The organism is Aeromonas sp. JL9 (assembly GCF_024436075.1).
In the GTDB taxonomy this organism is placed as follows: domain Bacteria; phylum Pseudomonadota; class Gammaproteobacteria; order Enterobacterales; family Aeromonadaceae; genus Aeromonas; species Aeromonas veronii.
On record NZ_JANFNV010000024.1, the window covers coordinates 1 to 56,070 of the forward strand.

Here is a 56,070-nt window from a genome sequence, read left to right on the forward strand (position 1 = left end):
GGGATGACGTGAGCGCGTTAAGGATCAGGGTGTTCACGTTGGCCGGAATGGCTGTTCAACTTCGCCGGAATACGCACCGCTTGGTGTAACTCGGTCAGCAAGGTTTCATGAAGGCGTTGCCAGATACCTTGTGCCTGCCAATCACGCAGGCGTCGCCAGCATGTCATGCCGCTGCCAAACCCCAGTTGCTTGGGGAGGGCCTCCCATGGGATGCCAGTGGTCAGAACGAACAGGATACCGTGGAGGACAGCATGGTCATCCAGCGGTGGGCGGCCACCCCGAGGCGAGGGCTGTCGGGGTGGCAAGAGCGGTTGCAGGGATTTCCAGAGCTGCTTACTGATGATTTTTCGTGTCATGCTGCCTATGTTGGGGTTGGCATCATTCGAATCAACTCGGTTTTGTTAGCGGCTCTAACTACCGCGAAACACACACGAGCATAAAAGGATCCATTTCAATCCAGTAGCTATGCTTAGAGTCTCCTTTGAACAAGGACTCATACGCTATGGCACGAAATGGATTTACCCTGCTTGAGTTTTTAATATCTGCAAGCCTGACAACCATCCTGCTGACCTTGGGACTGCCGTCATTGGCAAATCTGCTGACATCTACCGACTGCGACATCTACACAAGAAACCTGCAGGACCACCTGATCTTCGGCCAACGGCAAGCCATCACACAGCAGCAACCCGTCACAGCATGTCTTGCCATGCCTGTCAGGAACTCTACAAAAGAAAGCTGCGTACTCGCAAATCAAGCCGGCGCCCAACGCATGCTTGTCTTTATCGACACCAATCAGGATCGCCAATTCGATATTGCAAATGGCGATATCTTGTTATCAGCAACAGAACCCTTTCTTGAAAAACATACCGTGACGGCCAATCGACAATTTGTACGATTTAGTCCAGATGGCACTGCGATTGGCACCAACATGACACTCCGGTTTTGTATCGACCAGGCACCCCAAGTCGATATCATCGTTTCCCCATCCGGCAGAAGCAGAAGCGAAAAAAAAGGGCTGAGTTGTTCTTAGCCCCTTTACCCTACTCAATAACCAACGTTATCTGGGTTGGATTTCATCTTGTTTTTTTGCATCAGCCAGCGAAAAGGTGGCCGCCAAAGGAACGCACTCGATTACCTCTGTGACAAGATGCACCACCCCATCAATCTCATAACCTTTCTGTTTAAACACCCTGACCAGATTTGCCTTGCTCGTATCAGTTACCGGTTGCTGCAACACCATCTGCACGCCACCTTCCAGAGTGACATAACATTTTATGTCTTCCGTTTGAGCCTGAACCAACAAGGGCAAGCCCACACACCAGAGCAGCATGCGTTTCATCCCTGTTCTCCTTCATAGAGATAGATTTTCTTGGGAGACATATCCATTTTTGCCTCTTCCGCACCTTGTGAGCATTCTCCTTCACCGGTACAGCGCTCAGGCTCTCCCTTCCCATCATCTTTGAGGATGACCTCCTTGCCCGGAGCCCCACCTATAATCCTGATCCGGCCATCATCCCCACCATGAATAACCAGATCATCAGCAACCTTATTTTGCACCTCTACGTAACGCTGAATAACTTCCTGATTGTTGCTATCCAGTACATATTTGAAAGAAGTGCCATAGTGCATATCAATCATATATTGGCGCATGGCACCGATCGATTGAATCGTACATTGTTGGAAGTCCTGTACCTGAGGCAGGAAGGAGGTGAAATAAAGCTTGCCTTGCAACACCAAACCAGCCCCCATTGATTTTTCACCGCTTTCATTGAGCCAGAATTTCCATCCCAACTTGCTGGTCAACGCCTTGGTGGTGTTTACAATCTGCTCTTCATTCAAACCCGTAAAGGGATCGCTGGTCACATCGTAGAGATCGTTCAGTGTGATACTTGATGGCACCGCAGGTTCAGATGTTGCCCCAAACAAGGTCGGATTAACATTGTAGTCACGTAGCATCACATACACATTTTGGGTTGTCGCCTCCGAGGAGGGGCGGTTTCTATCACCACTGCCTATCAATACGGCATCAAACGGACGCTCGCTGTAAAGATAATTTGTCCCATCATACTTCCAACCTTTATTGATGGTGCGCACCAATACGGGCTGGGTAAAGAAACGGCGATCATCTTCCAGCTTTTTGGCAGTTCCACTTAAATGTGCATTTCCCAAACTGGCAAACTTGATGGCCGTCCATTTGGATTTTTCTGTCCCCTTCATGTCGATGCGCCAGATCTGACCGCCGGTATCACCCGCATAAACCCGGTCAGATACACCATCTCCATCGCTGTCCTGCACAGAAACAGCGCCTGGCATGCTATAAACCATGCCTGCAACCTGTTTGTTGGTTGCACTGGCCACATCTGGGGTAAAGCTTAACAACAGCGTGCCGGCCTCAGCATCCACGATATAAATACCCAACCCTTCACTGTCTTCAGCCCCCTGGCCCAAATAGCTCTTGGCCTGATCATAACCTCCAGAGAATATCAGGACTGGCTTATAGGTTTTTTTACCATTGGTTTCTGTGTAATAACCAGGAATGAACGCAACCTCGGGGATCGACCAGGTTTCGCCCAGGTTGATGAAACCGGCGCTGCTTTTATCCAACCGCCACATAAGCGAAGGGGAGTCCGGATCGGATATATTCAACGCATAATAGGCCTTGCCACCACCGCGCAACCCGGTAAATAACCACACTTTGTCACCTTGTGACGACTTGATATGACCATCTTTGACTTGCTCATTGACCAGCACAGTGGGCGATGAATCTATACCATATAGATGAGCCGATGAATCCAGGTTTTCTCGCAGCGCTTTCTGATTGGCAATAAATTGATAGGGCATAACGGCCCAGCTTTCATCAACCGTGGTGCCGCTGTCTTTAAACATATGCAAGAAGCCGGCATTACTTCCCATCACAATGCGCAAGTCAGGTGTACATGTAGTCTGTCCTGTCGACTTTGTACAACCGTAGTTGATCACTAATGGCCGTGAATGCAACGGGTCACCAAGAATATGCTCCCGATTATCTGTTCTATCACCATCCTGATTCTCATCAAACGCATCAATACCCTTGGTCCAATTAAGCAGGTCATCCATGCTATCAGCACTATCAAGTTTCATGATAGTGCGTAGCTGCGTCGCCCCGCCTGCCATACCCTCAAGAGCAGACTTGCTAAAGGGAGTTAATGTATTAGTGGAAGGGGGAATAATATAAAGATTGCGATTGGTTTTAGCTGCCAGCATCTCTTGTACCCCACCCTCGGCAACCTTGTTACCATCACTGGTGGATGACCAATAGGTTCTTGCTGACTCAAGAATTGTTCCATCACTGGATATCGCAGGTAAGCCACTCTGATCGACTACATAACCCTTATCTGGATTCAGAACCAGCTTTTTAAGATTGCCCTTCCATCGTGGACCAGAACCAGGCTCAAACATTGCATAATAAATATTATTCAGACTGCGAGTACGGTCAAAGTTATTAGTGGCAATGGCGGGAGATACCAACGAGGTATTCATTTTCAAGATAGCTAGTAATGATGATTTTAATGCTTCGTTAAGTTGGGTTGCATCGGTTGCTGGATAGTATTTACCCCCACCACGACGAGCGGTCTCTGCCAATAATGCACCGGCCCCCTTAATTGCTTCATCTCCAAAACCCACGGTGAATGTTGTGACTGTTTGTTTGCCTATAGCCGAGGTGTTTACATCATTGTTTTTCATATATCCGGCAAGTGCAGCAAGGTAGCTTTTTTCACCAGAAGACCCATAACTAACCAAGCCGCCATAAGCAACCTTATCCTCTGTAGATAACGTGCTGATCAGGTTGGCGACAAGGGAATCTGCTGCTTTATCATTGGTTGGTTCACCATCTGTCATATAGATGATATAACCATTATTGGAACATTTATCATAGGGGGTTTTATAAATACCCGATGTTACTTCAGCATTGCTATCCCGCTTTGGAGTACGATTTACATCATCGTCACCAAAGTACACCCCCAAACCGCCAAAGTATCTATATGATTCATATAGTGTTTCACATAAGGGAGTCCAAGTGTCAGAGCTCAAACTATTTACCTTGTCAATCAAATCCTGCGCACCGCTTTTACCAGAGGTGAGGATGGCATCGTTACCTACAATATTGCGGATTATTCTTCCACCATTTCTACTACCTGGTTCATTGCCATCATTGTAGTTAAAAACAGCCAGACCAAAATCGACAGCTGGCGTAGCCAAAACCAGTTCTTTGACTGCATCCTGAGCAACTTTCAATCGAGTTTGTGTTGACACACCTGTACTACCGTAATACCAACGGACATAATTTGCCGTAAATAATGAGATCTGGGTAGAACTACCACTAGCAAGAGCATTGGCTACATTTGATGTGTAAAACCAGCTTCCCGTTGTGCGATTTGGCTTGTCAACGGGATAACCATCAACAATATATGTTGAATATGGACCTGAATATTGATTGTTTGCGTTTTTCTCATCAATATCTTGCTGGCAATCTGCAATTATTATACTGTAAATATCAAAATCATTTAGAGAACGCCAACGCCCCTTTCTATTTTTATCATATATTTCATATCCCCAAACTCGTGACTGAAATCGGCCCACATTATTTAGAGGGCCTTTAGATGTCGCACATGCATTTAAATTCTCACTAAAACGTTTGGTACTGTTGATAGTGGGAACTTTTCCATCACTGGAGAAATAGATGAAGCGATTACTATTATTAACATCTGGATCATTAGCCAATGATGGATAACTTATCGATGAGTCATAAGGCTCTTTAGCAACTTCGGTTGTATTTTTCATACTCCCCGAGTTATCGAAAATAAAGAGCACCTTAGGGCGGAAGTCCCCCGCCTTGGCAAAGTCATAAATAAACAACTCGGTATCATCGGAATAACCAGTACCTACCGCCAAAGATCCCCCTGATATTCCGCAACACAATACCAGCAAGCTTGTAAACAAACAGTTCCTTATGTTCATCACCCGCTCCCTAATTGGCACTGAGCAAGGGTTGTTCTACCCCGGCAGTAAAGGTCATTTGGCTATTCACCTTGCCATAAGCACTGGATGTGGTGGCTTCAGCATAACGACAAGCTGGCGTTACATTCTGGCTACTGGCTTCAAATTTTCGTTTGCATACACTTTCTGTATTGACTGTCAAAGTAGTAGCAGGAGTGGTAGTGCCTATTGCCGCCGAAGTACCAATTGCCTGCGTTGCAATTTGTGTTGAGAGAGAAGTATCGCTCAATGCAGACTCCAGAGTACCTTCAACTTCGTGCTCTGCCCGTTGCAAACTGGCACTGGAACCCGCCATCTTCAGACTCATACCACTGGACTGCATGACGACTAGCGCAATCAGAGTCAAAGGAACCAGAATAACCAGTGCAACAATCAATGCTACACCCTGGTTTTTTTTAACCAATCTCATGTTCCACCTCGGGTGGTTATTTGTTGATTGCGTAATGCAATACTGCTTTCCAAGAGCAGACGGCGATAACCATCACCACCACCATTAACCGTGATATTACCGAGTTGATAGCTATTGTTATTCTTATAGCGACTTGACTCCCGAGCAGCTCTAATCAGCAAGAAAAGCCTAGCCCCCAATACTCGCCCCTCATTCCAGCGCTGTGTTGTCATTTGGTCCGTTGACATATATCTGTCTATACGTCCATCAGGGATCAAGGTATCGTCAACTCCATACATCAGAACCATATGTTCAACGCCTTCGGCCATAGCACCACCAATCAGAGCAGAACCACCATTGACGGTCAAATAGCGCTTGCGTAAGACAGGAATACCATCTTCTTGTGACAGGTAATAAATATAGTGCTGGTATTCCCAGACCTGGCTCTCATTATTGGCACCAAAGAGTGGTCTGGTTTCGCTTCCCTTGATGACTCTCGCCTCCTGACTATTGGCTGCCATATAAAAGCGGTTTGTATCCAATCCCTCTGATGCTGGTATAGGACGCCCTACCAGTCGCTTGATACTGATTACATCCGAGTTTGCCACTCGGTCGTTGGCATCAATACAAGTAAAACCACTCAATCCCTTACTTGCGGAAACCCGTGAAACCCAAAGCCCGCGAATTGGCCCAAGAGGTGATGGCAAACTACCGACAGAGCGCTCATCCAGACAATCACTGGCTGATAAAATGGTACTGCCAGTGCTGAGCGACAGTGAGGAGCCAACTTGTGTTGACTGGCCGGTATAAGCTCCAAAAAAACCAGCCCACTTGATATCTTGGCTAATCAGTCGAATGGCCAATCGACCATTTTCCTGTAATTCACTTTGATCAAAGGCATCTTCAGAGCTGGAGCGAGACATAACAAAGACCGAAAAAACTCCCGCCAATAAGAACAGTCCCATCGTCATGGAGATAAGCCATTCAACCAGAGTAAATCCATGAGATTTCATAAGGTTGTCGTCAAAATAAACTGACGCCTCGCTGCATCGCTTGTTTTAGATAACTTACACTCGTTGATCAGCGTCACTGCCGCAGCGGCAGCCCCCCCATCAGATATCTCTTGTTTGCCAGCCCAGAATATCCCGACCGCCAGCACATTATTGGCCCGCCGCACCACGCAGCCTATAGGTGAATTCAAGGAAGATGCCGCACCCGAAACACTGGTCCCAAGCAAGGCTTGTTGCCAGTAGTGCAGGTCGGCATTACGTAAATCTGCAGCACTGCAATTACTGATAGTGCCATCTTCCGATGCGCAAGTCGGTCGAGTTAAATTAGAGGCAAGACTTACCGCTGCAGAGCTTTCTTCACTCCAGCTGTCCCTGTTGATCCGCACCCGCTCGACCATATCGTTAGCCAGCCAGCTGGCGATGGTACGCTGGCGAGCTTCATAACTGGCAAATTTGGAATGGGTTTGCAAGGCAACCAGACCGAGCAGCCCCAGCGACAGGATCACCGCAGTGATCATCACCTCTAATAGGCTAAATCCGGCAGATGAAATAATCGATGATTTCATATTCACTCCCAACACCCATCAACTTTATTACCGACCTTATCTTCGGCATCTTTTTCTTTTTGCTTATTTCCTTGATTAATCATGAATTTAAAACAGCGACTATCAGCCTCCTGAGCTCCCGAAGCGGTTGCTGTCAAAGTAAAGTTAGGGCTAGGGACTCCTGCGGAAATACTAATATCTAAGCTATAACGGGCATCGGGCTCAAGCACGATGCCTAAGTCGGTAATCGACGAAGCATACTGATTGAAATCCATAAAATAGGTTTCTTGCCGATTGGCCGCATTGAGCAGCATGCTCTTGGCTTCGACACGATGACTGGTCAGCACATATTGCTGATAGGCGGGATAAGCGATGGTGCCAAGAATCGCCACGATGGCGATGACAATCATCAACTCAATAAGAGAAAAGCCACGAAAGTATCCAATCATATCCCATCCTTGGTGACAGACTGCTTCATAAGTTTAACGCCGAGCCTGTCTCTTGAACAAACCCGGCGTCATTATCAACACACTTTATTCTTAAGCCTTCCTGGCTGCACTCAAATTATTCTAAGTTCGGGAGGAACCTCAAAGACTACGTTCTCTTCACGGCCTGGATGCTCGGCGACCACCTTGCCACCCAGCTCCCGCAGGCGGGCAATCACGTTTTGCACCAGCACCTCGGGGGCGGATGCGCCGGCAGTGACGCCTATCGCCTTCACCCCTTCCAGCCAGCTCGCCTCAATCATCGACGCATCGTCGATAAGATAGGCTCTGGCGCCCACCTTCTCGGCCAGCTCGCGCAGACGGTTGGAATTGGAGGAGTTGCGAGACCCCACCACCAGCATGGCGTCCACCAGCCCCGCCATCTCCCGCACCGCATCCTGACGGTTCTGGGTGGCGTAGCAGATATCGTCCTTGCGCGGCCCCTGGATCTTGGGGAAGTGCTTGCGCAGCGCATCGATGACGTCAGAGGTCTCATCCACGCTCAGGGTGGTCTGGGTAACGAAGCAGAGGTCATCCGGATTCTTCACCTTGAGCTTGGCCACATCTTCCGGTGTCTCCACCAGATACATGCCGCCTTCGCGATTCTCGTACTGCCCCATGGTCCCGATCACCTCGGGGTGACCGGCGTGACCGATGAGTACAGCCTCAGAGCCCTTACGGCTGGCGCGATGCACCTCCATGTGCACCTTGGTCACCAGCGGACAGGTGGCATCAAATACCTTGAGGGCGCGGGACTTGGCCATCTCACGCACTGTTTTGGCCACGCCGTGAGCAGAGAAGATGACGATGCTGTCATCCGGCACCTCGTCCAGCTCCTCGACGAAGACAGCGCCCGCCTCTTTCAACTTGTTCACCACATAGCGGTTATGCACCACTTCGTGGCGGACATAGATGGGGGCACCGAACTTCTCCAGCGCGCTCTCGACAATGCTGATGGCGCGATCGACACCGGCGCAAAAACCGCGAGGGTTAGCGAGCAGAATATCCATTAATGCACCTTCTCCTCATCATCAACACCCAGGATCTCCACCTCGAAGGTGACGGTATGACCGGCCAGCGGGTGGTTGAAATCGACCGTCACCGACATCCCGGCTACCGCCCGGATGATGCCCGGCAGCTCGCTGCCATTGGGCTGATCGAACAGGATGATGGTGCCGACTTTTGGCTCCACATCGGCGCCAAATTTGGCACGGTCGAGATGGTAGATGTTGTCGGGGTTGGAGAGGCCAAAGGCCTCCTCTGGCGCCAGCGTAAAGCTCTTGCTCTCCCCTTCGCGCAGCCCCAGCAGGCACTGCTCAAAGGTGGGGGTCAGGCTGCCATCGCCCATCCGCAGGCGGGCTGGTTTGCCGTGCAGCGCCGTGCTGTCGGCAACCGAGCCATCTTCCAGCTTGATGGAGAAGTGGAACAGCACGCTGCTGTTAGCGGTGATCTGCTTGCTCATGCCTGCTCCTTTTTCTCACCACGGAAACCGTCCAGCACAATCATGGCGGCCCCGATAAAGATAAAGCTGTCGGCCAGATTGAATGCCGGCCAGTGCGCACGCTGCCAGTAGAAGTCGAGGAAATCGACCACATGGCCCAGCACCAGTCGATCAAAGACGTTGCCGAGGGCGCCGCCGATGATGAGTGAATAGGCGATACCGCTCCAACGCTGGGTCACCGACTGCTTGCGCAGCCAGTGGATCAGCAATCCACAGATGGCAAAAGCCAGCACCGCGAAGAACCAGCGCTGCCAGCCCCCCTGATCAGCCAGAAAGCTGAATGCGGCGCCCTTGTTGTAGACGTGAACCAGATTGAAGAAGGGGGTGATCTCCACCCCCGGGTAACCAAATGGCAGCAACTTGACCACGGCGAGCTTGCTCGCCTGGTCCAGTACAAAGGCCAGCACTGCCAGCCACAGCCAACGCAGGCCACTTTTATGTTGAGTCATGTTCATCAGGCAAATTGACGAGTTTCGCCGTCACCCTCAACGTTGGTCACACAGCGACCACAGATCTCTTCATGACCCGCGATGGTGCCCACGTCTTCCACATGGTGCCAGCAGCGGTCGCACTTGGCGGCAGCAGACTGAGCCACGCTCAGCCACAGGTCATCACGCTCGGTCGCCACAGAGCCTTCCGGTGCAGTGTCAGCCACCACCACCTTGGCTTTGGAAGTGAGCAGCACGAAGCGCAGCTCATCCGCCAGGGCGTTCAGGCGCGCAGCCAGTTCCGGCTTGGCGAACAGGGTCAGCTCAGCCTGCAGGGAACCGCCGATGCGCTTCTCGCCACGGGCCACTTCCAGCGCCTTGTTCACTTCACCGCGCACGGTAAGGATCTCGGCCCAGAAGTCGTCGTTGAGGGTTTCACCTGCTTCCAGCCCGAACAGGCCGTCGTACCACTCTTCGGTGAAGACGAACTCGCCGCGCTCACCCGGCAGCAGGGCCCAGATTTCATCAGCGGTGAAGCTCATGATCGGCGCCATCCAGCGCACCATGGCCTCGGCAATGTGATAGAGGGCGGTCTGGCAGGAGCGACGGGCCAGGCTGTCAGCCTTGGCGGTGTACTGACGATCCTTGATGACATCCAGATAGAAGGAGCCCATCTCGATGGAGCAGAACTGCATCAGCTTCTGGGTTACACCGTGGAAGTTGTACTCGTCGAATGCCGCCATGATCTCGGCCTGTACCGCCTTGGCACGACCGACAGCCCAACGATCCACCACCACCATGTCGGCAGGCGCCACCATGTCGGTCGCCGGATTGAAGCCGTTCAGGTTGGCCAGCAGGAAGCGGGCAGTGTTGCGAATACGACGATAAGCATCGGCAGAGCGCTTGAGGATCTCGTCGGAGACGGTCATCTCGCCGGTGTAGTCAGTGCTCGCTACCCACAGACGCAGGATGTCTGCACCCAGCTTGTTCATTACGTCCTGCGGGCTCACCACGTTGCCGATGGACTTGGACATCTTGCGACCCTGACCATCCACGGTGAAGCCGTGAGTCAGCACCTGGTTGTAGGGAGCCTTGTCTTTCATGGCCACGCCGATCATCAGGGAGGACATGAACCAGCCGCGGTGCTGGTCAGAACCTTCCAGATACATGTCGGCCGGCTTGCCGTTGAACTCGGGACGGGCATCAACCACGGAAGCGTGGGTAGAACCGGAGTCGAACCAGACGTCCAGAGTGTCAGGCACCTTGTCGTACATGTCGGCGTCGCTACCCAACAGCTCGGCCTTGTCCAGATCCCACCATGCCTGAATGCCGGACTGCTCGACCCGCTTGGCGACTTCATGCATCAGACGCACGGATTCCGGGTGCAGTTCCTGGGTCTCTTTGTGGACGAACAGGGAAATGGGCACACCCCAGGTACGCTGACGGGAGATACACCAGTCAGGACGGTTCTCGACCATCGCCTGAATGCGGTTTTTACCCCAAGCCGGTACCCAGCCGCTCTGGCCTTGCTGGGCAATGCCGTCCTTCTCGATGCGCTCGATCTCTTCCAGCGCACGCTTGCGCAGACCCTTCTGTTCCATGCTGATGAACCACTGCGGGGTGGCACGGAAGATGATCGGGGTCTTGTGACGCCAGCAGTGCGGATAGGAGTGGTTGAACACCTTGTGATGCAGCAGGGCGCCGCGCTCGGTCAGCACTTCGATCACGGAGGCATTGGCCTTGAACACATGCTGGCCGGCAAACAGTTCGGTATCCGGCAGGTACACGCCGTTGCTGCCAACCGGGTTGGCCACTTCCAGACCGTATTTCTGGCCGACCACGAAGTCTTCCTGACCGTGGCCAGGGGCTGTGTGTACGGCGCCGGTACCGGCATCCAGGGTAACGTGGTCACCCAGTACCACAGGCACGTCGAAGCTGTAGAAGGGGTGGTTGAAGCGCAGCAGCTCGAGCGCGGCGCCCTTGGTGTAACCCAGATTGTGGAACTTCTCGATACCGGCGCGATCCATCACATCCTTGACCAGCTCGGCGGCCAGGATCAGACGCTCTGGGTGCTCACCTTCAACCTGCACCAGTGCGTAATCCAGATCGGCGTGCATGGCGATGGCGCGGTTGGCTGGCAGGGTCCACGGGGTAGTGGTCCAGATCACCGCAGAGATCGGGCCCTTGCCGGTGTGGCCTTCGGCGCAGTCAAACTTGGCGGCAACCGATGCCTCATCAACGGCCTTGAAGCGCACATCGATGGAGGGGGAGTTCTTGTCGTAGTACTCCACTTCGGCTTCAGCCAGCGCGGAGCCGCAATCGGTACACCAGTGCACCGGTTTGGAACCTTTGTGCAGGTGGCCGTTTTCAACGATCTTGGCCATGGAGCGGATGATGTTGGCTTCGGTGCCAAAATCCATGGTCAGATAGGGGTGTTCCCAGTCGCCCAGCACACCCAGACGGATGAAGTCGGTCTTCTGCGCTTCGATCTGGGTCTTGGCGTATTTGCGGCACTCGGCGCGGAATTCGGCAGCGGAAACCTTCTCGCCCGGCTTGCCGACCATGCCTTCCACTTTCAGTTCGATAGGCAGACCGTGGCAATCCCAACCCGGCACATAGGGGGAATCGAAACCGGAGAGGCCCTTGGACTTGATGATGATGTCTTTGAGGATCTTGTTGACCGAGTGACCGATGTGAATGTTGCCGTTCGCATAGGGGGGGCCATCATGCAGAATGAAAGAAGGCTTGCCCGCTTTGGCGCGGCGAATAGCGCCGTAGAGATCCTGATCGTACCAACGTTTCAGCATGTTGGGTTCGCGCTTGGCCAGATCGCCACGCATCGGAAACTCGGTTTCCGGAAGATTCAGGGTGTGTTTATAGTCGCTCATCAGTCCTGGGTTCCCTTCTTTTCTAAAAGAGTGCTGGGTAAATTGAATTGTGGCAGCCCGAACCAGGCTCGGGCCGCCAGGGCATCTCGTTCGATCTGCTCTTTCAAGGCAGTGAAAGAGGCAAACTTCTGCTCTTCGCGCAGCTTGTGGCGAAGCAGCACCTTGACCTGCTGACCATATAGATCACCAGAAAAAGCAAATAGATGTACTTCCAATCTGGCTTGTGTACCGCTCAAGGTCGGCCGTACACCCACATTGGCTACACCGGGGAAGGTCTTGCCGGAACATATCACTTCCACCGCAAACACGCCACCGACCGGGATCACCTGACGCTTGAGGGCCAGATTGGCGGTGGGAAAACCTATGGTGCGCCCCAGCTTGTCGCCGTGGGCCACCCGGCCGCTGATGGTGTAGGGGCGGCCAAGCATCAGCTCCACCTCCGCCATCCGGCCCGCCTTAAGGGCTTCACGCACCAAGGTGCTGCTGACCCGCTGCCGTTCGAGCTGGAAGCTCTGGGTACTGATCACCTCGAAGCCGAAGCGATGGCCCGCCTCCTCCAGCAGGTGGAAGTCCCCTTCCCGCCCCTTGCCGAAGCGAAAATCGTCGCCAACCACCAGATAGCGCACCCCGAGCCTCTCCACCAGCAACTGCTCGATGAAGGTCGAGGCCGCCTGCTCGGCAAAGCGGTGGCTGAAGCGCACACAGAGCATGCGGTCGATATGCAGCCCCTGCAGCGCTTCATACTTCTCCCGCAACCGGCTCAGCCTGGCGGGCGCCGCCGTGCCGGCAAACAGCTCCAGCGGCTGCGGTTCGAACAGCATGACGCAGGCGGGCAATCCCAGCTGGGCCGCTTTCTCCTTGAGACGTGCCAATACCGCATGGTGACCCTGATGAACCCCATCAAAGTTGCCAATGGTTAATACACATCCCCGGTGACGGGGCTTGAGATTGTGAATGCCGCGAATAAGCTCCATCAGTGCCTTGTGCGTTGCTGCCATGGAAATCGGCGGATTATATATCAGGCAGCAGGCAGGGTCAGCCCTCATAGCCTGATTTCAACTATCCGGGCCCAATCCCGCCCCTTGGCGGCGCCATGAGACACTATCCCCATGGCGCAGCAGGATCACGACTACTGCTGCCCCGATTTAAGGTGACGCGGCCGAATGCCCAGCAGCAGCAACACCACGGCATAGACCGCAGCCCCCAGCGACAGCAGCATGGTCAGCTGCAAACTGGCCTTGCCCATGCTCCATGCGCCCCACTGGGCCAAATCTGGCGACAGATAGGCGAGCACGCCCCCCATCAGCACGCTGGCGACCAGCAGCTTGAGGCAGAACACGCCAGTATGGCGGGAGGGACGATAGACGCTCTGCTGGTACAGCCCCTTGAACAGCAAGGCCGCATTCAGAGTGCCCGAGCAGGCGGTCGAGAGCGCCAGCCCCACGTAACCGAGCGGGTAGATGAAGATGAGGTTGCAAGCCATGTTGGCAATCATCGACATCACCCCGATCCGCACCGGCGTCTTGGTGTCCTGACGGGCGTAGTAACCGGGCGCCAGCACCTTGATCAGCATCAGGGAGAGCAGACCGGTAGTGGAGGCCAGCAGGCTCGCGCTCGACATGCTCACTTCATGCAGGCCGAACTCGCCGCGCATGAACAGCACCCGCAAAATGGGCTCGCGCATCACCGCAATGCCTATCATGGCGGGCAGGCCGAGCAGCATCACCATCCGCACCCCCCAATCCATGGTGCGGGAGAAGTCCGCCGGATCGGCATCCACATGCTTTTTCGCCAGCGCAGGCAGAATGACGGTACTGATGGCCACCGCAAAGAGGCCGAGGGGGAACTCCAGCAGACGATCCGAGTAGTAGAGGTAACTGATGGCACCGGTCGCGAGGAAAGAAGCCAGCATGGTGTTGACCAGCAGATTGATCTGGCTGACCGAGACCCCAAACAGGGCCGGGATCATCAGGGTGCGGATCTTCACCACCCCCGGGTGATTCCATCCCCACTTGGGCCATACCAGCATGTTGATTTGGCGCAAAAAGGGGTACTGGAACAAAAACTGCACCAAACCGCCCAAAAAGACACCAATCGCCAGCGAGATCTCAGGTTTGTCCATCAGCGGCGCAATCCACCAGGCCGCCGCAATCATGGTGATGTTGAGAAACACCGGCGTGAACGACGAGACCGCAAAGCGGCCGAAGGTGTTGAGGATGGCCCCCGCCATGGCGGTAAAAGTGATAAACCAGAGGTAGGGGAAGGTGATTTTGAGCATCAGACTGGCGAGCTCGAACTTCTCGGCCGCAGGGCCGCCATGCAGCCAGTCCCAGAACCAGCCCCAGCCAAACAGAGCGGTCAGCACACCCGACCCCAGCACACCGAGCAGGGTGACCACAGTCACTATCCCCCCCAGCGTGCCCGCTACCGCCGCCAGCAATTCACGCACTTCCCCCTCGTCGCCATTTTTCTTGTACTCCGTCATCACGGGAACAAAGGCCTGGTTGAAGGCACCTTCGGCGAACAGACGACGCAGAAAGTTGGGAATGCGATTGGCAAAAAAGAAGACGTCGGCGGCCACCCCGGCACCAAGCAGATTTGCGATGACTACATCGCGAACCAAGCCCATTACGCGGGATGCCAGCGTCATTCCGGACACTATCATGCCGGATTTGATCAATTTCTTACTCAAGACGAGGCCTCTGGAACTGTCAGAATGAAAAGAATGCTGCTAGAATCGGCCGACAGTTTAACCGTCTCCCTACTGACACACCACCGGGAGGCGGTGTTTATTTGCACAAATCATTTGACAATATGTGGTTGGAAGGGCATATTTCCGGGCCTTTTCAATACACTCGCTAAGACAGTTTTAGGAGTTTTACCTTGGCTAACATCAAATCTGCTAAGAAGCGCGCTCTTCAGTCAGAAAAACGCCGTCAGCACAACGCCAGCCGTCGTTCCATGACCCGTACCTACCTGAAGAAAGTCATTGCTGCTATCGCCTCTGGCGACAAAGCTGCTGCGACTGCCGCTTTCGCTGTTGCTCAGCCGATCATGGATCGTATGGCGACCAAAGGCCTGATCCACAAGAACAAAGCTGCTCGTCACAAGAGCCGCCTGTCTGCCCAGATCAAAGCTATGGCTTAATCAGCTTCTGCTGATCAAAGCTGAAAAAACCGGCCTTAGTGCCGGTTTTTTATTTATCTGCGCTGCAATAAAGTCGATGCAGCAAGCTGATCATTTCACGCACTTCATGGCTGCGCAGCGAATAGTAGACCGTCTGGGCCTCTTTGCGCGTCGTCACCAGCTCATCCCGCCGCAGCAGCGCCAGATGCTGTGACAAGGCCGACTGACTCAATCCCAATCGCTCGTTGAGCTCCCCCACTGACAGTTCGCACTCCAGCAACTGGCACAGAATAAACAGCCGCCGCTCATTGGCCAGCGCCTTGAGCAAGGCCACCGCTTTACTCGCATTGGCTTCCATCTCTTCAAGTTGCATCACATCTCTCCTCTACCACTCATCGCCGATGATACGTGGTGACGGGTCGTTTTAAAACGACAGGGTGGCCGGCTGGATGGCGGAGAAGTTCTCCTGGCCGGAAAAGAGAAAGGTAAAATCGCTCTCGCAGACCCGCTTCACCGCCGGATGCTGGATCATCCGCTCGGCGAAGATGACGTAATACTCCTCCATCAGATCCTGGGTCTCTCCGATCAGCATCACCCCCTCCCCCTCGAGGATCTCCTCCCGATAGATGGTGGGAGCCATGAAGATGCCCTGATTGAAGAAGCCAAACGCCTTCATCAAGGCGGCATCATCAAACTCGCCAAGAATGCTGGGAGAAACCCCCTGCTGTTCGAACCACTGGGTTAGCTGACGCCCCATGGCGGTACGGCGACCGGGGATCAGCAGCTTGCGCTCCTCCAGACAAGCGGGAAAGGGCTTTTCAGGCAGCGGCGCCTTGCAGAAGAAGCTGACACCACAGCCGCCCAGTCGTTTGGAGAGCAGCCCCGCATGTTGGCTGGAGTCCACCGGACAGTCGGAGAGGATCATATCGAGCTTGTGCTCGCTCAGCTGCTCCAGCAGCAGTTCGTGGGTCGATTCGAAGCAGCGCAGGTGGATGGAGCCATCATTGGGGATGACAGAGAGCAGCACGCGGCTGGCAAGGCGCTTGGAGAGGGCATCGGCGATGCCGACGTCGAACAGGATCTGGCTCTCCTTGCGGTAGTTGACGATATCGAGCATCTCGTAGGAGAGGCTGAACATCTTGTCGGCATAACGAAATACCAGCTGGCCCAGCTCGGTTGCCTCAAGGGAGCGTCCCTTGCGCTTGAGCAGCTTACCCCCGAGGCGCTGCTCCAGCAGCTTGATCTGGCCGGTGACCGTCTGCGGGGTCAAAAAAAGGGCTTCCGCTGCCTGGGTAACGGAGCCCTTCTTCTGAGTCATCCAGAAATAATAGAGATGGTTGTAGTTAAGGTGTGACATCCGATGGGGTTCCCGCTTGACGCGGACTCCGGTAGCAGCTGAGTTCAACCGCCAGAATGTCATACATGTCGCTAACCGAGTCAACCTTGTTCGCGCCAAACTGCTCCATCAGACTGGCCTTGAGGCGTGCCTTGTCAGGCATCCGGTCCGCGCAATAACGCTTGTTGGAACGCTTTACCATCTCGCCAGCCCGGCTGCTCAGCGCCCGCTCGGAGAAGGTCTCGCCAAAGCGCGCCTTGGCCTGCTTGTCCCCCAGCAGCAGGGCGCTGTCTACCACCCCGTTAAGATAGGCAGAGCAGTTCGCCGAAGTGGCGTCCTGCTTGCAATCCTCCAGCCCGCCGGCCCATGCCGCGGGGCTCAACAACAGCATCAACAACCCTGTATGCAGCTTCATAGTCCCTCCGTACTCTGTTCCCCTTCACCCTTGGGAAGGGCCATGCGCAAGGCCAGATAGCCGACTACCGCCGCCATGGTGGAGCCCACCAGGATCCCGAGGCGAGAGTAGCTGCCGTAATCCAGCCCACCGTGCTCGAAGGCGAGAGACGCGATAAACATCGACATGGTGAACCCGATGCCACAGAGGATGCTGACCGCAAAAATCTGCTTGAAGTTGACCCCGGGCGGCAACTGGGCGATGCCCAGCTTGACCGACAGCCAGCTGATGGTGAACACCCCGAGCGGCTTGCCGATAAACAGCCCCAGCATGATCCCCATAGGTACCGGACTCAGCAGGGAGGAGAGACCAATCCCTTCCAGCGATACCCCTGCGTTGGCAAAGGCAAACAGAGGCAGGATCAGATAGGCACTCCAGGGGTGCAGCTGATGCTCCAGATACTTGAGCGGCGATGCGTAACGCTTGCCGTTAAGCGGAACCATAAAGCCCACCACCACACCCGCCAGAGTCGCATGGACACCAGACTTGAGCACCGCAACCCAGAGCACCAGACCAACCAGCATGTAGAGGCTGATCCTGTCCTCACCACTGCGATTCATCCAAAGCAGAGTGAGGGTTGCCAGAATACCGATGGCCAGCGCCTCCAGCGACAACTGCTGGGTATAGAAGAGCGCGATGATGATGATGACGCCGAGGTCATCCATGATGGCCAGCGCCAACAGGAATACCTTGAGGCTCACCGGTACCCGCTTGCCGAGCAGCGCCATCACCCCGAGGGCAAAGGCAATATCGGTCGCAGCCGGAATTGCCCAGCCAGCGCGCGCCACTTCATCCGAATAGTTGAAAAAGGCGTAGATCAAGGCCGGAGCCAGCATGCCGCCCACCGCCGCAATAGCCGGGAAGGTCGCCTGAACCCGGGTCGAGAGCGCCCCTTCCAGCATTTCACGCTTCACTTCCAGACCAACCAGCAGGAAGAAGATCGCCATAAAGCCATCGTTGATCCAGAGCAGCAGCGGCTTGTTGATGTCGAGAGCCGCGATGCGTACCTGCACCGGCGTGTCGAGAAACGCCTGATACCCGCCAGCCAGCGCGGTATTGGCTAAAATCATTGCCAGCATGGCAGCCATGATCAGAATAATTCCGGAGGCGGCCTCCAGCTTCAGGAACTTTTTGATTACGTCACTCATGGTTAAATTTTCCACCGTGTTGCTTTGGTTTGAGTCTATCTCCTGCAACAACCAATGGAAAATCGTTTCTTGCTGCTAAATACAACGAAAAAACCGAAGGCAAAATAGAACATACCTGCTATAAGCAGGTTTTTCTTCGTCTCTGGCTACCGTCTGATCAATCAATAAAATGAATTTTCAATTATTTATCTGCATAAAAATACAACGTTAGATAATGGCCATAAGGTCACGAGACTTTATTACGTAACGCATTAAAACTCATATCTAGGTGGCCTGTTCTGTATGACATGCAAAACAAACATAGCCCCGCGGTTACTAGATGGCACAAATCATAGCCATAAAAAATCCCGCCGAAGCGGGATTTTTTATGGCTTGCAGCCTTACAGCACGGCCAACGCAGCGGCGTAGTTCGGCTCGTCGGCCACTTCGGCGACCAGCTCGCTGTGCAGCACCTTGTTGTCACCATCCAGCACCACGATGGCGCGAGCGGTCAGACCGACCAGCGGACCGGAAGAGAAGGCCACGCCGTAATCTTCCATGAAGGCCGCACCGCGCAGGGTGGAGAGGGTCACTACCTTGTCCAGACCTTCGGCGCCGCAGAAGCGGGACTGGGCGAACGGCAGATCGGCGGAGATGCACAGCACGACAGTGTTCTCCAGCGCACTGGCCTGCTCGTTGAACTTGCGCACAGAGGTCGCGCAGGTCGGGGTATCGACGCTCGGGAAGATGTTCAGGATTTTGCGCTGACCGACAAAGCTTGCCAGGGTCACGTCGGAGAGATCCTTGGCCACCAGGGAGAAGGGCTTGGCTTGCTCACCGGCGACCGGGAAGTGACCAGCGACGGAAACCGGGTTGCCTTGCAGAGTGACTGAGTTGCTCATGTGTTATGTCCTTTATTGGTGTAGTAAAAATCCGGGAGATCAGTATAGGGGCGGCGGGACCAGACAAACACCCGCGAAGACAAGGGATATAAAGGGGTTGACCTTGGACTTAACACCAAGGTTTAGACTCCTTCTCGGTAATCAAGGATCTCGCAGGGGCGGGATCCATCAAGAGGGACTCATCATGAGCAAATCCTGCTGCAATCATCAGCACGCCGCCCCCATCAAGGCCGTCAGCAAGGCGGCCCCCGGCCAGAGTGAGCATCACCACGATAGCCACTGCTGCGACAACACCACGCCCGTCAGTTGCTGTTCAACCCCGACGCCTCATGAGCACGCATCCCGTGACTGCAATGAATCCCCCGGGGATGAAGAGCCTCCCCGAGGAAGCTGTCACGATCAAGAGTGCTGCAGCGCCCCCTTATCGCCAGCTCACGATCATAAGCATGAGCATGAGCACGATATGCCCCCTGCCGACCCGCTGGTTGCACCGGTACAAGGCAACAGCCGCCACAGCTGGCAGGTGTTGGGGATGGATTGCCCCAGCTGCGCCCGCAAGATCGAGACCGCCGTCAGCCGGGTGAGCGGCGTGCAGCAAGCGCGCGTGCTGTTTGCCACCGAGAAGCTGGTGGTGGATCTGGACCCCGGTCTCTCCCCCGATCCCGTCACCGCCGCCGTGCTGGCCGCCGGTTTCCAGCTCAAGGGGGAAAGTGCTGACAAGCAGGCAGCTGGCCGTAAGCAAGCTTCACAACAGCCCCTGCAAGGCAATCTATTCGGTAACTTTTTGGGCAAATATTGGCAGCCCCTGTCACTGGCCGGCCTGATGCTGGTCGCCGCCCTGCTGCCGAAAGAGCTCGGTCAGCCACTCTTTACCCTGGCGACCCTCTGGGGGCTGTGGCCTATCTCTCGCAAGGCGTGGGCGCTGACCAAAAGCGGCTCCCCCTTCGCCATCGAGACTTTGATGACGGTCGCCGCCGTGGGCGCCCTGTTTCTCGGCGAAACCGCGGAAGCGGCCATGGTGCTGCTGCTCTTTATGCTGGGTGAACATCTGGAGGCCTACGCCGCCGGTCGCGCCCGGGCCGGGGTCACCGCCCTGATGGCGCTGGTGCCTGACAAGGCGCTGCGGATCCGTACCACTGCCGAGGGCGAGGTGCGCGAAGAGGTCGCTGCCGATGAGCTGCGTCCCGGTGATATCATCGAAATCGCCCCGGGTGCCCGCCTACCTGCCGATGCCCGCCTGCTCGATGAACTCGGTGCGTTTGACGAGAGCGCGCTGACCGGTGAGTCTATTCCGGTGGAACGCCGTCAGGGTGACAAGGTGCCAGCCGGCAGTCTGGCGGCGGATCGGGTGCTGCGTCTTGAAGTCGTCTCCGAACCCGGCAACAACGCCATCGACCGCATCCTGCACCTTATTGAAGAGGCCGAGAGCCAGCGCGCCCCCATCGAGCGCTTTATCGACCGCTTCAGCCGCTGGTACACCCCGGCCATGATGCTGGTCGCCCTGCTGGTGGTGCTGGTGCCGCCCCTTGCCTTCGGCCAGAGCTGGGACGAGTGGATCTATCGCGGGCTGGCGCTGCTGCTCATCGGCTGCCCCTGCGCGCTGGTCATCTCCACCCCGGCAGCGGTTACCTCGGCACTGGCCGCCGCCACCCGTCAGGGGGCGCTAATCAAGGGCGGGGCCGCGCTGGAGCGACTGGCCCATATCGACACCGTGGCGTTTGACAAGACCGGCACCCTGACCCTGGGCAAGCCGCAGCAGACCGAGCTGGTGAGCCTCAATGGCCAGCCGGAAACCGAACTGCTGGCGCTGGCGGCTGCCATCGAGCAGGGCTCCCACCACCCGCTGGCCCGCGCCGTGGTCGCCAACGCGACCGAACAGGGGCTGACGCTGGCGGAGGCCCGCGACCTGCGCGCCCTGCCGGGCATGGGCGTTGAGGGACGCATCAACGGTGAACTGTGGCAACTGCTGGCACCGAGCCGGGTGGCAGCCCTGAATATGGAACAGCAAACCCGGATTGCTTCGCTGGAGCGGCAGGGCAAGACCGTTGTGGTGCTCTGCCAGAGCAGCGATGCTCAGGCGTTGCCGGTTGCCCTGCTGGCGCTGCGGGATCAGATCCGGCCGGAGGCGGCGGCTGCGCTGCAAGAGCTCAACCGGCTCGGGCTCAACAGCATCATGCTGACCGGGGATAACCCCCGCGCTGCCGAGGCCATCGCCGGTGAACTCGGGATGGGCTGGCGCGCCGGTCTGCTGCCGGAGAACAAGGTAGAAGAGATCGCCAAGCTGGCCAGCACCCGGAAGGTTGCCATGATCGGCGATGGCATCAACGATGCCCCTGCCATGAAGCGGGCCAGTATCGGCATCGCCATGGGGGGCGGCACCGATGTGGCGCTGGAGACCGCCGATGCGGCGCTGACCCACAACCAGCTCGGTGGCATCGCCGCCATGATCCGGCTGTCGCGGGCGGCACTGGCCAATATTCACCAGAATATTGCGCTGGCGCTTGGGTTGAAGGCCATCTTTCTGGTCACCAGTCTGCTCGGCATCACCGGCCTGTGGATTGCAGTGCTGGCCGATACCGGCGCCACCGCGCTGGTGACTGCCAACGCCCTGCGCCTGCTACGCAAGCGCTAAGCCAGCCGATAGCATCTTGGTCACAAGCCGTCCCCAACCGGGACGGCTTTTCTCTGTCTCTCCTCCTGACAGCTGCAAAGAAAAAGCGCGCCTGCCGGTCGGCAGTCGCGCTTTGCTTACTCTCTCGGAGTTATCCCACCCTTGGCAAGGTGGAATTCAACCCGGGGGCGCCGAGCCATCCCCCAGACTCAATGGCTTGCTTACTTGACGCTGCACTCCTGAATGACGGCAGTACCCGCTTTGACACCAGCCGGGTCAACCTTCACCAGCACACTCCACAGCCCCTGCGGCAGGGTGATGCTGTTATTGGCACTGCCACCCTTGGAGAAGGCGAACGAATAGCCGGTTTCAGCGTTCACCGCGCCGCCACCGTTGAGCAGGTACTCCTTGCTCCAGTCCTCGTTGGCGACCTTGAACTCGGTGCTGCCGGCATAGTTGAACGCCGCCTGATAGATGGCGAGATCGCCGTCCATTCCCTTGTAGCTCAACTGGTACTGAGGTTGGGCATTCCAGCCTGAAAGCTCACCCTTGACGAACAGGTTGTAGCCGAGCGGATTGCCCGCCACCGTATCCAGCACCTTGCAGCTCTGCACCGGCTCGGTGAAGCTGACGCTCAGGGTCGGTTTGTCCTTGTTCATGGCGGTGAAGACAAACTTGTAGCTGCCTGCCTTGGCCAGATCGACACCGATATTGCCGGTTTCTCCCCCCTTGCAAAGGGTCAGCGGAGTGCCGACCACCAGCTTGTCACCGGCGTTGCAGCTGCCGTAGTTGACCGGCCCCCAGCTGGCGTCAGCGATCTTGACGTTGGTGGTACCCAGCTTGTCGGTGCTTACCTCGGTAGTGAACTCGTACATGAAGTTGCCACTGAAGGTCATCTGGTTGGTGTTGCCCCACTCATCGAGGAACCCCTTCAGATAAACATCGGTGTTGCCAAACGGTGGCAGGGTACTCAGGTCGGTCTTCTTACTGACCGGCAGACCCGCTCCCTGGGCGCCATTCTGCGGCTTGACGAACACAGCGGCAGACCAGGCCCCCAGCGTCAGCTGGCCGTTGTCATAGGCGGCGCCGCTGGCGATGCTGTCGACTGCGCGATGCTTGCTGCTAAGCACCATACCGCTCAGATCGATGGGCTGATCGTTGCCGTCACGGAAGTCGCCGATGCTCTGGCTCTGGTTGCTGGCGTTGATCATCACCACCAGGCCGTCGATGGCCGGATCCAGATCCGCCCCGGAACTGACGCCATCATCCACCGTCATGACGATAAGGCCGGGCACCTGATCCGGGCCGGTATTGCGGAAGTCGACCCGCTTGATCACCTCGGCGCCACTGCCCAGACGCAGCAGGCGGGAGGAGTTGCGCAGCTCCGCCAGCTCCTGATAGAAGCGCACCATCTGCGCCATCTCGGCCGAGCCCGGCTTGGCATGCTTGCCGAGCACCTGCTCGATCAGCGGATAGTTGTCGCCATCCTTGTCCTTGCGCGGCAACCCCTTGTCGAAGTTGTTGTCGCCCAGGGTGTAGTCGACCTTGTTGTACCAGTCGCCCGAGTCATAACTGTCCCGCTCCATGGATTTGGATCGCAGCAGCTCGACACCGGCGTGGGTGAAGGGAATGCCCTGACCCAGCATGGCAGTCGCCAACGAGACCCCCTGCATCCGCACCAGATCGGCTCCGGCAGGCGCCTTGTAGATCAGGTTGTCGAACAGGGTCTGGTTGTCGTGCTTATCGACGTAGTTCTGCACTTCCACCGGATCCTGGGCATAACCGGCGCTCTGACCGTTGTAGTCGATCTCGGCGCCTTTCTTCGGCATGCCATCCTTGTCGGTCAGCACGAACTCCTTGAGGTTGCCCGCCATGCCGAGCCGCACCAAATCGGACTGGTGCAAGGCCGTAGCCAGATCCACCTTGCTCATTTCGTTAGGATCGACGAAAGCACCGTTGCCAAAGCCCTGGGTCTTGCGAATGGTATCGCCGCCGTCGAACGGACTGCCGCCGCGCACCGCATCGCGCAAGCGGTCCGAGAAGGAGCCGATACCGGTACCGCCCAGATGCTTCTGGGTCGCCTGCACGAAGCGCTTGTCATCCTGCACTTCGCCGAAGTTCCACCCCTCGCCGTAGAAGTACATCTCAGGATTGACCTTCTTCACCGCGGCCAGCGCCTGAACCATCTGATCTTTCGGATGGTGGCCCATCAGGTCGAAGCGGAAGGCGTCGATCTTGTAGTCGCGCGCCCAGGTGACCAGAGAGTCATCCATCAGCTTGGCGAACATGGCGTGTTCCGGCGCCGTGTTGGAGCAGCAGGTGGAGTTCTCCACCGAGCCGGTCTCCGGATTGAGGCGCTGATAGTACCAGGGCACGATCTTGTCGAGCACCGACTTGGGACCGAGCCCGGATTCGTTGGTGTGGTTGTAGACCACGTCCATCACCACGTTCATGCCGATGTTCTGCTTGATGGCCTTGACCATCTCGCGGAACTCCAGAATACGTTTGGTCCCCTCAGCGTTGGTGGCGTAGGAGCCTTCCGGCGTGGTGTAGTGGTAGGGATCATAACCCCAGTTGAAGGAGTCGACGCCGCGCAGGTAACCGGAGAGCTCCTGCACCTGCGGATTATCCTTGCTGTCGCCCCCTTGCAGGTCGGCCAGCACATCTCCCACGGTCTGACCGCCACCGCAATAGCCGCCAAATTTGGATGTTTTCACATCCGGATTGACCTGACAGAGCTTGCTGAAGTCATCGCCGAGATTGGCTACCTTGGCCGGATCCTCGTTGACGGTAGCGATATCGAACACCGGCAGCAGGTGCAGGTGGCTGACGCCGCTTTTTGCCAGCGCTTTCAGATGGTTGACCGGTACAGAGTCGGGCTGGGTCAGACCGACAAACTTGCCGCGCTTCTCTTCATCGGTGGAGGCATCGTTACCGGTCAGGTCGCGAATATGGGCCTCATAGATGGTGATATCGGCGGGGTTCTGCTGGCTGTGGGGCGCCTTGAGGCTGTCCCACCCTTCCGGTTTCAGGGCCGGGTCGTCGAGATCCACTACCTGACTGAACTCGGAGTTCATCGCGAGGCTCAGGGAGTAGGGATCGGTCACCTCGTAGTGCTCAACCTTGCGGCTCAGCGGATGGTAGACCTCCATATCGTAGCGATAGAACTGGCCGATCAGCTCGCTGCCCCCTTCATAACCCCAGCTGCCGCTGGCGCTGTCAAAGGTCATCGCTACCTCGCCACTCTTCTGGTGGCTGGCGTTGTAGAGGGCCAGCTTGACCGACTTGGCGGTCGGCGCCCAGAGACGGAAGGTCACCCGGTTACCCTCCACCACGGCGCCATAGCTCAGCTTGGTCGCCTCTGGGGCATAGAGCGCATCGAGGGCGCCGGCGCTCTGCACCAGGGTGGCTCCTTGCAGGATACCATCGGCATCGGTGCCGATAGCCACCAGTTCCCCCTTGAGCAGGGGCTTGAGATCTTTACCGGCCGGCAGGGCAAAAGCGGCGGCATCCTTGAGATGCGGATATTTGGCCTGCTGCTCGGCGGTCAGAGTGGTCGCGGTCAGGCTGATATAGGGGAAATCGAACACCCCATCGGCATTAGCCTTGATGGTGCCCGAGTCGGTGTAATAGAGGCGAACGTGGGGCTTGTCTTTGCCCCCTTGCCAAATCAGGGTATTGCCATCGATCAGATGAGCGCTGGCCCCCGCTACGCCAAAGGCGGCGGTAAAGGCTTCGGCACGGCTGCCAAACAGCTCTTTTTTGCCAGCCACGATAGCCACGGTGCGATCCGGGTGCTCACTGAAGCTCAACTTCATATCGCTGCCGGTCAGGTTGGCCAGATCGCCGTTGCGAGCGATAAAGTTGATGCACCCTTCCACATTTTTGAGAGGAACGACCCAGGCCGGACCAAAGCTGTCGGCAGTGGCAGGTGTCTTGCTCTTGTCATCCCACCCGGTATTCAGGCCACTATCAGCGGTGGCGTTACAGGCATCGTTGTTCCACAGATGCAGGCTGTGGCTGTCAAACGGTGCCTTGGCCCCCTTGGCTGCCGACTGGGTATCCACCAATGCGATAACAACCTGGTTTTTATCGGCTTCCAGCAACTCTTTGGGGGGATCCATCTTGGGTAGACGGGCAACAGGGCCGTCCGTGGGCTCAGGGGTAGATGGGGACGAGCTGTTGTCATTACAGCCAGACAAAAGCGCGAGCAGTGAGGCTGTTACCAGCGCCACTTTGGTCTTTTTCATATCCATATTTTTATAATTCCCGCTGTAGTTAGTCTCGATAGTCGAGCACCTGGTCATTGCCAGGCGGTGCCATATTAATCAGCGGCAATCGATTCAAATGTGAGCGGAAGGGCAAAAAAACCATCCAGTTTCAACAAGATAACGTTTTCAGATTGAAACTTCGATCCGGCTCACAGACCTCGCGGCCATTTGGCCTCATATCTGGAAAATGGCAGTCACGGGGTCAGAAAAGCAATGTCTGATCAAGTGGATAGACAAGGAGTAAACAATGAAACGGATTGAAGAGCAGGCAAGACGACTCGATCAGGAGTATCAGGCGATCGGGCAGCTGTTCGACCAGTTCTGCCAGCAGGCTGGCGCCCTGGCCGAACAGTATCACTTCTTCAACTGGCCCGATTATGAAGACTCGCCCCCGCTGAGCCGCGCCTTCACCCTGCTGGGGGAACCCCGCGAACTGCGGCTGCGCTGCCAGCCCGGTGAGCGATCTGCCCTCAATGGCCTGATCCAGGTGGTCTCGGAGGATGGCACCATAGATGCCAGCCTCGGGTTTCGCGCAGATGGTCAGCTGCTGCTGGAGTCCGGCAAGCTGCTGGACAACCCGCCCGGACTGCTGCTCAAGCTGCTGCTCGGCGCTGTGTGGCAACACAAGCCCCAGGATGAAATCATCGGGCAGCCGCACTGAATCGGCCGAGTGTAGAACGCTTGTGCATACTACGTTCTCAGATAGGCAGATTCATCCAGCCCTATTACCAAATTAAGATAGTCATGTCATCAGGTATTGCCGCTTGCGTGAGCAAATATATAGCTAAAAGCAACAAAGAAAGGCCGAATGGAATCCCATTCGACCTCTTCTGATCAAAACGTTATGTTGATAAGGCTTCAATAAGCGCTCACACTCTCGGGATGCCCGAGGTCGGGAGGTCAGCAGATCTGTACGTCACGGCTGCGGTTCATCACAGCGCCTCGTCGTCACTCTCGCCGGTGCGGATGCGCACCGCTTGCAGCAAGTCGTAGACAAAAATCTTGCCGTCACCGATCTTGCCGGTATAGGCCGCCTTGCAGATCGCCTCGATCACCCCTTCCACGTTATCATCGGCGGTGGCAATCTCCAGCTTCACCTTGGGCAGGAAGTCGACCTGATACTCGGCTCCCCGGTATAATTCGGTGTGTCCCTTCTGGCGGCCAAATCCCTTGACCTCGGACACGGTCAGCCCTTCCACCCCCAGGTTGGCAATAGCCTCGCGGACATCGTCCAACTTGAACGGTTTGATAATCGCACTAATCAGCTTCATCTGGTTGCTCCCAATCCATGGTGTGTCATGAATCGGGTTTCAATTCTTATGCCAAGTATTTTTATTGTTTTATTTCATATAGATAGAGTTTAATGCCTGCGCCATTCGTCAGGCACATCCCCATAACCGGCCAGCACGCCCCATAATGAGGCACCATGCTGCAGCGGTCAGCGGGTATGCACCAAACAAGAGCAAAACAGCATGTTAGTTATCTCCAACAGCGTCACTATTCCCTGGCATGAGCTGCAATTTCAGACCATGCGGGCACAGGGCAACGGTGGACAGCACGTCAACAAGACCGACTCCGCCGTCTGGTTACGCTTCGATTACCGCAACTCTCCCAGCCTGACACCCCTCTACAAGGAGGGTCTCGACAAGCTGAGCGACAGCCGGGTACACGACGGCTTTATCCTGATCCGGGTCGAGAGCCATCGCAGCCAGGACATGAACCGCAAGGAGGCGATGAGCCGTCTGGTGGAGTTGCTGAAGAAAGCAGCCTGGCGCCCCAAGGCTCGTCATGCCACCAAGCCGACCCGCAGCTCCCAGCGCAAACGGGTCGATGCCAAAAAGCGCAAGGGGGATATCAAGTCCGCCCGCGGCAAACCGGTTCTGGACTGAGCCACCCCCCAGCCCCAAAGGATGTCAGCCGATGAGATACAGTTTTTGCGACAGCGCCCGCGGCCCGCTGCTGGTCGCCATCGATCAGGATGGCCTGCGCCACGTGGAGTTCATGCACGGGGAGCGCCCCGTCATGCCGCAGGATGACTGGCAACGGGATGACAAGGCACTGGCCCCCTATCTTGCCCAGTTCACCGCCTATTTCGCCGGAAAATTGCAGCAGTTCGATCTTCCCATGGCAGCGAAGGGCACCCCGTTCCAGCAAACGGTGTGGAACGCTTTGTGTGATATCCCCTATGGCGAGACCGTGAGCTATCTCGAGATTGCCCAGGCTATCGGCAATCCCAAGGCAGTGCGGGCGGTGGGTGCTGCCAACGGCCGCAATCCGCTGAGCATCATAGTGCCCTGCCATCGGGTGATCGGACGCAGCGGCGAGCTGACCGGCTATGCTGGCGGCATTCCCATCAAGCGCTGGTTGCTGGCTCTGGAACAGACTGGCACAACATTCGAGCTGGCCCCATGACACGATGACCGCCCCGGAGAGGAACGGGACAATATGGTGGCCAAAATGAAAAGGCTTTCAGCCAGTGGCCACGCTTTGCTGACAAGATGAACAGAAAATGAAGAATCGCCTCAGAACTACTTCAGATTGAGCTTGGCATGATGGCTCCATACTTGAATGGCACGGCTCATTCGCTGATTCAAGTAGCACCCATGTGACGCTTCCAATCTGTCTTTTTCCCCGCGCCTCCTCTGAGGCGCTTTTTTTGTGCCGACACAACAGGCCACCACCCAAGCTGAATGGCCTGAACGCCACAAAATCTGCACCAGCCCAAAAACCCAGAGGCGAAGGATCATCCTTCGCCTCTGACGTAACAGCTGGCTACTCGCTCTGGGGCAGGAACTGCAGCTCCGGCGCCGAGGAGGTCAGCACATCGGCGCAATAATCCCAGGTCGAGATGCGATAGTGCTGCAGATCTTCATCCAGATGCAGACCGTCCGACTCCTGATGGAACCAGCTGGCAAAACGGGATGGGGTGATGAGCTGGATCTGCTCTTCGATGGCGTGACTATCCTTCCCCTCGGCCAGATCGCAATCCTCGATGACCCGCAGGGCATAGATATGGCGAAAATAGACCCGGCAGAGGATTTGCGGGGGCAGATCGATGCTGCGTGCCCGACCCAGCATGATGGTCAGGGAGTCGCTCCAGAGATCCTGATGCAGCTCGGCAACGACCAGCCCAGGTGGGAGCTGGCGGGACGGAGCCCAAGGGACGGCAACCTGCCGAATGGCATTTTTCTGTTCCATATTCACCTCACGACGACTCGCTCCCTGTCTTGAGTCTATCTGAACCACATAGTCCCGGTGAAGGCAATCGATAGACAATAAAAACGGCAATAAAAAAGCCGACGTATCAAACGTCGGCGAATAAAAAGTGCTTACAACAGAGGATTCACATATTCAGACCCGTGGGTCGAAAGATTGGTTCCCTCTTTTTGTAATTAATTTTCGGCGCGTTTAAACATCAGGGTATTGGCGTCCGACTCTTCCGGCACGAAGTAGTAGCCCTCGGCGTTGAAACCGGTCAGCTGCTCCACCTCGGTCAGACGGTACTTGATGATGTGGCGAGCCATCATGCCGCGCGCCTTCTTGGCGTAGAAGCTGATGATCTTGAACTGGCCGTTCTTCTCGTCCTTGAAAACAGGGGTGACGATCCTGCCCTTCAGGGCTTTTGCTCGTACCGACTTGAAATACTCGTCGGAGGCCAGATTGATCAGCACTTCATCCCCCTGCGCTGCCAGCGCGTCGTTGAGATGGTGAGTGATCACCTCCCCCCAGAACTGGTAAAGATCCTTGCCACGACTATTGTCGAGCTTGGTCCCCATCTCCAGTCGATAGGGCATCATCAGGTCGAGGGGACGCAACACGCCATAGAGGCCTGAGAGCATCCGCAGGTGTGCCTGAGCGAAATCAAAATCAGCCTCGCTGAAATCCTCTACCGCCAAACCGGTGTAGACATCCCCCTTGAAGGCCAGCAGCGCCTGACGGGCATTGGCGGGGGTGAAATCTGGCTGCCACTCGGCAAAACGGGCGGCATTGAGACCGGCCAGCTTGTCGCTGATCTTCATCAGTGTGGCGATCTGGTCCGGGCTCAGTTGGCGGGCCCGGCTAATCAGTTCGGCGGAGTGATCCAGCAACTCGGGTTGGGTGAAACGGGGTGTCACCAGCGGTGACTCGTAATCCAGCGTCTTGGCCGGGGAAACCACAATCAGCATAACGTTCCTTTATGGCGAGGGGCCGAACGGCAGAGCGGCCCCATGATTCATTCATCCAGCGTCACATTGTCCAGCGTACCGGTGCCGAGCCGCTCGCGGCCGGAGAGCTTGATCAGCAGTCGCAGGTCGTTGGCCGAGTCGGCGTGGGCGAGTGCCTCACTGTAGCCAATCTGGCCGGCGCAGAACAGGCTGAAAAGCGCCTGATCGAAGGTCTGCATACCCAGCTCGGTCGATTTGGTCATCACCTCCTTGAGGCGATGCATCTCTCCCTTGCGGATAATGTCGGTGATGAGCGGGGTATTGAGCAGGATCTCGAACGCGGCGCAGCGCCGCTTGCCATCCATACTCGGCACCAGCTGCTGGGCAACGATGGCCTTGAGGTTGAAAGAGAGATCGAACAGGAACTGGCGGTGTTTGTCTTGCGGCACCAGATGGAGGATGCGATCCAGCGCCTGGTTGGCGTTGTTGGCATGCAAAGTGGCGAGACAGAGATGGCCAGTCTCGGCGAACTGAAGGGCAAACTCCATGGTCTCCTGACTGCGGATCTCACCGATCAGGATCACGTCCGGCGCCTGACGCAGCGAACTTTTCAGCGCCACATCGAACGACTCGGTGTCGATCCCCACCTCTCGCTGGGTCACCAGACTGCGACCATGCTGATGGACGAACTCCACCGGATCTTCCACCGTCAGAATGTGACCATCGGCATGCTGGTTGCGATAGCCGATCATCGCCGCCTGGGTGGTCGATTTGCCCGCCCCGGTGGCGCCGACAAACAGCACCAGCCCCCGCTTGGCCATCGCCACCTCTTGCAGGATCTTGGGTAGCTGCAGATCTTCAAAGGTGGGAATGCGGGTCTCGATACGCCGCACCACCATACCGGGCAGCTCCTGCTGCCAGAAGGCGCTGACCCGAAAACGACCAAGCGCCTCGCGATAGATCGCGTAGTTGGCCTCCTTGGTGCGGATATAGCGCTCGAAGTGATCGCTGCTGAGGGTATCCCTGACCAGCGTCAGCGCCCCCTTCTTGTCGAGCGCTTCCCCCCCCAGCGACACCAGATGGCCATTCACCTTGAGAGTGGGCGGCGAGCCCACCGTCACAAACAGATCCGATCCCTTTCGCTCGACCAGCTCGTTCAGCAGATCATCCAGATTTATCATCTATCCCTCCCTGGGTGCGAGTCGCTTAAATGCTGTTGGGATCGACGGCCTTGGCCTTGGCATCGAGGGATGCCACCACGCCGCGGCTCACCAGCTGCTTAAGGCTCTGATCCATGGTCTGCATGCCGTGGGTCATCCCGGTCTGGATCACCGAGTAGAGCTGGGCAATCTTGTCCTCCCGGATCAGGTTACGCACCGCCGGAATGCCCATCATGATCTCGTGGGCCGCCACCCGGCCGCCGCCAATGCGCTTGAGCAGGGTCTGGGAGATGACCGCCCGCAGGGATTCGGAGAGCATGGAGCGCACCATGTCCTTCTCCGCACCGGGGAAGACGTCGATGATACGGTCGATGGTCTTGGCCGCCGACGAGGTGTGCAGGGTGCCAAACACCAGATGGCCGGTTTCGGCGGCGGTCATGGCCAGACGGATGGTCTCCAGGTCGCGCATCTCGCCCACCAGAATGATGTCCGGGTCTTCCCGCAGTGCCGAGCGCAGGGCGTTGCTGAAGCTCTTGGTATCTCGATGTACTTCCCGCTGGTTCACCAGACAGCGCTTGTTCTCGTGGACGAATTCGATGGGATCCTCGATGGTGAGGATGTGGTGATGGAAGTTCTCGTTGATGTAGTTGACCATGGCCGCCAAAGTGGTCGACTTACCCGAGCCGGTCGGGCCGGTCACCAACACCAGACCACGCGGGAACTCGGCGATCTTGCGGAAGATCTCCGGCGCATCGAGATCCTCGAGGCTCAGCACAGTGCTGGGGATGGTACGAAATACCGCGCCCGAACCGCGCGCCTGCTGGAAGGCATTGACCCGGAAACGGGCCAGATTGGGCACCTCGAACGAGAAGTCGACCTCGAAGTTCTCCTCCAGCTCCTTGCGCTGATGGTCGTTCATGATGTCGTAAATGAGGGCATGCACTTCCCGGTGTTCCAGGGCGGGCAAATTGATCTTGCGAACCTCACCATCAACCCTGATCATCGGGGGAACCCCGGCCGAGAGGTGTAGATCCGAGGCTTTATGCTTTACACTGAAAGCCAATAACTCTGTGATATCCATAGACTTGTCATTCTCCCATCACAAGATCACTAACGAAATATGAACCAGATTGCCCAGCACCTGTTTCAGGTAAAGGAACGTATTGCCCAGGCCGCCGAACGGGCGAGCCGCAACTTGCAGCAGATCCGCCTGCTGGCCGTGAGCAAGACCAAGCCGGTCGAGGCCATCATGGCTGCCCATGCCGCAGGTCAGCGCTGCTTTGGCGAATCCTACGCTCAGGAAGCAGCGGCCAAGATCGATACCTTGCGCCAGCAGCCGGAATATAGCGACATAGAGTGGCACTTTATCGGCCCTTTGCAATCGAACAAATCCAAACTGGTCGCTGAACGATTTGACTGGGTGCAGAGCGTGGATCGGGACAAGCTGATCGACCGCCTCAACAACCAGCGCCCAACTACAATGGCACCGCTAAATGTTTGTCTGCAAATCAATATTAGCGGAGAGAGCAGCAAATCCGGAACGTCGGAACAAGAGATTTTCCGCCTTGCCGAGCTGGTTTCCCAAAGTGAACGACTGGTGCTGCGGGGACTGATGGCCATTCCCGCGCACACCAGTGACGAGAGCGTACTGGCCGCCCAAATGACCCGTATGCAGACTCTGTTCACCGAGCTTGCGCGACAATACCCCACGGTGGATACCCTCTCGATGGGGATGACCGAGGATCTTGAACTGGCGGTCGCCCACGGCAGCACCATGGTGCGGGTCGGCACAGCCATCTTCGGCGCCCGTGACTACTCATAGGCAAGGCCAGCGGATAACCCATACGTCCGCCTCTTGCCGCGACTTCATCAACAGGAGCGTTTGATGGAACACCAAATTCTGGCGTCTGGTGGTGCAGGCGGCACCCACCCCGCCGCGACCCCATGTGCTACAGGAGCATCTGATGCAGCATAGAACGCTGGCCTTTATCGGCGCGGGCAACATGAGCCGCAGTATCATCGCCGGACTGGTCAAGGCGGGTTATCCCGCCGGGCAGATCACTGCTGCCAACCCGAGCCAGCCCAAGCTGGAGGCGCTGGCGAGGGAACATGGCATTCGCATCACCCAGAGTAATGCCGAGGCAGCCCGAGGCGCCGAAGTGATCGTGCTGGCGGTCAAACCGCAGCTGATGGCCGGCATGCTGGCAGCACTGGTTGAAGAGCTGGGATCCCTTGAGGGCAAGCTGCTCATCTCCATCGCGGCTGGTATCAAGGTGGTGCGCCTTGGCGAGATGGCCGGTGGCCATGACCGCATCATCCGCACTATGCCCAATACCCCTGCCCTGCTGGGTCTGGGCATGACCGGCCTCTATGCACCCGAACATATTGCCGCCGCGGATCGCGACTTTGCCGAGCTGATGATGCAGGCGGTCGGCAAGACCCTCTGGGTGGAGCAGGAGTCCGGCATCAACGGCGTCATCGCCGCAGCGGGCAGTGCCCCGGCCTACTTCTTCCTCTTTATGCAGGCGATCGCCGAAGAGGCGGAGGCGATGGGTTTCTCGCCCGATCAGGCACGCCTGCTGGTGCAGCAGACCGCGCTGGGCGCAGCCGCCATGGTGGAGCAAAACCCGGAGCTGGCGCTGCAGACCCTGCGTGAGCAGGTGACCAGCAAGGGCGGCACCACAGCCGAAGCCATCAAGACATTCCAGCAGCAGGGGCTGATGCCGCTGACTGCGCAAGCCATGCAGGCGGCCGTTGCTCGCGCCACCGAAATGGAAACCCTCTTCTAACAGGAGCCCAGATGAACACTGCTTACTTTCTGATTAACACCGTTTTCGATCTCTACCTGATGGTGATCCTGCTGCGCGTCTGGCTGCAGTGGGCCCGTGCCGACTTCTACAACCCGATGAGCCAGATGGTGGTCAAGCTGACCAATCCGCTGGTGATCCCACTGCGCCGCGTTATCCCGGGCTTTGGCGGCATCGATCTCGCCTCCGTGGTGCTGGCGCTGGCCATCGCCTTCGCCAAGCTGGCCCTGCTCAAGAGCATGAACGTACTGCTGGCGGACTGGCTCAGCATCAGCCTGTTTGCCGCGCTGACCGTGCTGAAAAAAGCGGGCTCGATGATCTTCTGGGTACTGCTGATACGCGCCATCCTGAGCTGGGTCAGCCAGGGCCGCAACCCCATCGAATACGTGATGCATCAGCTGACCGAGCCGTTCCTCGCCCCTATTCGTCGCGTACTGCCGGCACTGGGCGGACTGGATCTCTCGGTGCTGGTCGCCTTTATCGGCCTGCAAGCCATCAACTACCTGCTGGGTGACCTGTTCGGCCAGCTGTGGTGGATGATTTGATGCCTGCCGTCCTGCAACAAGGGGATGAACTGGTATTGCATCTGGTGATCCAGCCCAAGGCGAGTCGGGATCAGATCATCGGATTGCATGGCGAAGAGCTGAAAGTGGCCATCACGGCGCCGCCGGTTGATGGCCAGGCCAACAGCCATCTGATCAAGTTTCTGGCCAAGCAGTTCAAGGTGGCCAAGGGACAGATCACCATAGTGCGGGGCGAGCTGGGGCGACACAAAACCGTCGCCATCGACAGCCCCAAACAGTTGCCGCAAGAAGTGAGTGCACTGCTGAATGACACGCAAGGCTGAATGAATCGGCCTGCGCCAACCGTAGATATGAGAGGGATGACAGATGAAAACAGCCTGGATGAGTGGCCTGCTGGCACTGCTGATGACCCTGCCGCTCAAGGCAGAACAGATGAAGGAGCTGGGGCCCTGGCTGGTGCACTACAACGCCTTCAACTCCAGCTTCCTCACACCAGAGGTCGCCAAGGCGTATGGACTGGAGCGCAGCCGCTACAACGCCATCATCAATATCGCGGTACAGGACAAGCAGAAAGTGGCGCAAGCCGTGGGGATCACCGGCGAGGCCAAGAACCTGACCGGCACCATCCGCACCCTGAACTTTCAGGAGGTAAAAGAGGGCGATGCCATCTACTATCTGGCAACCCTCCCCTACCGCAACGAAGATACCTATCAGTTCACCCTGAAGATCATGGGCGGTGGGCAGCAACAGAACCTCAGCTTCCAGCAGACCTTCTACGTAGACTGAGCACCAACAAGAAGCCCCGAACAAGGTCGGGGCTTCATTTTATCCATATGACAAGGGCGCCATCAGGGCGCCCTTGTTACATCTATTCCGTACCGCAGCGGTTACAGGGCGAGGAACAGACCGGCCAGACAGGCGCTCATCAGGTTCGCCAGCACGCCGGAGAGAATGGCGCGCATGCCGTAACGGGCGATGAAGGATTTGCGCTCCGGCACCATGGAACCCAGACCGCCGATCAGGATCGCCATGGAGGAGATGTTGGCAAAGCCGCACAGGGCGAAGGTCACGATGGCCTTGCTCGACTCGCTCAGGGTCTGATCCTGCACCAGACCGATAAAGGCGACAAACTCGTTGACCACGATCTTGGTACCGATCAGAGCGCCAGCGGCTTGCGCCTGATCCCAGGGTACCCCGATCAGCCAGGATACGGGGGCAAACAGCCAGCCCAGAATGATCTGGAAGCTCAGATCCAGCCCCACCAGACCGCCAGCCCAGCCGAGCAGACCATTGAGCATGGCGATCACGCCAACGAAGGCCAGCAGGGTGGCACCGACCGCCACCGCAATATTGAGGCCGGACATGGCGCCATCGGCCGCCGCTTCAATCACGTTGGTAGCGCGGGGGATCTCCACATCCTGATGGTGATCGACCTCTTCAGCTCCCGGCGGCACCAGGATTTTGGCCATCGCCAGACCGGCAGGGGCCGACATGAAGGCGGCAGCGATCAGGTATTTCAACTCAACCCCGAGGCTGGCATAGCCCACCAGGGTGCCACCGGCGACGGAAGCGAGACCACAGCTCATCACCGCGAAGAACTGGGAATCGGACATCTTGGAGAGGTAGGGTTTGACCACCAGCGGCGCTTCCACCATGCCGACGAAGATGTTGGCGGTCGCGGAGAGGCTCTCGGCGCGGCCGGTGCCCAGCAATTTCTGCAAGCCACCACCCAGCAGGGCGATCACCCGAGGCATGATGCCGATGTGGTAGAGGATGGCGATCACCGCGGAGAAGAAGATGATGACCGGCAACACGTTGAAGGCAAAGATGAAGCCCAGCTTGAACTTGGCCAGATCGCCGAACAGGAAGGCGATCCCCTCCTGACCATAACCAATCACGCTGCTTACGCTCTCGCTGACCCCGTTCAGCACGTGCTGACCGGCAGGCAACCAGAGCACCAAACCGGCAAACATGATTTGCAAGCAGAGGGCAAGACCAACTGTTCGCAACGGGATACGACGACGATTATCAGAGCAGATGACGGCAAGCGCCAGGATACTCAGGATGCCGAGCAGGGCAATCATAGGGACTCCATCAGGTGGGGCAAAAGATGGGCGCGGATTCTGCGCCTCTCACCCCGTCACTGCAAGTCCGCTTGGTTACAAGCCTGTTAGAAAAAACGTTTGCACGATATCGGTTGCGCCAACTGGCTGATTTGGTTCGATTTTAGTATCAGGAGAAATCGAGAGTTCTTATATGGAAACAATTATTCCTCACCGCCGGACAATTTACCCCCGAGCCAGGGGACCAGTCGCTGCTCCCAATAGGGTTCGGGGCCAAAGCGGGCCTTGAGGAAATCGATGAAGAGACGGATCTTGGGATCCAGATGTTCACGCCGGGCATAAACGGCGTGTACCGCCATCTGCTGGTTCGGTCGCCACCCGGGCAACACCGGGATCAGCTTGCCGCTCTGTAACTCCTTGTCCAGCAAGTAGTTGGCGATATAGGCGATGCCGAGCCCGGCTAGTGCCGCATCCCGCACCGCTTCCGCCATATCCACCCGATAGTTGCCCGCTACCTGCACCGTCTGGCGCTCCTTGCCCTGGCGAAACGACCACTGGTGATAGCGCCGCTCCCGACTCTGGTAAGTGATGCAGTTGTGCTGGGCCAGATCCTTGGGATGAAGTGGCGTGCCGTGGCTCAGCAGGTAATCCGGCGAAGCCGCCACTACGAAGCCGATGTCGGCCAGCCGCTGTCCCACCAGCCCTTCCGGCTTGTCCTCATAGGTGGTGAGCCAGAGATCCAGCCCCTCATCCACCAGATTGGTTCTATGGTCGAACAGCGAGACCTCCAGCTCCAGCTCGGGATAGCGATCCTGAAACGCCTTGAGATGAGGAATGACGTGCAGACGACCAAATGATTGGCCCACCCCGAGATGGAGCACGCCACTCACCTTGCCACGCCGCTCGGCGATCATGGAGTCCGCCTCCTGCGCCACCGCCACGAGCGCATGACAGTGACGGGCATACTCCTGACCCAACTCGGTCAGGACGAAACGGCGGGTGGTGCGCTGGACCAGCTGGGCACCAAGGGTGGTCTCCAGCAGCGCCAGCTGCTTGCTGATATGGGATTTGGAGACCCCGAGACGACGAGCGGCGGCAGAGATCCCCTGCTCGCGCACCAGCGCATCGAAGATCACCATTTGAGGAAGACGTTGCAGCACAAGATAACCGGATTGAGTGGCGGGAGCCCATTATTCCAGAGCCGCCCGCCAAGGGGTAGAGTCAGAGCCCCAGCGCCCGGGTGATCTGCAGTTTGAGGGGGTCGTCAGCCGGATTCTGGTTGGCGCCGTAGCTGGCGATCAGCTTGCCATCGCGCCCCACCAGATACTTGTGGAAGTTCCAATTCGGCTCATCCCCATCAGCGGCCGCCGCCAGCCCCTTGAACAGTGGCACTGCATCGGAGCCCCGCACCGCCACTCGATTGAACATCGGGAAGGTGACGCCATAGTCACGGCGACACACCTCGGCGGTCTTGGTCTCGTTGCCCGCCTCCTGCCAGAAGTCGTTGGAGGGGAAGCCCAGAATAATCAGCCCTTTATCCTTGTAGCTCTGGTAGAGCTTCTCCAGATCGCGGAACTGGCCGCTGTAGCCGCAGTAGGAGGCGGTATTGACTACCAGCACCACCTTGCCCTCGGTCAGCTGACAGAGGTTATGGCGCTGAGAGTTGTTTAGCTCCCGCATCTCCACATTGAAATAATCGGGGCACGCCGCAGAGGCCGCGCCAGCCCCCAATAACAGCAACAGAGTGAACCATTTCATCGCCAAGACTCCTTTTGTTTTGTCCATCATACGCGGTTACCAGAGCCGCAGTTCACTCTCAATGCAGGGGAATGCCGGTCAGCCAGCCGTGGCCCCAGAACACCAGCAGCGCGGTGGCAACCAGGCCCGCCCCGACGCTGATGCCGGTGCCCGTCCAGTTGGCCGCCGGACGGGGATATCGCTGCCAGTCCCGCACCGAAATCCAGACCATGCTCACCAGCGCCCACAGCCCGATGCCGCCAAACAGCACCAGAGAGCGCGCCTCGCTGTTGACCAGCAGATGGGCCACCGCCCAGAGCAGGGTACCGAGCAGTTGGGGATGCACCAGCCAACGGCGCAGATGGTTGGGCCCCTGGCCGGAGAAGAAGAGGATCAGCGCAAAGGGCATCATCACCGTCATGGTCATCGGCCCCCACTCCGGCAGGAAGTAGAGCGGCAGTGAGCTGGCCGAGCGCCAACCGGCGATGATGCAGGCGATGGCGATAAACACCAGCAGGGAGAAGAGCCCCTTGTAGCGATTCTCACCCAGCCGCTCGCGCAGCCGCGCCCGATGGGCCACCGCAAAACAGGGGTAGAGATGGATCAGGGTAAACAGCGCAACCCCCAGGGTCAGCAGGAACATGAGTCTCTCCTTGTACTTGGTACGACCACTATGCCGTAAAGGGAGATGTGCGCCTATCAAAACCGCGCTGACCCATGGAGTCAAAAGTGTGGCAAGACAAAGGAACGGAAAGAAAAGAGCCGATCACGATGGATCGGCAAATAAGTGCCAGGGCAGCCAGACATCTCGCGGGATGGGAGATGCCCCATACGGGAATATTGGGTGGCCGATGGCGCCCATCGGCCGAACCGAATCAACCCTTGAGCTGATAGAGCGCCGCTACGTTGCGCGCAGTCAGCTGAATATTGGTGCTGGCGCTCTCCAGCGCCTCCGGCAGAGACATGGCGCGGTTGACCACGGCGAATACCGCGTCCAGCCCGTGATCGTGTACCACACCGCAATCGTCGGTCAGGCAACCGGAGATACCGATCACCGGCTTGCCGAACTGCTTGGCGCAACGTGCGACACCGATTGGCGTCTTGCCGTGGATGGTCTGGCTGTCGATGCGCCCTTCGCCGGTGATGACCAGATCCGCATCGGCCACTTCCTCGGCCAGTTTCAGGGCTTCGATGACGATCTGGATACCGGGCTTGAGCTCGGCACCAAGCAGACCGACCAGTGTGGCCCCCATGCCACCGGCGGCACCCGCCCCCGGAATATCCTTCACCTGCTTGCCAAGGGCCTGCTCGATGCAGTCGGCATAACGGGAGAGGTTGGCATCGAGTTGCGCCACCATCTCGGGGGTCGCTCCCTTCTGCGGGCCAAACACCGCGGAGGCGCCTTTCGGGCCGCAGAGCGGGTTGTTCACGTCACATGCCACCTCGATAACCAGCTCACCCAGACGCGGATCCAGACCGCTCAGGTCGATGATCGCGAGCTCACTGAGACCTGCGCCACCCAGCTCGATGGCAGAGCCATCGGCTTTGAGCAACTTGCCGCCTAGCGCCTGGATCATGCCGGCACCGCCGTCATTGGTGGCGCTGCCGCCGATACCGAGGATCAGGTGCTTCACCCCCATCTCCAGCGCGGCCAGGATCAGCTCACCGGTACCGAAGCTGGAGGTGAGCAGCGGATTGCGCTGCTCGGGCGCCACCAGATGGATGCCGGAGGCGGCGGCCATCTCGATGACGGCGCGCTCGCCATCACCCAGCAGGCCGACGAAGCCCTGCACCTTGTTACCTAGGGGCGCGGTCACTTCGACCGGCAGGATGCGGCCACCGGTGGCATCGACCAGCGATTGCACTGTGCCTTCACCACCATCGGCCATCGGCAATTTGACGTAGGTGGCGTTCGGCAGTACCTGCTTGAAACCGGCCTCGATGGCATCAGCCACCGCCATGGCGCTCAGACTCTCCTTGAATGAATCGGGGGCAATAACAATTTTCATATCAATTCCTTAGGCGAGGCCAAACACGCCAAACATCAGGGTGGAGACAGTGGCAATGGTCAGACCGACTGCAGTTTCGTAAGGGATAAGTTTCAGGCGCTCACCCACCCCCATGTGGACGCTGCCACCGGTGGCATGGAAAAAAGAGCCGTGGGGCATGTGGTCAAACACTGTGGCACCGGCATGGATCATGGCTGCTCCGGCCAGACTGCTGATCCCCAGTTCAATCAGGGTGGAGCTGAATACGTTGGAGGCCACCACGGTACCGGCGGTGGTCGAGGCGGTCGCCAGCGACATCAGGGCACCGGAGATGGGCGCCAGCAGGTAAGAAGGCAGACCGGAGGCGGTCAGGCCGCTGATCAGCACATCTTTCAGGCCGGAGTTGGCGATGATGCCCGCCAGGGTACCGGTACCCAGCAGCATGATGGCAACCGGCGCCATGCGGGCGAGGCCGGAGACCGCAAACTGGTTCACCTTGCTGAATTTCCCCATCATCAGGGCGCCGACCAGACCACCGAGGGGCAGCGCAATCAGCGGATCCACCACGATACCAGCGACCGGCCGCAGGGCCAGCAGCAGGATGGCGACCAGAGGCGCGCTGATGGCGGCGGCAAAGCCCGGCAGTTTGGTGCCCTCGAAGCTCACCACCTCGTCGGCGGCAACCTTGCTGCCCTTGTTGTTCAGCCGCTTGGCCAGCCAGTAGGCCATCACCAGACCGAACAGACCCGGAATGATGCCCGCCGCCATCACAGAGGTGAGGGGCAGATGGAAGGCATCAGCCGCGGCAATAGCGTTGGGGTTGGGGGACATGACGTTGCCCGCCTTGCCACCGCCGATCATCGCCAGCAGGATGGCCGCCTTGGAGAGATCGGCACGGCGGGCGATGGCCAGCGCGATGGGCGCCACCGTGATAACGGCCACATCCACGAATACGCCGACCGCGGTCAGGATCAGGGTCGCCAGCGCCAGTGCCAGCAGGGCGCGGGTTTCACCCAGCTTCTTGACGATAGTCTCGGCGATAGTGGTGGCCGCACCCGATTCGATCAGCACGCCCGCCAGTACACCGGCCGCCAGGATCCGCATCACAGCTGTGGTGATCCCCTGGGCACCGCCGATCATCAGGGCAACGGTCTGGGTCAGATCGGCACCGCCAATCAGGCCACCGGCCAGTGCACCCACGATCATGCCGTAAGCGGGCGGCACCTTTTTCAAAATGAGGATGATGGCGATGGAGAGCGCCGCGATGGCGCCAAGGGCTGTAACCGGGATCATGACGGACACCTTCAATGGGAGTGAATGGCCGCCATTATGGAGATCTGCAATCAGAATGCTTTGGCTGAATAGCCAAAAAACGTGTCATGCAAAAGTAGTTTTTTGTCTAATTTTACAATCACAAGTCGAGATTAAGGCCGAGATAGAGCAAAAATTTGTCGTCTAACTTGTTGAAATTCAACCCGGTTATCTGCTCTATCCGCCCCAGCCGATAGCGCAGGGTATTGGGGTGAATGAACAGGGCTTCGGCACAGCGATGCAGATCACAATCCTGCAAGAAATAGTGGCGCAGGGTCTTCTGCAGCGCCCCTTTGCCATCTTCCCGGGCCAGTTTTTGCAGCGGTGCGCGCAGCTGATCCGCCTGCCAGGAGTCCGCCAGACTGCCGAGCAGCACCGGCAAACGGTAGTCCTCAAAGAAGTAGACCTGTTTGCGCGGTGCCTGCCGCATGCCACGGCGCAGGGTATCTCGCGCCGTCTGGTAAGAGCGCGCCAGCCCGTCGATCCCGGCGAAGTAATCGCCCACCGCGATATGCACCTTGAAGTGGGGAATGCGCGCCAGCAACTGCTTGATCCGGCTGCGCTCCTGCGCCGATTGCCAGACGCCCTCACTCAATTGCGCCGGTTTGAGCACCACTATCTCGTCGAGCCCGTTGATGGCGACCAGATTGTCCCGCTCCGGGTTCTCCAGCTGATGGACCAGCTCCCGCAGACGAGCCGGATCGGCCTCTTCCAGGGCCAGCACGGCCACCACCCGAGGCTGGGCCAACTCCAGCCCGAGAAAACGGGCCGCCTGCTGCAATTGATCGACTCGCCCCTCGCCCCGAATGAGTTGCAACACCAGCTCCTCCTTGTGGCGCTTGTCCCACTGCAACTGCTCGGTGAGCGCCGCCTGCTCCAGGATCAGCTCTGCCGTCATTCGCACCAGCTCGGCGTAAGCACGAACTTCCTCCGGATCGCCAGAGATGCCGATCACTCCGATCAGCTCCCCCTGATAGGAGATGGGTAAATTGATGCCGGGTCGCACCCCTTTGAGCTGCAAGGCTGTCGCTTCGCTGATCTCCACCACCCGGTTTTCGGTGAGCGCCAGCACGGCCCCTTCGTGGCGCTGATGGATCCGTTCCGGATTGCCGGACGCAATGATGAGGCCATGTTCGTCCATCACGTTGACCGAGAACGACAGGATCTTCATCGCCCGTGCGACGATCTGGCGGGCAAGGTTATCGTTTAGCTGCATAACATCTCCGGACAAGGAACTGATCTGAGAGCGCCACTACGGGCCGATTCAGGGCACATGGGCGCAAAGATGCCACATCATCAAGACAAGCGAGAGGGGGATCGCTAGAATAGGCCACTTTACCCGATGTGTGCCCCGCCATGGAGCAGGAATTGCATGCTTGCACCCGCCTGCCCGTGATGGCCCATCCCTCCGATCTGGACTGTGCTATGGATTATGAATTTCGCCGCGACCCGTTTGGTGGCTATCGCGCCCGGTTCTCCATGGGCCATGAAGCCATCGGTCAGTGGCTGATCGACGAGGTTGGCAAGGATGAGGAGAAGCTCGACGAGCTCTTCTCCATCATTGATCAGCTATCCAACCGCACCCGAGTCGAATACCGGCTCAACGGCGGTGACTACTCCCTGCTGCTGACCCATGAAGAGGCGGAGGTGAAAGCCAACGCCCTCAATATCGAGCTGGGTGAGGATCTTGACGATCTCGCCTACTACGATGATGAACAGCTGGCCATGTGCGGGCTGGAAGATTTTGCCCAGGTGCTCGGCTCCTGGCGCGCCTTTATCCGTAACGAGGATATGGGCTGATTGACCCAATGTCGGGCAAATGTGCCCTTTTGCCTAACTCAACAGGATTGACTATGTCTATTTACGATTTTGATGACGAACTGCCGGAAGACGAAGAACAGGAATCAACCAAGAAAGCGGCTGCACCTGCCAAGAAGAAAGGCAAGCAGGTGATGAACACTCAGGTCAACCTGAGCCCGCGCGATGCCAGCCGCCTGAACGGCATGCACGTTGAAGCAATCGCCACACTGGACGACGTCAGCCTGCCGAAGAACGTCATCTTCAAGGCTGGCCTGATCGCCCTGGGCGAACTGGAAGCCGGCAAGCGCGCCGATATCATCGCCCGCGTCATCGCCGAATCAGGCCGCTAATCGCCCCTGAAGGTATAAAGAAAGCCGGAGCCACTGCTCCGGCTTTTTGTTTTCCGGCCGTGCACTCTCAACGGCAATCGATCCCCTTTCCGGCTCGGGAGATCAGTTGGTCATAGCGACCATCGGCACGGGCGGCAGCCAGGGCATGATTGAAGCGCTCAAGCAGGCTGGCGGCCTCCGGGTACTGCCGTGAAATGATCAGGTAAAAGGTGTCGCTCTGACGAAAGTGGGGCAATGCCTGCAGATGGCAGGGGTCGCCAAACAGCTGACGGCTGGCATCCCGGGTCACCGTCTCGTTCATCGGCAGCAGATCGATCCGTTTGCGATCCAGCAGTTGCAGACACTGTGCCAGGGTCTTGGGGCGCTGCAGATCCAGCCCGAAACGCTTGATCACCCCGTCGGCATGGCTGGTGCTCCACCCCAGCGGAATGCAGACACGCAGCCCTTGCCAGCGGCCAGCCTGAATGGCCTCACTCCCCCGATAGGTAAACCAGGAGAGGCGATCTATATGAATGGGAGCGCTGTAGTGGAAGAGCTTGGCCCGCTCGGCAGTCCAGGCGTAGGGGAAGGTGGCCGCGACCAACCCATTGCGGGTCAACTGATAGCCGCGGGGCCAGGGCAGGTAGTCGACCTGGAGCTCTCGATACCCGGCCTCTTGCAGCAGGGTCGTCACCAGCCGGGTGCTCTCGCCACCTTCAGGTAGTGCCTTGCCGGTATAGGGGGTGAACTCACCGGTCACCAGCAGCAAGGGTGCGGCCTGCAGCCAGACACACCAACAACACAACAACCACAGACAGTGCTTCATCAGCTGCTCTCCCTTTACCCTGTTGATGAGTATAGAGAAGGGATCCGACCACCTCCTGCGCGGTTGTCCTGCTGACGCCCTCTTGTTAAGGTTGCCGCCTGCCTCGTTCAAGGAGATCCAATGTTACCCCTCCCCGACTCATTTATCTGGGGCGCGCTGGCACTGGCCGTGCTGCTTGCCCTCTTCCGCCAGCGTCTTCCCGCCTTTGCCCTGCTGGGACTCTCCCTGCTGCTGGCCCTGTGGCTTGACCGAATGACACTACCCGCCCTGCTGGTCTCGGTCGCAGGATTACTGCTGGCGTGGCGTGCGCCAACCCTCCCCGCCCGCTGGGCGATGGCGGCCAGAGTGGTGCTGATCCTCTGGGCGATTGCGCTGACCCTGCACCTGATCCCCGGCTTCAACAATCTCAAGGTGCTGGATCAGGCGCTGGCAGGCCCCGCCAGCGTGCCGTTCAACATGTATCTGAACCTCGACAAGCCGCTGCTGCTCTTTGGCTTGCTGCTGGCCTGCCCGATGCTGCTGGGCAAGGGGGGCGCAATCCGCTGGCGCCTTTTGGCCCTGTTGCTGCTGCCGCTAGGTGCCCTGCTGGTCATCGCCTGGCAGTTGGGGGCACTGAAACCGGAAGTGGGTCTGCCCCACTGGTGGTGGCTGTTTGCACTCAACAACCTGCTGTTCACCTGCGTGGCGGAAGAGGCGCTGTTTCGCGGCGCGATCCAGCAGGAGCTGACCGAGCGTTACCGCCCCTGGATTGGCATCGTCGTGGCCGCGCTACTGTTCGGAGCCATCCACCTGCCCGGTGGCCCGCTGCTGGCGCTGTTTGCGACCCTGGCAGGCTGCTGCTATGGCCTGGCATTCCAGCTCAGCGGCCGTCTCAGCGTAGCCATCGCAGTACACTTCGCCTTCAACTTCGCCCATCTGGCGCTCTTCACCTACCCGCTGGCCCACCGCTAACTTCTGAAGGCGCCTGACACGGGCGCCTTCCCTCGCCCCCCTCTCTCTTTAAGCGTGCTGCCTCGCTCGCTTTACACCTCCACAAAGCTCCAAACAAAACCAATTCATTTACTTGTAACGAAAATGTAAACAAACTGACCTCTGCATTCGCCATAACAGTCACTTTCCATTGCCCTGCAACCAAAAGGATCCTGTGATGCAGAAAACCCTCAGTTATGCCGCCCTGCTGCTGGTCAGCCAGTTCCCGCAACTGGCACTGGCCGATACCGATGTCTATCTCACCAACAACAGCCCTGAACCGCTCCAGATCGACATCCGCCAAAGCGGTTCCGGCGAGCTGCAACCCGGCAGTCAGTGGCTTCAGCACCGCACCGAGCTGGGCCCATGGGAGAGTGCCATGGTGCTCAGCTTCAATCGCTATGAGGGGGTCAAGGCGGGCAAGAGCTATCTGTTCGAAACCCGCGTGACTACAGCGAGTGGCGACGTCTATCGCCTCAACCAGCTCATGGAGGGAACCTGGTGGAACACCACCTTGCAGCACGGTGGCGAGACGCCGACCAGCGCATCCGGCTGGCAAAACGACAGGGAGATCCATCGCGTGGCGGGGCCACAAGAGCTGGCCTTTGCCGCCAAGTTCACCGGCCGCTACGACGATCTGCACTACATGATCACGCCCCCCCAAAAACGGGAGCAGCCGGAACCGGCAGAAAACAGGCTCAAGGTGGCCAGCTACAACGTCTGGGCGCTGCCGGTGATCGCCTCCAGCATCGGCGAGCGATTGACCTTGCTGCCTGATTATCTCAAGGGTTATGACGCCCTGCTGCTGCAAGAGGTATTCGATGGCCGCCGCGAGGGCTTTTTGCAGGCGCTGGCGAAAGAGTATCCCTACCAGACCAAAGTGCTCGACAAGCCCGGGGTCAACGTTCATGACGGCGGCGTGGTGATCGTCAGCCGCTATCCGATAGTGCGGGAGGCACAGCTGGTCTATCCCCAATGCACCGGCACCGACTGCTTCGCCGACAAGGGAGTGATGTACGCCGAGGTGATCAAGGGGGGCAAGGCGTGGCACCTGTTCGCCACCCACACCGCCAGCTTTGACACCGACGAGGCCCGCAAGCTGCGCCAGATCCAGTTCGGTCAGATCCGCTCTCTGGCTGCCAGCCTCAAGATCCCCGCCAGCGACACCGTCATCTACGGCGGTGACTTCAACGTCAACAAACGCAAGTTTGCCGATGACTACGCCAATATGCTGGCCAATCTGAACGCCCATGAACCCGCCTATGGCGGCTACACCGCAGCCACCTTCGATCCCAGGATCAACCCCTATGCTGGTGGCCCACTCTCCGGTGGCGCCAACGTCGAGTATCTGGACTATCTGGTGGTGAGTCGGGAGTACGGCAACGCCAGCCACAACCTCAACACGGTCTGGATCCCGCGCAGCAGCGATGGCAGCCTCTGGCCCGCCAGCAACCTCTCAGACCACTTCCCGGTCAAGGGAGAGATCAGCCGATGACTCGCCGTTACGGGATACTGGCGCTGGCTATCCTGACCCTTTTGCTGGTGAATCTGGGCTGGCAGGAAGAGTCGTCTTCGATATCGCCAGAACAGTCGGCGACGCCCTCTCTGGCCGATGTGCAGTTGCCAGCAGAACCGGGGAGCCCGCCTCCCCGAATGTCAAACGCTGAGGGGATGGATGGCAAAAGCAAAGAAGTGCCCAGCAGCTGGCAGGCGATGCCGGATGAACTGATCAACCAGCTTGCCAGCGAGATCAGCGACAGCGAGTTGCCGCTGGCGCAGCGTGTGAGCAATCTGGAAGCAACAGAGGCCGGGGGGCTGAGCGAGGGTGAGAGCCTGATCCGGCTACAGGGGCGCTATGCCCTGGCGCTGGATCAGTTGGCGCAAGAGAGCGAGCAGTTGCCGCTGGCCGAGCGGCTGGACGCCCTCAGCCGCTTGCAGGACCGGTGGGCAGCGGATCATCCGGATCTGGCGGTGGATCTGTTCAACCCGGATGCCCGCCTGCAGCAAGCTCGTCAGCTGTGGGGAGATGAGGAACTGGCCACCCTGGCCCGCCACTTCCTCCCCGCAGAGCAAGCCGAAGCCACGCTGGCGTTTGCCGGAGCGCGCCAGCAGCAGCTCGATCAACGCAGCCGCTACCAGCGAGAGCTGGCCGAGCTGGAGCAGCAACTGGCGATCAGCCAACAGCAGATGGCTCCTGCGCTGTGGCAACAGCACAAGGAGGAGGTATTGAGCCAGTGGCGTCGTGACTTCTTCGCGCGGGAGCAAGGCAAACCCTGAGGTCAGCGCTTGCCCTTGAACTGCTTGACGCTGCGCTTGGCCTGAGTACGGCGATTGGCCTGCTTGTCACGAGGGGGGCGCTTGCCCCCCCCGCTGGCAGGCTGGTCGGTGACCGGGAATCCCGCCAGATCGCCCAACGGCAGCTCGCTGCCGGTCAGGGTGCGAATGGCTTGCAGCATGTCACTCTCGCCATGACAAACCAGCGAGATGGCCAGCCCCTCGCGGCTAGCCCGGGCGGTACGACCTATGCGGTGTACATAGACAGGGGCGCTGGCGGGCAAGTCCAGATTGATCACCACCGGCAGCGCCTCCACATGGATGCCGCGCGCCATCAGGTCAGTGGCCACCAGCACCCGAATTTTGCCCTCTTTGAAATCGCCGAGCGCCTGCTCGCGCACCGCCTGCTCCTTCTCGCCATGAAGGGCGGCCACCGCAATGCCCGCCTTGGCCAGCTTTCTGGCCACCCCGTCGGCATCATCCCGCGCACTGATAAAGACCAGCACCTGCGGCCATGCCTGCTCCTTGAGCAGGCTGATGAGCGCCGGGACCTTGCTGCTCTTGTTGACCAGATAGAGTCGCTCTTCGATTTCGTTCACCACGCTGTTAAGGGGGTTTGCCTCGATACGGTTAGGCTCGCGCAGCAGGCCGTTGGCCAGCGTCTCCAGCTCGGCAGGCAAGGTGGCGGAGAAGAGCAGGGTTTGGCGATCCGCCGGAATAAAGCCGAGCAGTGCCTTGATGTCGGGAGCAAAGCCCATCTCCAGCAGGCGATCCGCTTCATCCAGCACCAGCAGTTGCAAACCATCCAGCCCCAACAGTTGCTGGGTCAGCAGATCCCGCAACCGCCCCGGCGTCGCCACCAGCAGCTGTGGCTCCAGCGCCAGTTCGGCCTGTTGCCGCTCCTGCGCAACGCCCCCACACAGCGTCATGATACGCAGCCCCAGCGCCTCGGCGCCCTCTTTAAGCGCAATAGTGACCTGAATCGCCAGCTCGCGGGTCGGCACCAGCACCAGACCCTGCACCTGGCTGGAGGCAGGATCCAGCCGTTGCAGCAGCGGCAAGCCAAACGCCAGAGTCTTGCCGCTGCCGGTCTGGGCCAGCGCCAGCAGATCCTGCCCCGCCAGCGCCGCCGGAATGGCAAGCTGCTGGATGCGGGTCGGCGTCTGCAAGGTGGCGGGCAAAGAGGCAAGCAGAGCGGGATGGAGGGCAAGTTCGCTAAAGGTCATGGCGCTACGTCAACAAAGAAGTGGGAGGCGAAGTCTAGTGAGCGGGGGCCGAGAAGTAAAACCCTATCCATGATGGCCTAGCCGAGGGGCGCTGGCGACGGGCTGACTACACTTTAGCTGACCCATCACCAAGAGAGACACGCCATGACCAGACACATCCCCCTTCTGCTGCTCGTGGTCACCCTGCTCGGCAGCGCGACTCTCGGCCTGTCGCAGACTCCGGAAAACGACGCCACCCCCGAGCCGCCGAAACAGGTGCGCATCCTCAATGCCCACCTTGGCGAGCTGCCAGGGCTGATCAATGCCGACAAGACAGGCCCCTTTGTCGATCTGGTACACGCCATCGATGATCTCTACCCCGATGTGACCATCAAGATCACCATCTACCCCATCGCCCGTGCCATGGCTGGGGTGATCTCCGGCAAGGCTGACCTGGGGCTGCCCGCCATCCGCAACCTCAAGGATATCGATATGCTGGCTTATCGCTTCAGCACCCGCAGTTTTGGCAAGGTTGCCCATGTGATTTACAGCAATACCAGTTATCCAGTCACCACGGATATGGCCTACGGCATAGTGCCCACCAAACGGGATCTGCTGATCGAGGCCGTTCCCGACTATATGCCCTTCCCGGTGCAGCGCTCGATGAGTATCGAGCAGTCACTGCGCAAGCTCTCACGCGGCCGTATCGACGCCTTTGTCTGGGCGCAAGAGGAGGCCGACCTGATGCTCAAGCAGCTGGGGCTGACCAATATCAGGCGAGAATTTTTCGGTGATTTCGAGGATGTCTTCATCATCCAGAAAGGGGCTGCTGGTGATGAGATGGACGAATTTCTCCGCCAAGCCATCGATCAGCTGGCCGCCACCGGCAAATTGACCGAGATCTACGAGAAGATCCACCGCCCCTATGTGGAGTGGCAACCCTCTCCAACCGCCAAGGCTGAACCGGCAACCACCCCGCCCGCTACGCCCTGAACAGAAAGCCCGCCATGACAGCATGCCCCGACCATATGTGCCACATACTGTTAGGCCAATTAGACCCGTCTGATAGAGACTACTCAGTTAGCCAGAGCGAACTGGCTATAGCAATTGGTTACACCACAACTAGTGTCCACTTTCCGGTACATCCCGGTTATTTAGCGTGGGGGCTATGCCTGCTCTTCGGTGAGGGGTCTGACGCTCAGCACTGGGGCGGCGTCGATTTCGTCTGCATTCATCATGGAGGAGATGCGTTGCAGGGAAGAGAGCAGCAGCGTCTGCTCCCACGCTTCCAGTGCCTGAAAACGTTGGATGAAGCGCTCTTGCAGCGGGGTCGGGGCCTGAGCCAGCAGGGCGCGGCCTTCGTCAGTCAGTGTCGCGTGAACCTTGCGCTTGTCGGTATTGCTGCGAACGCGCTGCACCAGTTGGCGGCTCTCCAATCGGTCCATGATGGTGGTGGCGGTGGCCTGGCTCATGTTGGTGTGATCGGCCAGCTGACGCATGGAGATCTGTCCCAGCTCGTCGATCCCTTTGAGCAGCAAGAGTTGCGGGGAAGTGAGCCCGGCTTCTTTGATCAAGCGCCTGGAGTGCATGTCTATGGCACGAATAATCTGGCGCAGGGCGACCAGCACTTCATCATGTTTTTCCATGGGGTGTGCGTCATTGGAGGGCAATGGAGAGGCGCAAAATTTTCCGCCTAATTCGTCACAAGGTCAATATGGTTTTTGTTGTAATAATTTCTGCTCTAATTAATTTTGTGTTAGGTTGACGGACATTTCACGGAATTCACCCTGACATTTGAGGAGCGAAATGATGAATGACGAGCTGGATATCAAGTCTCTGGTGGCCGAGTTACGTGTGCTCAGAGTGCGCTATGAACTGCCGGATACCTCGGCTTTTGTGCGCTATCAGCCTGCCTATGATGAAGACCCCAACAACCTCAAGGTACACCACTATGATGGTGAGTTACCCCTCTCTTGCAGTGAGACAGGTACTTTCAACCTAAAGGAGTTGGTGAACGAATTGCGCTACGCCTATGTGCTGGTGCACCTCTTTCCTGACGAAAGTGCCATGAACTTCTATCTGACCGGCCTCGATACCGGCCTGGCCCAGCTGGAATTCATCGGTGGCTCTTACGACTTCAACCGCCTCTGGATCACCAGCGGTATCTCCAATCTGGGCGTCCCCATGGCGATCTTCCTTGGCAAGCGTCACGCCGTGAACGGCCAGCCCTCGGTTTCGCTGGTGGATCACCGCGAACAGGCGGCTGGCAAACTGGTCTATCGTGCCATCGGCGGCGCCGGTGATCATGTGGGCGAAGACTTTTTCAACAACGACTAAGGAGGCTGGATGCGAGCAAGCAAAGGGCTATTGAAAGGCCTCAACCCGACTATGGCCATGACGGCCCTCACCGTGATCACCCTGTTTTTGCTGTTTGGCGTATTTGTTCCCGATACCGCGGCCGCCTGGTTTGTCGGTGCCAAGGATCAGATTATTGCCGGGTTCAAGTGGTACTACATTCTGGTGGTCGCCCTGTTCCTGTTCTTCGCTGTCTACCTGATGTTCAGCCGTTTTGGCAGCATCCGGCTGGGTGACGACGACCAGGTACCGGAGTTCGGCTACTTCGCCTGGTTCTCCATGCTCTTTAGCGCAGGCATGGGTATCGGTCTGGTGTTCTGGAGCATCGCCGAGCCGATGAACCATCTGCAGGGCAATCCGTTCATTACCGAAGGGATGACCCCGGAAGCGGCCCAGATCGCCATGCGCCTCACCTTTTTCCATTGGGGTCTGCACCCCTGGGCCATCTATGTGATCGTTGGCCTGTCGCTGGCCTTTTTCAGTTATCGTCGCAAGTTGCCGCTGGCGATCCGCTCTGTGCTTTACCCCATCCTTGGCGAGCGGATCTACGGTTTTTGGGGCCATGCGGCCGATGTGCTGGCCGTGTTCGGTACCGTGTTCGGGGTGGCGACCTCCCTTGGCCTGGGGGTCTCCCAGATGAATACCGGCCTCAACCAGATGTTCGGCATGGACGTATCGCAAGCGAACCAGCTCTGGCTGATTGGTGGCATCAGTCTGATCGCCACTCTGTCGGCGGTCTCCGGGGTCGGGCGCGGAGTGAAGATCCTCTCCGAGCTCAATATCTGGCTGAGTGTCTTCGTGCTCGCGCTCTTTCTGGTGCTGGGGCCGACCACCTATATCCTCAACGCCTATGTGCAGAACATCGGTGATTACCTGCAGAACATCGTCAAACTGAGCTTCTGGACCAACACCGAGGCCAACGGCACCTCGGCCTGGCAGTCGAGCTGGACGGCGTTTTACTGGGGCTGGTGGATTGCCTGGGCGCCGTTTGTCGGCATGTTTATCGCCCGCATTTCCAAGGGGCGTACTATCCGCGAGTTTGTGCTCGGTGTGCTGCTGGTACCCTCGCTGCTCGGCATGTTCTGGCTCACCGTGTTTGGCGGTACGGCGATGAATCTGGAGCTGTTTGGTGGCGGCGGCGTGGTCGCGGCGGTCAATCAGGATGTGACGCTGGCGCTCTACAAGACGGTCGAGCTGCTGCACTGGGATACCTTCGGCTGGATCGCCAAGGCCGTGTTGACCCTGCTCATCTGCACCTACTTCATCACCTCCAGTGACTCGGGCACGCTGGTCATCACCACTCTGCTCTCCATCGGTGATCAGGAGCCGCCGGTACTGCACCGCGCCGTATGGGGTCTGGGGCAGGGGCTGGTTGCCGCTATCCTGCTGGTTTCCGGCGGCCTGGCGGCCTTGCAGGCGGCCAGCATCATAGCGGCGCTGCCCTTCTCGGTGATCATGCTGGCGATGTGCTATTCGCTGATGCTGGGGCTCAAGCAGGAGAGCCAGCGCCAGTTTGAGTACCGCCAGAATCTCAAGCGCCACGATGGCTCATCCCATATGAGCCTGATGGAGCGAATTGGTCCGGCATAACGGCACCAGCAGAGGTTAGCGCCCCTTCACATATAAACCTGGATGCAAAACGGCCGCCCTGGCGATGCTCTCCTTGCGGAGTTCATCATCAGGGCGGCCGTATGTTATGGGGCCGAGGTTACTCTTCGATAAAGGTCCACTCATCCTTGATGCGGCTAATGGCATCAGTGCGCTTTTTGGCGAGCTGCTCCTTGATCTCTTCTCCCTTGTAACCGGCCGCCACTATCTCTTTCACCGGCACCGCCTGGGCGGCAGCCAGCGCTTCTGCCACATAGTCCGGCTCGGCGTAGACCCGCTCCTCGAAACCGGTACGGCCGTGGAAATCGGCGCGGCAGGCATCCAGCAGCTGGGCAAAGCGCTCGGGGCGACGCCAGGCATCAGCCTTGTCGAACACTTTGAGCAGGGTGGCGGGCTTGAGCTCAAAGGCGATATGGATGTGGGTGTGCAGATCGCTCACCAGCAGCGCCAGATCCCGGCACTCGTTGGGTACCCGGAACCGCTCGCACAGAGCGCGAATAAGCGGCAGCCCCTTCTGGCCGTGGCCGTGATGGCTTGGCCAGAACTCCTTGGGGGTGATCCCCTTGCCAAGGTCGTGGCAGAGGGCGGCAAAGCGGACGGTCAATTCCGGGGAGATCCGGCACGCCTGCTCCAACACCATCAGGGTGTGGATGCCGGTGTCGATCTCCGGGTGCCACTTGGCCGGGGCGGGGACGCCAAACAGCGCATCAATTTCGGGGAAGAGCGCCTTGAGGGCGCCGCACTGGCGCAGCACTTCGATAAAGATCTGCGGGGTCGGCCCCAGCAGCACTTTTTCCAGCTCCTTCCAGACCCGCTCCGGAGTGAGGTGGGCCAGCTCGCCGGCGGCAGTCATCTCGCTCATCAGGGTGAGGGTTTCCGGTGCTATGGTAAAGCCCTGAGCGTGGAAGCGGGCGGCGAAGCGGGCAACCCGCAGGATGCGCAACGGGTCTTCGGCAAAGGCGGGAGATACGTGGCGCAGCAGCTGCTTTTCCAAATCGTCAATGCCACCGTAGGGATCATGGAGCTGGCCCTGATCATCTTCGGCGATGGCGTTGATGGTGAGATCCCGGCGCAGCAGATCCTGTTCCAGCGTCACATCGGGGGCGGCGTGGCAGACAAAGCCGGTGTAACCCTGACCCTGTTTGCGTTCGGTACGGGCGAGGGCATACTCCTGCTGGGTTTTGGGGTGGAGGAAAACAGGAAAGTCGCGACCGACCTGGGTAAACCCCAGTGCCAGCATCTGCTCCACGGTGGCGCCGACCACCAGATGATCCCTGTCGCCTTGCGGCAATCCCAGCAGGCGATCCCTCACTGCGCCCCCAACCAGATAAGTCTGCAAACCGTCTCTCCCGTCATCAATCGTGGGGCCGAGTATATCGTCTTTGTTACCGTTTTGCTGCCTGACCACCACCTGCCCGCAGCGTCAGTCAGCGCGGCTTTGACTTGGGCGTGACGAGGCCTTACGCTGCCGCACCAGACAGCTGGCGCTGTGCTGCGGGATGACTTTATGCCCACGCAGGCCAGATGAGCCGAAGGAACCGCAGAGTTCCCCTTATATCAACGACATGAGAACAACGTGAATCAATCAACCTTCGCAAGCCGGGTTCTGGAGTGGTATGAGCTGCATGGCCGCAAAACCCTGCCCTGGCAGCAGGAGAAGACCCCTTACCGGGTCTGGGTCTCGGAGATCATGCTGCAGCAGACCCAGGTCGCCACAGTCATCCCCTACTACCAGCGTTTTATGGCGCGCTTCCCCGATGTGGTGGCACTGGCTGATGCCCCCGTCGACGAGGTGCTACACCACTGGACCGGGCTTGGCTACTACGCCCGGGCCCGCAACCTGCACAAGGCGGCTCAGCAGATCCGCGATCATTACCACGGCCTCTTTCCCGAGCGCTTTGACGAGGTGATGGCGTTGCCGGGCATTGGCCGCTCAACCGCCGGGGCCGTGCTGTCGCTCTCTCTGGGTCAGCCCCACGCCATCCTTGATGGCAACGTGAAGCGGGTACTCACCCGCTGGCTGGCGCTGCCGGGCTGGCCCGGTCAAAAACAGGTGGAGAACGAGCTGTGGGAGATCGCCATCCGGCTCACTCCCAAGCTGGGTGTGGCGCAATACAATCAGGCAATGATGGATATCGGGGCCACTATCTGCACCCGCAGCAAGCCTGCCTGTGATCGCTGTCCGGTGCGGGCCGATTGCCAGGGGCTGTCGCAAGGCAACCCCACTGCCTACCCCAACAGCAAGCCGAGGAAGAGCATTCCGGCCCGGGATGGCGTCATGTTGTTGATCCGCCATGGTGACGAGTTATTGCTGGAGAAGCGGCCGCCGCAGGGGATCTGGGGTGGGCTCTACTGCTTCCCGCAGGTGGCCTCGCTGGCGGAGGTGGATGGTCTGCTGGCGTCCCTCGGCCTGAGCCATCACGGTTATCGTGAACTGGCCGGTTTTCGCCATACCTTCAGCCACTTCCATCTCGATATTCAGCCGCTGCTGATTGACATTGATGAGGCGCAGCCGCTGCGGCTCATGGAAGCAGATAACCGACTCTGGTATAACTTACGCCATCCTGCCGAGGTGGGGCTGGCGGCCGCCACGGCCCGTCTGCTCGCCTATCCAGAGTTACAACCATAGAGGTCAACATGAGCCGTACTGTATTTTGCCAACGCCTGAAAAAAGAGGGCCCGGGTCTGGATTTCCAACTCTATCCCGGTGAGCTCGGCAAGCGGATTTTTGACAACATCAGCAAGGAAGCCTGGGCCGAGTGGCAGAAGAAGCAGGTGATGCTGATCAACGAGAAAAAGCTCAACATGATGAATCTTGAGCATCGCCAACTGCTGGAAAAAGAGATGGTCAGCTACCTGT

The 56,070-nt window shown here is 58.2% G+C and carries 55 protein-coding genes and 1 pseudogene (1 of these 56 only partly in view); 21 read left to right on the forward strand and 35 right to left on the reverse strand.

Annotated features, from left to right (window positions below; all coding sequences use genetic code 11):
- Positions 1-80 precede the first annotated feature (80 nt).
- A pseudogene (locus tag NOM06_RS15610) lies at positions 81-356 on the reverse strand (transposase); the annotation flags it as partial.
- Positions 357-502: 146 nt separating this feature from the next.
- On the opposite strand from NOM06_RS15610, the gene NOM06_RS15615 reads away from it, so the two are divergent.
- Complete coding sequence (locus NOM06_RS15615; protein ID WP_255912252.1) at positions 503-1,030, forward strand: GspH/FimT family protein; 528 nt, start codon at positions 503-505, stop codon at positions 1,028-1,030.
- 27 nt (positions 1,031-1,057) lie between these two features.
- Here NOM06_RS15615 and tapY2 read toward each other — a convergent pair whose 3' ends face one another.
- The 12 genes from tapY2 to murJ all read right to left on the reverse strand — a co-directional run bounded on the left by tapY2 (position 1,058) and on the right by murJ (position 14,974).
- Positions 1,058-1,339, reverse strand: coding sequence for a type IVa secretion system protein TapY2 (tapY2, locus tag NOM06_RS15620; RefSeq protein ID WP_255912253.1), 282 nt, complete (start codon positions 1,337-1,339; stop codon positions 1,058-1,060).
- A complete protein-coding gene (locus tag NOM06_RS15625; RefSeq protein WP_255912255.1) occupies positions 1,336-4,998 on the reverse strand; it encodes a pilus assembly protein in 3,663 nt (1,220 codons plus the stop codon). The genes tapY2 and NOM06_RS15625 overlap by 4 nt, the downstream gene beginning before the upstream one ends.
- Before the next feature lie 10 nt (positions 4,999-5,008).
- A complete protein-coding gene (gene tppD / locus NOM06_RS15630; RefSeq protein ID WP_255912257.1) occupies positions 5,009-5,446 on the reverse strand; it encodes a type IVa pilus pseudopilin TppD in 438 nt (145 codons plus the stop codon).
- Positions 5,443-6,438 carry a PilW family protein gene (locus NOM06_RS15635; protein ID WP_255912259.1) on the reverse strand — a complete coding sequence of 332 codons (996 nt, stop codon included), beginning with the start codon at positions 6,436-6,438 and terminating at the stop codon, positions 5,443-5,445. The genes tppD and NOM06_RS15635 overlap by 4 nt, the downstream gene beginning before the upstream one ends.
- Complete coding sequence (gene pilV, locus NOM06_RS15640; protein WP_255912261.1) at positions 6,435-7,001, reverse strand: type IV pilus modification protein PilV; 567 nt, start codon at positions 6,999-7,001, stop codon at positions 6,435-6,437. The genes NOM06_RS15635 and pilV overlap by 4 nt, the downstream gene beginning before the upstream one ends.
- A gap of 2 nt (positions 7,002-7,003) precedes the next feature.
- Positions 7,004-7,429, reverse strand: a complete 426-nt coding sequence (locus NOM06_RS15645; RefSeq protein WP_255912262.1) for a type IV pilin protein — start codon at positions 7,427-7,429, stop codon at positions 7,004-7,006.
- A 110-nt stretch (positions 7,430-7,539) separates the two neighbouring features.
- Positions 7,540-8,475, reverse strand: a complete 936-nt coding sequence (gene ispH / locus NOM06_RS15650) for a 4-hydroxy-3-methylbut-2-enyl diphosphate reductase (RefSeq protein WP_058057986.1) — start codon at positions 8,473-8,475, stop codon at positions 7,540-7,542.
- Complete coding sequence (gene fkpB / locus NOM06_RS15655) at positions 8,475-8,927, reverse strand: FKBP-type peptidyl-prolyl cis-trans isomerase (RefSeq protein ID WP_255912263.1); 453 nt, start codon at positions 8,925-8,927, stop codon at positions 8,475-8,477. Before fkpB ends, ispH begins: the two co-directional genes overlap by 1 nt.
- Positions 8,924-9,421 (reverse strand): signal peptidase II, encoded by a 498-nt coding sequence (lspA, locus tag NOM06_RS15660; RefSeq protein ID WP_005340447.1) that lies wholly within the window; start codon positions 9,419-9,421, stop codon positions 8,924-8,926. The genes fkpB and lspA overlap by 4 nt, the downstream gene beginning before the upstream one ends.
- Complete coding sequence (ileS, locus tag NOM06_RS15665; RefSeq protein WP_255912264.1) at positions 9,421-12,282, reverse strand: isoleucine--tRNA ligase; 2,862 nt, start codon at positions 12,280-12,282, stop codon at positions 9,421-9,423. The genes lspA and ileS overlap by 1 nt, the downstream gene beginning before the upstream one ends.
- Complete coding sequence (gene ribF / locus NOM06_RS15670; RefSeq protein WP_255912290.1) at positions 12,282-13,256, reverse strand: bifunctional riboflavin kinase/FAD synthetase; 975 nt, start codon at positions 13,254-13,256, stop codon at positions 12,282-12,284. Before ribF ends, ileS begins: the two co-directional genes overlap by 1 nt.
- A 155-nt stretch (positions 13,257-13,411) precedes the next feature.
- Entirely contained in the window at positions 13,412-14,974 is a 1,563-nt protein-coding gene (murJ, locus tag NOM06_RS15675; RefSeq protein WP_144715008.1) for a murein biosynthesis integral membrane protein MurJ, read from the reverse strand.
- A 191-nt stretch (positions 14,975-15,165) separates the two neighbouring features.
- Between murJ and rpsT the strand changes: the two genes are divergently transcribed.
- The gene (gene rpsT, locus NOM06_RS15680; RefSeq protein ID WP_005308808.1) at positions 15,166-15,429 is read left to right on the forward strand and encodes a 30S ribosomal protein S20; all 264 of its coding nucleotides are present in this window, start codon (positions 15,166-15,168) and stop codon (positions 15,427-15,429) included.
- 49 nt (positions 15,430-15,478) lie between these two features.
- Here rpsT and NOM06_RS15685 read toward each other — a convergent pair whose 3' ends face one another.
- The 5 genes from NOM06_RS15685 to tpx all read right to left on the reverse strand — a co-directional run bounded on the left by NOM06_RS15685 (position 15,479) and on the right by tpx (position 19,227).
- Positions 15,479-15,781: a metalloregulator ArsR/SmtB family transcription factor gene (locus NOM06_RS15685; RefSeq protein WP_167570832.1), complete on the reverse strand. Its 303-nt coding sequence runs from the start codon at positions 15,779-15,781 to the stop codon at positions 15,479-15,481.
- A 51-nt stretch (positions 15,782-15,832) separates the two neighbouring features.
- Complete coding sequence (gene nhaR / locus NOM06_RS15690; RefSeq protein ID WP_005340434.1) at positions 15,833-16,765, reverse strand: transcriptional activator NhaR; 933 nt, start codon at positions 16,763-16,765, stop codon at positions 15,833-15,835.
- Positions 16,752-17,159 carry a hypothetical protein gene (locus NOM06_RS15695; RefSeq protein ID WP_005348920.1) on the reverse strand — a complete coding sequence of 136 codons (408 nt, stop codon included), beginning with the start codon at positions 17,157-17,159 and terminating at the stop codon, positions 16,752-16,754. The genes nhaR and NOM06_RS15695 overlap by 14 nt, the downstream gene beginning before the upstream one ends.
- The gene (nhaA, locus tag NOM06_RS15700; protein ID WP_255912265.1) at positions 17,156-18,346 is read right to left on the reverse strand and encodes a Na+/H+ antiporter NhaA; all 1,191 of its coding nucleotides are present in this window, start codon (positions 18,344-18,346) and stop codon (positions 17,156-17,158) included. Before nhaA ends, NOM06_RS15695 begins: the two co-directional genes overlap by 4 nt.
- A 380-nt stretch (positions 18,347-18,726) precedes the next feature.
- Entirely contained in the window at positions 18,727-19,227 is a 501-nt protein-coding gene (tpx, locus tag NOM06_RS15705; RefSeq protein WP_255912266.1) for a thiol peroxidase, read from the reverse strand.
- A 184-nt stretch (positions 19,228-19,411) separates the two neighbouring features.
- On the opposite strand from tpx, the gene NOM06_RS15710 reads away from it, so the two are divergent.
- Positions 19,412-21,859 carry a zinc/cadmium/mercury/lead-transporting ATPase gene (locus NOM06_RS15710; protein ID WP_255912267.1) on the forward strand — a complete coding sequence of 816 codons (2,448 nt, stop codon included), beginning with the start codon at positions 19,412-19,414 and terminating at the stop codon, positions 21,857-21,859.
- A 200-nt stretch (positions 21,860-22,059) separates the two neighbouring features.
- Here NOM06_RS15710 and pulA read toward each other — a convergent pair whose 3' ends face one another.
- On the reverse strand, positions 22,060-26,094 hold the full coding sequence (gene pulA / locus NOM06_RS15715; protein WP_255912268.1) for a pullulanase-type alpha-1,6-glucosidase: 4,035 nt from the start codon (positions 26,092-26,094) through the stop codon (positions 22,060-22,062).
- Positions 26,095-26,356: 262 nt separating this feature from the next.
- Between pulA and NOM06_RS15720 the strand changes: the two genes are divergently transcribed.
- The gene (locus tag NOM06_RS15720; protein WP_069554472.1) at positions 26,357-26,770 is read left to right on the forward strand and encodes a hypothetical protein; all 414 of its coding nucleotides are present in this window, start codon (positions 26,357-26,359) and stop codon (positions 26,768-26,770) included.
- 271 nt (positions 26,771-27,041) lie between these two features.
- Here NOM06_RS15720 and glnK read toward each other — a convergent pair whose 3' ends face one another.
- Entirely contained in the window at positions 27,042-27,380 is a 339-nt protein-coding gene (gene glnK, locus NOM06_RS15725) for a P-II family nitrogen regulator (RefSeq protein ID WP_005341406.1), read from the reverse strand.
- Between the two features lie 201 nt (positions 27,381-27,581).
- Here glnK and arfB point away from each other — a divergent pair, with 201 nt between their 5' ends.
- Complete coding sequence (gene arfB / locus NOM06_RS15730; protein WP_021230947.1) at positions 27,582-27,998, forward strand: alternative ribosome rescue aminoacyl-tRNA hydrolase ArfB; 417 nt, start codon at positions 27,582-27,584, stop codon at positions 27,996-27,998.
- A 31-nt stretch (positions 27,999-28,029) separates the two neighbouring features.
- Positions 28,030-28,521, forward strand: a complete 492-nt coding sequence (locus NOM06_RS15735) for a methylated-DNA--[protein]-cysteine S-methyltransferase (RefSeq protein WP_255912269.1) — start codon at positions 28,030-28,032, stop codon at positions 28,519-28,521.
- Between the two features lie 360 nt (positions 28,522-28,881).
- Here NOM06_RS15735 and NOM06_RS15740 read toward each other — a convergent pair whose 3' ends face one another.
- The 4 genes from NOM06_RS15740 to tapT form a co-directional block, all read right to left on the reverse strand.
- Entirely contained in the window at positions 28,882-29,307 is a 426-nt protein-coding gene (locus NOM06_RS15740) for a hypothetical protein (RefSeq protein WP_005340360.1), read from the reverse strand.
- 194 nt (positions 29,308-29,501) lie between these two features.
- Positions 29,502-30,275 carry a peroxide stress protein YaaA gene (gene yaaA, locus NOM06_RS15745; RefSeq protein WP_255912270.1) on the reverse strand — a complete coding sequence of 258 codons (774 nt, stop codon included), beginning with the start codon at positions 30,273-30,275 and terminating at the stop codon, positions 29,502-29,504.
- A 47-nt stretch (positions 30,276-30,322) separates the two neighbouring features.
- Positions 30,323-31,432 carry a type IVa pilus ATPase TapU gene (gene tapU / locus NOM06_RS15750; RefSeq protein ID WP_255912292.1) on the reverse strand — a complete coding sequence of 370 codons (1,110 nt, stop codon included), beginning with the start codon at positions 31,430-31,432 and terminating at the stop codon, positions 30,323-30,325.
- Positions 31,433-31,460: 28 nt separating this feature from the next.
- A complete protein-coding gene (gene tapT, locus NOM06_RS15755) occupies positions 31,461-32,495 on the reverse strand; it encodes a type IVa pilus ATPase TapT (RefSeq protein ID WP_005340354.1) in 1,035 nt (344 codons plus the stop codon).
- 39 nt (positions 32,496-32,534) lie between these two features.
- On the opposite strand from tapT, the gene NOM06_RS15760 reads away from it, so the two are divergent.
- The 5 genes from NOM06_RS15760 (at position 32,535) to NOM06_RS15780 (ending at position 35,531) form a co-directional block, all read left to right on the forward strand.
- Complete coding sequence (locus NOM06_RS15760; protein WP_255912271.1) at positions 32,535-33,236, forward strand: YggS family pyridoxal phosphate-dependent enzyme; 702 nt, start codon at positions 32,535-32,537, stop codon at positions 33,234-33,236.
- 142 nt (positions 33,237-33,378) lie between these two features.
- The gene (gene proC / locus NOM06_RS15765; protein WP_255912272.1) at positions 33,379-34,203 is read left to right on the forward strand and encodes a pyrroline-5-carboxylate reductase; all 825 of its coding nucleotides are present in this window, start codon (positions 33,379-33,381) and stop codon (positions 34,201-34,203) included.
- An 11-nt stretch (positions 34,204-34,214) separates the two neighbouring features.
- A complete protein-coding gene (locus NOM06_RS15770) occupies positions 34,215-34,766 on the forward strand; it encodes a YggT family protein (RefSeq protein WP_005341416.1) in 552 nt (183 codons plus the stop codon).
- Positions 34,766-35,068, forward strand: a complete 303-nt coding sequence (yggU, locus tag NOM06_RS15775) for a DUF167 family protein YggU (RefSeq protein ID WP_005340341.1) — start codon at positions 34,766-34,768, stop codon at positions 35,066-35,068. The genes NOM06_RS15770 and yggU overlap by 1 nt, the downstream gene beginning before the upstream one ends.
- Before the next feature lie 43 nt (positions 35,069-35,111).
- Positions 35,112-35,531, forward strand: coding sequence for a DUF4426 domain-containing protein (locus NOM06_RS15780; RefSeq protein WP_005340339.1), 420 nt, complete (start codon positions 35,112-35,114; stop codon positions 35,529-35,531).
- 101 nt (positions 35,532-35,632) lie between these two features.
- On the opposite strand, the gene NOM06_RS15785 is transcribed toward NOM06_RS15780, so the two are convergent.
- The 7 genes from NOM06_RS15785 to NOM06_RS15815 all read right to left on the reverse strand — a co-directional run bounded on the left by NOM06_RS15785 (position 35,633) and on the right by NOM06_RS15815 (position 43,060).
- Complete coding sequence (locus tag NOM06_RS15785) at positions 35,633-36,829, reverse strand: NupC/NupG family nucleoside CNT transporter (protein WP_005348874.1); 1,197 nt, start codon at positions 36,827-36,829, stop codon at positions 35,633-35,635.
- Between the two features lie 182 nt (positions 36,830-37,011).
- Positions 37,012-37,947, reverse strand: coding sequence for a LysR family transcriptional regulator (locus NOM06_RS15790; RefSeq protein WP_162511760.1), 936 nt, complete (start codon positions 37,945-37,947; stop codon positions 37,012-37,014).
- Positions 37,948-38,029: 82 nt separating this feature from the next.
- The gene (locus tag NOM06_RS15795; RefSeq protein ID WP_005340333.1) at positions 38,030-38,566 is read right to left on the reverse strand and encodes a glutathione peroxidase; all 537 of its coding nucleotides are present in this window, start codon (positions 38,564-38,566) and stop codon (positions 38,030-38,032) included.
- A 58-nt stretch (positions 38,567-38,624) separates the two neighbouring features.
- Positions 38,625-39,188 carry an NnrU family protein gene (locus NOM06_RS15800; protein ID WP_255912273.1) on the reverse strand — a complete coding sequence of 188 codons (564 nt, stop codon included), beginning with the start codon at positions 39,186-39,188 and terminating at the stop codon, positions 38,625-38,627.
- A gap of 232 nt (positions 39,189-39,420) precedes the next feature.
- Positions 39,421-40,554: a glycerate kinase gene (locus NOM06_RS15805; protein ID WP_255912274.1), complete on the reverse strand. Its 1,134-nt coding sequence runs from the start codon at positions 40,552-40,554 to the stop codon at positions 39,421-39,423.
- A gap of 9 nt (positions 40,555-40,563) precedes the next feature.
- Entirely contained in the window at positions 40,564-41,826 is a 1,263-nt protein-coding gene (locus tag NOM06_RS15810) for a GntP family permease (protein WP_058059709.1), read from the reverse strand.
- A 118-nt stretch (positions 41,827-41,944) separates the two neighbouring features.
- Positions 41,945-43,060 carry a sugar diacid recognition domain-containing protein gene (locus NOM06_RS15815; RefSeq protein WP_043820514.1) on the reverse strand — a complete coding sequence of 372 codons (1,116 nt, stop codon included), beginning with the start codon at positions 43,058-43,060 and terminating at the stop codon, positions 41,945-41,947.
- Positions 43,061-43,269: 209 nt separating this feature from the next.
- Here NOM06_RS15815 and NOM06_RS15820 point away from each other — a divergent pair, with 209 nt between their 5' ends.
- Both NOM06_RS15820 and NOM06_RS15825 read left to right on the forward strand, forming a co-directional pair.
- The gene (locus NOM06_RS15820; RefSeq protein WP_031227767.1) at positions 43,270-43,644 is read left to right on the forward strand and encodes a YacL family protein; all 375 of its coding nucleotides are present in this window, start codon (positions 43,270-43,272) and stop codon (positions 43,642-43,644) included.
- Between the two features lie 53 nt (positions 43,645-43,697).
- Positions 43,698-43,994: a hypothetical protein gene (locus tag NOM06_RS15825; protein ID WP_005348860.1), complete on the forward strand. Its 297-nt coding sequence runs from the start codon at positions 43,698-43,700 to the stop codon at positions 43,992-43,994.
- 67 nt (positions 43,995-44,061) lie between these two features.
- Here the strand turns inward: NOM06_RS15825 and NOM06_RS15830 are convergent, their stop codons facing one another.
- Positions 44,062-44,799, reverse strand: coding sequence for an ABC transporter substrate-binding protein (locus NOM06_RS15830; protein ID WP_128834935.1), 738 nt, complete (start codon positions 44,797-44,799; stop codon positions 44,062-44,064).
- Positions 44,800-44,919: 120 nt separating this feature from the next.
- On the opposite strand from NOM06_RS15830, the gene NOM06_RS15835 reads away from it, so the two are divergent.
- From NOM06_RS15835 to NOM06_RS15845, 3 genes are all read left to right on the forward strand, one after another.
- Positions 44,920-45,750 carry a CPBP family intramembrane glutamic endopeptidase gene (locus tag NOM06_RS15835; protein WP_255912275.1) on the forward strand — a complete coding sequence of 277 codons (831 nt, stop codon included), beginning with the start codon at positions 44,920-44,922 and terminating at the stop codon, positions 45,748-45,750.
- 196 nt (positions 45,751-45,946) lie between these two features.
- On the forward strand, positions 45,947-47,263 hold the full coding sequence (locus NOM06_RS15840; protein ID WP_255912276.1) for a sphingomyelin phosphodiesterase: 1,317 nt from the start codon (positions 45,947-45,949) through the stop codon (positions 47,261-47,263).
- The gene (locus tag NOM06_RS15845) at positions 47,260-48,045 is read left to right on the forward strand and encodes a hypothetical protein (protein ID WP_255912277.1); all 786 of its coding nucleotides are present in this window, start codon (positions 47,260-47,262) and stop codon (positions 48,043-48,045) included. The genes NOM06_RS15840 and NOM06_RS15845 overlap by 4 nt, the downstream gene beginning before the upstream one ends.
- A gap of 2 nt (positions 48,046-48,047) precedes the next feature.
- Here the strand turns inward: NOM06_RS15845 and NOM06_RS15850 are convergent, their stop codons facing one another.
- Positions 48,048-49,268: a DEAD/DEAH box helicase gene (locus tag NOM06_RS15850; RefSeq protein WP_255912278.1), complete on the reverse strand. Its 1,221-nt coding sequence runs from the start codon at positions 49,266-49,268 to the stop codon at positions 48,048-48,050.
- 144 nt (positions 49,269-49,412) lie between these two features.
- Between NOM06_RS15850 and NOM06_RS15855 the strand changes: the two genes are divergently transcribed.
- Positions 49,413-50,240 carry a transporter substrate-binding domain-containing protein gene (locus tag NOM06_RS15855; RefSeq protein ID WP_255912279.1) on the forward strand — a complete coding sequence of 276 codons (828 nt, stop codon included), beginning with the start codon at positions 49,413-49,415 and terminating at the stop codon, positions 50,238-50,240.
- A 173-nt stretch (positions 50,241-50,413) separates the two neighbouring features.
- Here NOM06_RS15855 and NOM06_RS15860 read toward each other — a convergent pair whose 3' ends face one another.
- Positions 50,414-50,893: a MarR family winged helix-turn-helix transcriptional regulator gene (locus tag NOM06_RS15860; protein WP_150389731.1), complete on the reverse strand. Its 480-nt coding sequence runs from the start codon at positions 50,891-50,893 to the stop codon at positions 50,414-50,416.
- A 163-nt stretch (positions 50,894-51,056) separates the two neighbouring features.
- Between NOM06_RS15860 and NOM06_RS15865 the strand changes: the two genes are divergently transcribed.
- Both NOM06_RS15865 and NOM06_RS15870 read left to right on the forward strand, forming a co-directional pair.
- Complete coding sequence (locus tag NOM06_RS15865; RefSeq protein ID WP_255912294.1) at positions 51,057-51,584, forward strand: hypothetical protein; 528 nt, start codon at positions 51,057-51,059, stop codon at positions 51,582-51,584.
- Positions 51,585-51,593: 9 nt separating this feature from the next.
- A complete protein-coding gene (locus tag NOM06_RS15870) occupies positions 51,594-53,192 on the forward strand; it encodes a BCCT family transporter (RefSeq protein ID WP_129503260.1) in 1,599 nt (532 codons plus the stop codon).
- 118 nt (positions 53,193-53,310) lie between these two features.
- Here NOM06_RS15870 and NOM06_RS15875 read toward each other — a convergent pair whose 3' ends face one another.
- The gene (locus NOM06_RS15875) at positions 53,311-54,549 is read right to left on the reverse strand and encodes a multifunctional CCA addition/repair protein (protein WP_255912280.1); all 1,239 of its coding nucleotides are present in this window, start codon (positions 54,547-54,549) and stop codon (positions 53,311-53,313) included.
- A 237-nt stretch (positions 54,550-54,786) separates the two neighbouring features.
- Here NOM06_RS15875 and mutY point away from each other — a divergent pair, with 237 nt between their 5' ends.
- The gene (gene mutY, locus NOM06_RS15880) at positions 54,787-55,839 is read left to right on the forward strand and encodes an A/G-specific adenine glycosylase (protein ID WP_255912282.1); all 1,053 of its coding nucleotides are present in this window, start codon (positions 54,787-54,789) and stop codon (positions 55,837-55,839) included.
- An 8-nt stretch (positions 55,840-55,847) separates the two neighbouring features.
- On the forward strand, positions 55,848-56,070 hold the 5' portion of the coding sequence (locus tag NOM06_RS15885; protein ID WP_005335828.1) for an oxidative damage protection protein. 50 nt of this gene lie beyond the right edge of the window; only the first 223 of its 273 coding nucleotides appear in the window; the start codon lies at positions 55,848-55,850; the stop codon falls past the right edge of the window.

What these genes read in the sequence shown, in the direction of transcription:
- NOM06_RS15615 (WP_255912252.1), top strand. Translation starts at nt 503, where the DNA reads ATGGCACGAAATGGATTTACCCTGCTTGAGTTTTTAATATCTGCAAGC.
- tapY2 (WP_255912253.1), bottom strand. Translation starts at nt 1,339, where the DNA reads ATGAAACGCATGCTGCTCTGGTGTGTGGGCTTGCCCTTGTTGGTTCAG.
- NOM06_RS15625 (WP_255912255.1), bottom strand. Translation starts at nt 4,998, where the DNA reads ATGAACATAAGGAACTGTTTGTTTACAAGCTTGCTGGTATTGTGTTGC.
- tppD (WP_255912257.1), bottom strand. Translation starts at nt 5,446, where the DNA reads ATGAGATTGGTTAAAAAAAACCAGGGTGTAGCATTGATTGTTGCACTG.
- NOM06_RS15635 (WP_255912259.1), bottom strand. Translation starts at nt 6,438, where the DNA reads ATGAAATCTCATGGATTTACTCTGGTTGAATGGCTTATCTCCATGACG.
- pilV (WP_255912261.1), bottom strand. Translation starts at nt 7,001, where the DNA reads ATGAAATCATCGATTATTTCATCTGCCGGATTTAGCCTATTAGAGGTG.
- NOM06_RS15645 (WP_255912262.1), bottom strand. Translation starts at nt 7,429, where the DNA reads ATGATTGGATACTTTCGTGGCTTTTCTCTTATTGAGTTGATGATTGTC.
- ispH (WP_058057986.1), bottom strand. Translation starts at nt 8,475, where the DNA reads ATGGATATTCTGCTCGCTAACCCTCGCGGTTTTTGCGCCGGTGTCGAT.
- fkpB (WP_255912263.1), bottom strand. Translation starts at nt 8,927, where the DNA reads ATGAGCAAGCAGATCACCGCTAACAGCAGCGTGCTGTTCCACTTCTCC.
- lspA (WP_005340447.1), bottom strand. Translation starts at nt 9,421, where the DNA reads ATGAACATGACTCAACATAAAAGTGGCCTGCGTTGGCTGTGGCTGGCA.
- ileS (WP_255912264.1), bottom strand. Translation starts at nt 12,282, where the DNA reads ATGAGCGACTATAAACACACCCTGAATCTTCCGGAAACCGAGTTTCCG.
- ribF (WP_255912290.1), bottom strand. Translation starts at nt 13,256, where the DNA reads ATGGAGCTTATTCGCGGCATTCACAATCTCAAGCCCCGTCACCGGGGA.
- NOM06_RS15685 (WP_167570832.1), bottom strand. Translation starts at nt 15,781, where the DNA reads ATGCAACTTGAAGAGATGGAAGCCAATGCGAGTAAAGCGGTGGCCTTG.
- nhaR (WP_005340434.1), bottom strand. Translation starts at nt 16,765, where the DNA reads ATGTCACACCTTAACTACAACCATCTCTATTATTTCTGGATGACTCAG.
- NOM06_RS15695 (WP_005348920.1), bottom strand. Translation starts at nt 17,159, where the DNA reads ATGAAGCTGCATACAGGGTTGTTGATGCTGTTGTTGAGCCCCGCGGCA.
- nhaA (WP_255912265.1), bottom strand. Translation starts at nt 18,346, where the DNA reads ATGAGTGACGTAATCAAAAAGTTCCTGAAGCTGGAGGCCGCCTCCGGA.
- tpx (WP_255912266.1), bottom strand. Translation starts at nt 19,227, where the DNA reads ATGAGCAACTCAGTCACTCTGCAAGGCAACCCGGTTTCCGTCGCTGGT.
- NOM06_RS15710 (WP_255912267.1), top strand. Translation starts at nt 19,412, where the DNA reads ATGAGCAAATCCTGCTGCAATCATCAGCACGCCGCCCCCATCAAGGCC.
- pulA (WP_255912268.1), bottom strand. Translation starts at nt 26,094, where the DNA reads ATGGATATGAAAAAGACCAAAGTGGCGCTGGTAACAGCCTCACTGCTC.
- NOM06_RS15720 (WP_069554472.1), top strand. Translation starts at nt 26,357, where the DNA reads ATGAAACGGATTGAAGAGCAGGCAAGACGACTCGATCAGGAGTATCAG.
- glnK (WP_005341406.1), bottom strand. Translation starts at nt 27,380, where the DNA reads ATGAAGCTGATTAGTGCGATTATCAAACCGTTCAAGTTGGACGATGTC.
- arfB (WP_021230947.1), top strand. Translation starts at nt 27,582, where the DNA reads ATGTTAGTTATCTCCAACAGCGTCACTATTCCCTGGCATGAGCTGCAA.
- NOM06_RS15735 (WP_255912269.1), top strand. Translation starts at nt 28,030, where the DNA reads ATGAGATACAGTTTTTGCGACAGCGCCCGCGGCCCGCTGCTGGTCGCC.
- NOM06_RS15740 (WP_005340360.1), bottom strand. Translation starts at nt 29,307, where the DNA reads ATGGAACAGAAAAATGCCATTCGGCAGGTTGCCGTCCCTTGGGCTCCG.
- yaaA (WP_255912270.1), bottom strand. Translation starts at nt 30,275, where the DNA reads ATGCTGATTGTGGTTTCCCCGGCCAAGACGCTGGATTACGAGTCACCG.
- tapT (WP_005340354.1), bottom strand. Translation starts at nt 32,495, where the DNA reads ATGGATATCACAGAGTTATTGGCTTTCAGTGTAAAGCATAAAGCCTCG.
- NOM06_RS15760 (WP_255912271.1), top strand. Translation starts at nt 32,535, where the DNA reads ATGAACCAGATTGCCCAGCACCTGTTTCAGGTAAAGGAACGTATTGCC.
- proC (WP_255912272.1), top strand. Translation starts at nt 33,379, where the DNA reads ATGCAGCATAGAACGCTGGCCTTTATCGGCGCGGGCAACATGAGCCGC.
- NOM06_RS15770 (WP_005341416.1), top strand. Translation starts at nt 34,215, where the DNA reads ATGAACACTGCTTACTTTCTGATTAACACCGTTTTCGATCTCTACCTG.
- yggU (WP_005340341.1), top strand. Translation starts at nt 34,766, where the DNA reads ATGCCTGCCGTCCTGCAACAAGGGGATGAACTGGTATTGCATCTGGTG.
- NOM06_RS15780 (WP_005340339.1), top strand. Translation starts at nt 35,112, where the DNA reads ATGAAAACAGCCTGGATGAGTGGCCTGCTGGCACTGCTGATGACCCTG.
- NOM06_RS15785 (WP_005348874.1), bottom strand. Translation starts at nt 36,829, where the DNA reads ATGATTGCCCTGCTCGGCATCCTGAGTATCCTGGCGCTTGCCGTCATC.
- NOM06_RS15790 (WP_162511760.1), bottom strand. Translation starts at nt 37,947, where the DNA reads ATGGTGATCTTCGATGCGCTGGTGCGCGAGCAGGGGATCTCTGCCGCC.
- NOM06_RS15795 (WP_005340333.1), bottom strand. Translation starts at nt 38,566, where the DNA reads ATGAAATGGTTCACTCTGTTGCTGTTATTGGGGGCTGGCGCGGCCTCT.
- NOM06_RS15800 (WP_255912273.1), bottom strand. Translation starts at nt 39,188, where the DNA reads ATGTTCCTGCTGACCCTGGGGGTTGCGCTGTTTACCCTGATCCATCTC.
- NOM06_RS15805 (WP_255912274.1), bottom strand. Translation starts at nt 40,554, where the DNA reads ATGAAAATTGTTATTGCCCCCGATTCATTCAAGGAGAGTCTGAGCGCC.
- NOM06_RS15810 (WP_058059709.1), bottom strand. Translation starts at nt 41,826, where the DNA reads ATGATCCCGGTTACAGCCCTTGGCGCCATCGCGGCGCTCTCCATCGCC.
- NOM06_RS15815 (WP_043820514.1), bottom strand. Translation starts at nt 43,060, where the DNA reads ATGCAGCTAAACGATAACCTTGCCCGCCAGATCGTCGCACGGGCGATG.
- NOM06_RS15820 (WP_031227767.1), top strand. Translation starts at nt 43,270, where the DNA reads ATGGATTATGAATTTCGCCGCGACCCGTTTGGTGGCTATCGCGCCCGG.
- NOM06_RS15825 (WP_005348860.1), top strand. Translation starts at nt 43,698, where the DNA reads ATGTCTATTTACGATTTTGATGACGAACTGCCGGAAGACGAAGAACAG.
- NOM06_RS15830 (WP_128834935.1), bottom strand. Translation starts at nt 44,799, where the DNA reads ATGAAGCACTGTCTGTGGTTGTTGTGTTGTTGGTGTGTCTGGCTGCAG.
- NOM06_RS15835 (WP_255912275.1), top strand. Translation starts at nt 44,920, where the DNA reads ATGTTACCCCTCCCCGACTCATTTATCTGGGGCGCGCTGGCACTGGCC.
- NOM06_RS15840 (WP_255912276.1), top strand. Translation starts at nt 45,947, where the DNA reads ATGCAGAAAACCCTCAGTTATGCCGCCCTGCTGCTGGTCAGCCAGTTC.
- NOM06_RS15845 (WP_255912277.1), top strand. Translation starts at nt 47,260, where the DNA reads ATGACTCGCCGTTACGGGATACTGGCGCTGGCTATCCTGACCCTTTTG.
- NOM06_RS15850 (WP_255912278.1), bottom strand. Translation starts at nt 49,268, where the DNA reads ATGACCTTTAGCGAACTTGCCCTCCATCCCGCTCTGCTTGCCTCTTTG.
- NOM06_RS15855 (WP_255912279.1), top strand. Translation starts at nt 49,413, where the DNA reads ATGACCAGACACATCCCCCTTCTGCTGCTCGTGGTCACCCTGCTCGGC.
- NOM06_RS15860 (WP_150389731.1), bottom strand. Translation starts at nt 50,893, where the DNA reads ATGGAAAAACATGATGAAGTGCTGGTCGCCCTGCGCCAGATTATTCGT.
- NOM06_RS15865 (WP_255912294.1), top strand. Translation starts at nt 51,057, where the DNA reads ATGAATGACGAGCTGGATATCAAGTCTCTGGTGGCCGAGTTACGTGTG.
- NOM06_RS15870 (WP_129503260.1), top strand. Translation starts at nt 51,594, where the DNA reads ATGCGAGCAAGCAAAGGGCTATTGAAAGGCCTCAACCCGACTATGGCC.